This is a genomic window from Halorubrum sp. B53, assembly GCF_059752395.1.
Window position 1 is genome coordinate 81402 of record NZ_MWTH01000011.1, and the last position, 55500, is coordinate 136901.

The window sequence follows — 55500 nt, forward strand, 5'->3', positions numbered from 1 at the left end:
CGCCCATCGTGATCCCGTGGTCCATCGGGACGATGAGGTACCGGTCGTTCGTGGAGATGCGATCGAGTCGTGCCGAGTGTCCTGCTGTCATGGTGGGTTCGGTCGTTGTGTGAGAGTGTGGCAATCGCAGGTAAGTGGGTTTCGTTCGGGGACGTATTGGCTCGAAACGGCGGTCACCGCGACTCGGCCGCGCCGACGCGGGCGGCGTAGCCCCGCTCGGCGCCCGCCTTCAGCTCCCGCGAGAGCGCCTCCAGGCGGTCGGCGACCTCGTCGGTCGGGCGGTCGTTCTCGACGCCGTCGGCGACGATGTCGACCAGCGCCGAGCCGACGATGACCCCGTCGGCGCCGCCGGCGACGATGCGCTCGGCGTGCTCGCCGGCCGAGATACCGAACCCGACGGCCTTCGGCACGTCGTACTCGGCGAGTCGGTCTAAGCTCTCGGTGGTCTGGTCGGAGACGTCGTCGCGCGCGCCGGTCGTCCCGAGCCGCGCCTGCACGTAGACGTACCCCGACACCCGGCTCATGATCCGGTCGAGCCGATCGCCGACCGTGGTCGGCGCGACGATGAAGACCAGATCGAGGCCGAACTCGTCGCACGCCTCCCGCAGCGGGTCGGCCTCCTCGGCCGGGAGGTCGGGGACGACGAGCCCCTCGATGCCGGCCGCGGCGGCGCGCTCGACGAAGGGACGGGGGCCGGCCTCTTCTCTATACTGATAAATCAAGTTGTAGTACGTCATGCAGACGAGCGGCGCCTCGACCTCCAGCTCCTCGGCGAACGCGAAGAACTGGTCCGGCGTCATCCCGGCATCGAGCGAGCGCACGAGGGCCCCCTGAATCGTCGGCCCCTCGGCGATCGGCTCCGAGAACGGGAGCCCGAGCTCGATCACGTCGGCGCCGCCGCGGTCGAGCGCGCGGACGTACTCCAGCGACGACTCGTAGTCCGGGTCGCCGACGGCGAGGTACGGGACGTACGCGGGGCCGTCGGCGAACGCCTCGGCTATCGCGGCCGAGTTACCCGCCTCCGGCTTCGCCGCCGACTCCGGAGTCCGCTCAGCCATTTAAATACCCCCCGTGAACATCGACATGTCGGGCGCCTCGTCGATGTCGCGCTTGTCGGTCTCCTCGATGGCGGCGTCGAGGTCCTTGTCGCCGCGTCCGGAGACGTTCACGACGACACGCTCGCCGAGCTCCTCGTGATGCTCCTCGAGGAAGCCGAACGCGTGCGCCGTCTCCAGCGCGGGGATGATCCCCTCCGTGTGCGAGAGCCGGTGGAACCCCTCCAGCGCGGCGTCGTCGTCGACGGCGACGGGGTTCACGCGCCCCTCGTCGACGAGGTACGCGAGCTCCGGGCCGACGCCGGCGTAGTCGAGCCCGGAGGAGATGGAGTGGCTCTCCATGATCTGACCGTCGGAGTCCTGCAGGAGCTTCGTGCGCGCCCCGTGGAGCACGCCCTCCTCGCCGGTGTACAGCGACGCGGAGTTGGGGGCGACGCCGGCCTCCTCGTCGACCTCCAGCGTCGACCCGCCGGCCTCGACCGCGTGGAGCGCGACCGCCTCGTCGTCGACGAACGCCGCGAACGACCCCATCGTGTTCGAGCCGCCGCCCGCGCAGGCGACCACGTCGGTCGGGAGCGCGCCCGTCTTCTCGATCGTCTGCTCGCGCGCCTCCTCGGAGATGACCGCCTGGAAGTCGCGGACCATCACCGGGAACGGGTGCGGGCCGACGATCGACCCGATGACGTAGTGGGTGTTCTCGACGGTGGTCGCCCAGTCGCGCATCGTCTCCGAGATGGCCTCCTTCAGGGTGCCCCGCCCCGCGGTCACCGGATTCACCTCGGCGCCGTTGAGCTTCATCCGGAAGACGTTCGGACGCTGGCGGTTGATGTCGCGCTCGCCCATGTAGATCTCGCAGGGCATGTCGAGGTGGGCGGCCGCCATCGCGGTCGCGGTGCCGTGCTGTCCGGCGCCGGTCTCGGCGATGATCCGCTCTTTGCCCATGTACTTCGCGAGCAGGACCTGTCCGAGCGCGTTGTTCAGCTTGTGCGCGCCGCCGTGGAGCAGGTCCTCACGCTTGAGGAAGACGTCCCGGTCGTAGCGCTCCGAGAGCCGGTCGGCCCGCTGGAGCGGGATGGGGCGGCCGCCGAAGTCGGCGAGCCGCTCGCGGAACTCGTCCATGAAGCCGTCCTCGTTCTCGAGGACGTACCGCTCGTAGGCGTCGGTCAGCTCCTCGATCGCCGGCATCAACGCCTCGGGGACGTACTGGCCGCCGTAGCGGCCGAACTTCCCGTCCTCGCGGCCGCGCTCGCGGCCGGGGCGTCGCGACAGCTCCGCCCGCGTTGCTCCCGCGCCAGTCGTCTCGCTCGTGGTGGATCCGGTTTCGCTCATGTGGGTGTCTCCGTGGTGTCTCGGTGGTCCTCGTCGCCCGCGACCGCGTCGTCCTCGTCGACGTCCGCCTCCGCCCGCGTCAGCGCCCGCGTGTTCGCCTCGACGTCGCCGTCCATGATCGCGCTACCGACGAGCAGCGCGTCGGCGCCGGCCGCCCGCATCCGGCGGACGTCGCCCGGCGAGCCGATCCCGCTCTCGGCGATCAGGGTCACCTCGTCGGGGACGTGGGGCGCCACGGACTCGAATGTTCCGAGGTCGACGACCAACTCTGCCAGGTCGCGGTTGTTCACGCCGATCGTCGTCGCCCCCGCGTCGATTGCGGCGTCCAGCTCCTCGCGGTCGTGGACCTCGACGAGGACCTGGAACCCGCGCTCGCGGGCGGCGGAAAGCAGGTCCGGGAGGTCGTCCCCGACGAACCGCGCGATCAGCAGGACGACGTCGCTCTCGACGGCGTCGAGCTGCGACTCGGCGACGACGAAGTCCTTGCGGAGGACCGGCACGTCGACGGCCGCCCTGACGCGCTCCAGCACCTCGACGCTCCCGCCGAAGTGCTCCGGCTCGGTGAGCACCGAGAGCGCCGCGGCGCCGCCGGCGACCATCCCCTCCGCGAGCGCGACGGGGTCGTCCTCGCGGGTCCCGTCCGTGGTCGGGCTCGTCGGCTTGACCTCGGCGACGACGGGCACGCGCCCGTCGGCCTCGGCCCGGTCGAACGCGGCGCGCAGGTCGCGCGGGTCGACGGCGACGCGGTCGGTGCTGCCCTCGGCCGCCCGGTCGCGGGCCGCCGACAGTATCGACCTGACCGCGGGGGCCAGCTCGGTTGCATCCTCCATTACTGTACACTAATGCACGTATCTGTTCATAAGGCTTGCGGGCGCGAGCACGTTCGGGGACGCGGCGGGAGGCCGTCGGGCCACGGACGGCCGGCTCCGTCCCCTCGTTTTAATTATTCGGCCCGTCGTATGACGGGTATGGATACGACGGGAACGTCGGGCGTCTTCGCCCGCGAGTTCGAGGTCCTCGACCGCGCGGTGGAGGTCGGCTTCGCCGGCGGGCGGGTCATCTCGGTGTCGTTCCCGGCCGACGTGCCGGCGGACGCGGCGGCGGACCACGAGCTGCTCGACCGGATCGGCGCGTACCTCCGCGGGGAGCGCGACGAATTCGCCGAGGTCCCCGTGGGACTGACGGTGCCGACCGACAGACGGGACGTCCTCGAAGCGCTCCGGACGGTCCCCTACGGCGAGGAGGTGTCCGTGAGCCGCCTCACGCGGCTCGCCGCGCTCGACGCGGACGACCCCGAGGACCTCGACCTGGTGACGAGCGCGCTCGACGAGAACCCGATCCCGATCCTCTTCCCGGACCACCGGGTGCAGGGCGGTCCGTACGCAGCGCCGGGAGACGTGCGGAACGCGCTGCGGCGCGTCGAGGGACTGTAGCTGGGCTGTTCGGACCGCTCGGCGCTCAGAGCGACTCCCGCTGCGACGCCCTCGACTTACTCCGCCGCGCGCTCGCGGCCGTGCTCCTCGATGTTCTCCCAGACGACCGTCATCAGCTCCCCGGTCTTCTCGACGAGGTCGTCGACCGCGCCGTCGCAGCCGGTCGGCGCGCAGCCGAGGTCGCGGATCGCCTTGGTCGCCGACGTGTGGTGGACGTGGACGAGGTCGTCTCCCTCGCGTTCGTACACGATCGTCGTACACGGGAGCATCCCGGCGAGCGTGGGATCGATCTCGATCGCGTCGAACGCGATCTCGGGGTGACACACCACGATGAGGGCGGTCCGCTCGACGTCGTCGTGGCCCAACATCCCCTCGATCATCTGGTCGAGCCGCGTGACCTGCACCGTCTCGAAGTCGGCGAGCTCGTGTTCGATCTGCACGAAGGGGACAGCGTCGTCGAACGGCATGTCGAGGGTCGTGTGGAGCGCCTCGTCTGCCGTCGGCGCCGGCGACCCGCGCTGAGCGTCGCTCATGCGTGCGCCTTCCGCCGCGAATTAAAAACACCCCGTCGGCCCGTCAACGACTGCCGCTACCTCTGACGGAGCGCGGCCCTTGCCGGTCGGGACGGACTTATCGGTCGGACCCGCCTTCCGGTACCCATGATCGAACTCTCGCGGGCGGTTTACGACGACATCGTGTACCACGCGTACGGCGGCGGCGAGGCGGAGATCTGCGGCGTCCTCGCGGGCACCCACGGGACCGACGGGGAGCCGAGCGTCGTCACCGAGGCGTATCAGGCCGAAAACGTCGCCGAAACGCCCCAGATACGCTACCTCATCGACCCCGAGGAGCAGTTCGAACTCATCGAGACGATCGAGGGCGACGGGCTCGACGTGGTCGGCTTCTACCACTCGCACCCGACCGGGCCGACCAACCCGAGCGAGACGGACGCCGCGCGGGCGACCTGGCCCGACCACTCGTACGTGATCTGCGCGCTGGACGGCTACCCGTTCGTCGGCTCGTGGCGCTGGCGGGGCGACGAGGACGGCTTCGAGCAGGAGACCGTCTCGGTGCAGGGCGAGCGATAGAATACTTAAAAAACCGAACGGCTATCGGAAACGCGCCGGTCCGCGCTACTCCTCGTCTCCCTCCGGCGTGGCTTTCGCGCCCTCCGGCATGGCTTCCGCGCCCTCCCCTCCGGACTCCCGGCGGTCGCGGACGACGAGAACCGGCCCCACGGAGGCGGCCGCGACCCGTTCGCTCTCGTCGCCGAACACGAACGACCGGAACGAAGGCGCGCGCTCGCCCATCACGACCGCGTCGTGGCCGGGCACCGCGTCGATCAGCGCGTCGAACGGCGAGCCCGCCGCGGCCAACGCCGTGTCGGCGTCGATCCCCGCCTCGCGGAGCCGATCGGCTGCGGTCTCCAGTCGGGCGGCGGCGAGGTCTGCGGCGTCGGAGACGTCGGCGGCAGTGCCGACGTCGTCGCCCTCGCCGGAGGCGGGTCCCTCGGACGCGTCGGCGGCCGCCGCGTCGGCGGGGGCCTGATCCTCGGCCGCGAGGAACAGCGTCACGCCGATATCGCGGCCGCCGACGAGGGCCTCGACGAACGAGAGGACCCGATCGACGTCGACGTCGCCGGAGAGCGACACGAGGACCCGCTCGACGTCGCCGGTCGTCCCGGGGACGGCGAACGCGTCCGCGTCGACCTCGTCGGTCACCCGATCGATCGTCTGCTCGCGGTCGTGCGTGAACACGAGCCGGTGGTCGGCCGCGCCGCCCGCGGCCCGGAAGTCATCGTTGATCGCCTCCAGCGCGGCCGTCGCGCGCTCCTCGAACTGGAGCCGAGCCTGGTCCGGCGGCGTCTGTTCCGGCAGGACGTGATAGCCGAGCACGGTCACGTCGACCGCGCCGAGCAGCGAGATCAGGCCGGACGAGACGCTCTCTCCCTCCAGCACCGCGACGGGTACGAGTACGCGTGTCATTTACAGGGCCCCCTTGAGTGACACGTCTCGGGCGTAGTAGAAATACCATCCGGCCGTCACGGCGATGACGGCGGTCCCGACGAGGATCGAGAGCCGGTCCATGAAGGCGATCAGGCCGAAGCTGGCGAGCGCGCCGACGACGGGGACGACGGGACCGCCCGGTACGACGAAGTCCGGGTCGTACCACTCGGGTCGGTCCCGGCGGATGGCGACGAGCGCGACGCACATCAGCCCGTACATGATGAGGTGCAGGAAGGAGGCGACCTCGGCGAGCAGCTGCACCTGGCCGGTCGCCGCCAGGACGACGACCGGCCCGCCGGCCATGCCGAGCGCCACGTGCGGCGTGCCGTACCGCAGGTTGATCCGGCTCGCCCGGCGCGGGAGGAGCGCGTCCTTCGACACCCCGTAGATCGCCCGCGAGGTGCTGAGGATCGACGCGTTCGCCGACGACATCGTCGCGAGCAGCCCGCCGACGATGATCACGAGCGCCCCGGCGGGACCGAGGAGCACCCGGCCGACCTCGACCATCGCGGTCTCGCCGGCAGAAAGCAGTGCGTCCCGCGTGAAGATGTTGGTCGCGATGAAGATGGTCAGCACGTAGAGGACCGTCACGATGACCACGGATCCCACCATCGCCAGCGGCAGATTCCGTCCGGGGTCCTTCATCTCCCCGGCCACCGTCGCGACCTGCGCGAACCCGAGGTAAGAGGTGAACACGAGCGCGGCGACCGAGAGGATCGGCACGGCCTCCCAGACGTCCGCGGCCTGCCCGGGCGGCGTGTCGACGACGACGAGCCCGAACGCCTCCAACAGGCCGAACCCGAGGAAGACGACCAGCATCGAGAGGAGTAGCGCGACGATGCCGTTCTGGAGCTTCGCGGCGTTCTCGGTGCCGGTGACGTTCAGGACGGTGAACGCGACCCCGGCGACGACGGCGAGGACGGAGACGATCGCTTCCGATCCGGCGCCGACCGTGATCCCGAGCTGCGCGAGCGCATCGAGCGCGTAGTACCCGAGCCCGACGAGGTAGAAGGCGGTCGCGAACACCAGTCCGAGCCACAGCGACAGCCCGATCACCGTGCCCGCGAGCGTCCCGAGCCCCCGCGAGATGAAGTAGTAGCCGCCGCCGCTCCGCGGCATCGCCGTCGCCAGCTCCGAAGTCGGGAGCGCGACGAGGAGGGCGATCACCCCGCCGACCGCGAACGAGGCGGACGCCGCGGTCCCGATCTCCCCGCCGGCGAGGCCGGGGAAGACGAAGATCCCGGCGCCGATCATCGTCCCGATCCCGATCGCGAGACCGCCCGTCAGGCCGATGGTGCGCTCGAGCTCGGCGTCCCCGGCGATCGTCGCCTCGTCGGTCTCGACGACGGTCTCCGCGACCGGCGCGTCGCCGTCGAGGTTCCGACCGCTCGGCTCGTCGGTCATGTGCCGCCGGTACGGACAGCCGTCTGATAAGTGTGTGCTGCGGGGAACGGCGCGCCGTCGCGTCGGGTCAGTCGTCGGCTTCGATCTCGGGCTCGTCGCCGCCGGCGTCGATGGCGCAGGAAGCGCTGTAGTCAACGTCGTGAACCGACTCGATGGCGGGGTCGTCGCCGCACACCGGACAGTCGTCCTGCTTGGGGATGTCGACCTTGTCGAACTCCATCTCGAGCGCGTCGAAGAACAGCATCGAGCCGTCGAGCGACTCGCCCTCGCCGATGATGTGTTTGACCGTCTCGGTCGCCTGCAGGCAGCCGACGGTCCCGGGGAGGACGCCGAGGACGCCGGCGGTCGCGCAGTTCGGGACCATCCCGGCCGGCGGCGCCTCGGGGAACAGACAGCGGTAACACGGCGAGTCGTCGCCGCCCGCGAACGTCGTCACCTGCCCCTCGAACTTGAAGATAGAGCCGTGCGAGAAGGGGATCCCGGCGAGCGTGCAGGCGTCGTTGACCAGGTACCGCGTCGCGAAGTTGTCGGTGCCGTCGACGACGAAGTCGTAGCCGGAGATCAGGTCCTCGATGTTGTCGGCGCGCACGCGCAGCTCGTGTTTCCGGACGTCGATGTCGGGGTTGAGCCCCTCGACGAAGTCGGCGGCGGAGTCGACCTTCTTCCGTCCGACGTCGTCGTTCCCGTGGATCACCTGTCGCTGGAGGTTCGACAACTCCACCTCGTCGTCGTCGGCGATGCCGAGCGTGCCCACGCCGGCGGCGGCGAGGTACTGGATGATCGGCGCGCCGAGGCCGCCGGCGCCGAGTACGAGCACCTCGGCGTCGAGCAGGGCCTTCTGGCCCTCGGGGCCGACGTCGTCCATGATGATGTGTCTGGAGTAGCGGTCGAGCTGCGTCGGGTCGAGGTCGAGGTCGCTCATTCGTCGCCTCTTGTGGCTACGAACCCATAAGCCGGCCGCCCACCGGCGCGTACTGCCGGCGTCTCGGAGGTGCGTCCGGGCCGCACGACCGCGGAGGCGCCGCAGGAGAGCGGCGGTCGACCCACCGCGACCGGAGACCGACGCCCCCACGGGCTCCGGATCGTTCGGTCTCCGCCGCGGGCGCGCCCGGGAGGTCGGTCTCTCGGGTGCGCGGACCCGACCGACGAGGGCGTCGCGGGCGTACCGGCCGTACGAGACCGGGGCCGACGTTGCCGTCGGCGGGCCCCTTTTTGAGCTGGGACGCGAACACCGGGTATGGCTACGATCAAGCTGCCGGCCGTCCTCGTCGGCGGGTCCGCGACCTCGGAGGTCGAGGTCGAGGGCGACACCGTCCGCGAACTGTTCGACAACCACGCCGACGAGCACGGGTCGGAGCTCCGGGACAGCGTGCTCGAAGACGGCGAGATCAAGGAGTTCATCAACGTCTACGTCGAGGGGACGCCCGTCGACGGCGTCGACGCCGAGGTCCCGGCCGACGCGCAGGTCCGCGTCATTCCGGCCGCGAGCGGCGGCCGATAACCGGTCACGTTTCGTCCGACTCCGCCGGATGCGGTTTATAAGTAGTCTTCCCAGAGCGGGATGTCCGCGTACTTGTCGCCGCGGTCGCACAGCATGAACACGACGACGTCGTCGTCCGCGAGCTCGCCCGCCGCGTCGAGGTTCGCCACCACGGCCGCGCCGCCGCCCGCCGAGGTGCCCACGACGAACTGGTCGTCGACCCGGAGGTGCTCGCGGACCGTCGCCTCGTCGTGCTGGCCGGGGTCGGCGATCGGCACCGGCTCGTCTAGGTAGCGCTCGCGGAGCGCCCGGGCGTGGTCGTACGCATCCGAGGTGGTGACGTACTCCGTCCGGTCGAGCACCGACTCGTCGTACGTCTCGGGGTGGTAGTGGTCGCCCGACTTGAGGTATTTCAGGCCGTCGATGGCGTGGAGCTGCTCGTCGGGCTCGAATCCCACGACCTCCACCGCGCCGTCGCTCAGGTCGGTCAGCCCGCGGCCCGTTCCGGTGATCGTCCCCCCGGTGCCGACGCCCGCGACGAAGTGGGTCACGTCGCCGTCGGTCGCCTCGTAGATCTCCCGGGCGGTCGTCCGCTCGTGGGTGCCGGGGTTGTCCGGGTTCTCGTACTGGTTCGGGCGGAAGTACGCCTCGGGGTCGGCGGCGATGATCTCCTCGCAGCGCTCGATCACGGCGTCGTAGCCGAGATTGGCGTCGACGAAGTGGATTTCCGCGCCCGCGTCCCGGACCGCCTCCACCTTACCGCCCGCGGCGTTGTCGGGCATAACGATCTCGACGTCGTAGCCGCGCGCGGCGGCGAGTCGCGCCACCTCGCTGCCGGTGTTGCCCGAGGTCGGCTCGATGACGGTGACGCCGGGCTCGAGCTCGCCGCGCTCCTCGGCGCCGTCTAACATTCCCTTCGCGATCCGGGACTTGATCGAACCGCCGCCGTGCGGGGCGTCGCAGAGGTTGAACCACTCCGCCTTCGCGTACACGTCCGTGTCGGCCTCGAGGCCGAGGTCGAGTTCCACGAGGGGCGTCTCGAAGATCGTCGACTCGTCGACGACGTACTCGCTCATGGGTCTCGTAGATCGCTCCCTAATAAGAGTCCGACGGAAACGGCGCTCTCGACGCCTATCGCGGTCATGCGCCGCGATCGCCCGTCAGAGATACGGGAGAAGCCTGCCGGTCACGAAAGGGGTTACGGGGCTGGAGGTCTACACGTGGCCATGAGTCAACCATCGTGGGACGACGTCGTCGAGACGCCCGACGAGCTCGACGACGAGAGCGCCGAGGCGCTCTTGGAGGACGCGACCGAGGTACAGGACATGACCGGCGAGGTCTGCCCGTACCCGCAGGTCGAGGCGAAGAAGGCCATCGCGGGGCTCGCCCCCGGCGACGTGCTCGTCCAGAAGACGGACCACGTCCCGAGCACGGAGAACGTGCCGAAGGCGGTCGGCGACGACGCGACCGCGAAGGTGTGGAAGTCCGGCGACGGCCGCTACCGCATCTTCATGCGGAAGGAGTAACCATGGTCGAGGAACTCACCCCCGAGGAAGTCAACGAGCGCGTCCAGGAGGGCGACGTCCGCGTCATCGACACGCGACCGCCCGAGCAGTTCGAGGAAGGTCACATCCCCGGCGCGATCAACGTGCCGCTGGGCGACCTCCCGTCGATGGTCCCGGACATCGAGTGGGACGACACCGACGTCGTCTGCGCCTGTCCGATCGGCCAGTCGTCGAAGCAGGCCGCGATGCTGATCAGCAGCTACGAGGGCGTCGAGGACGACGTCGTCGTCGCCAGCATGGCCGGCGGCTACGAGGAGTGGGACTTCGAGCTGGAGACCGGCGCGGCCGTGGACGCGTAGGCCGCTCAGAACGGGATCGAGCGCGAAGTTGATTCGAGTGTCACGTATGCGTATCTCTTTATATTCAGGGATGATCAACGGTTAACATGGACGCCGCGAAGGCGCGCCGAGAGCTCTACGAGGCGATGAACGAGCCCGGCGAGTTCGACGCGAAGGCCGACCGGGCGCTCGCCCTCGGTAAACGGTATCTCGACGTCGAGAACGCCCACCTGACCGAGATCCACCCCGACAGCGGCTACTGGGAGACCGTCACCAGCACGGACCCGGAGGACGGAGCGTTCCCGCCGGGGCTCGTCCTCGACCTCGGAGCCACGTACTGTCGGCGCGTCGCCGACGACGGCGAGACGGTCGCCCTTCACGACGCCCCCGCGCAGGGCTGGGACGACGACCCCGCCTTCGACGCCCACGGGCTCCGATGTTACCACGGGAGCCCGATCGTCGTCGACGGCGAGCTCTACGGGACGGTCTGTTTCGTCTCCGAGGACTCGCGGTCCCGGCCGTTCACCGACGAGGAGACGCTGTTCGCGGAGCTGATCGCTCGGATGCTCGAACACGAGCTCCAGCGTCAGCGCACCGCGGCCGAGATCGAGCGGCTGGACCGGTTTGCGAGCGTGCTCGCCCACGACCTCCGTAACCCCCTCGGGGTGGCACAGGGGTACGTCGACTTCGCTCGACAATCCACCGACGACCGGAACCTCGACACGGCGGCGACCGCGCTCGGCCGCATGGAGGAGCTCATCGAGGACATCCTGACGATGGTCCGACAGGGACGGACCGTCGAGTCGGCCGAAGAGGTCCGACTACCGTCCGTGGCCGAGGGGTGCTGGCGGTCGGTCGTGACCGGGGACGCCGAGCTCCGCATGGACGGGGACATCGCGATCAGGGCGGCCCCCGACCGGCTCCGGCGCCTGTTCGAGAACCTCTTCCGAAACAGCGTGGAACACGGTTCCACGAGCGGCCGGGGAGAGCCCGGCGACGGGGTGACCGTCCGGGTCGGCGCGCTCGACGACGGAGCGGGGTTCTACGTCGCCGACGACGGACCGGGCATCCCCCCGAGCGAGCGGGACTCCGTCTTCGAGCGCGGCTACTCCTCGGAGACGGAGGGGAGCGGGCTGGGACTGGCGATCGTCGCGAGCGTGGCGCGGGCGCACGACTGGCGGATCGCCGTCACGGACTCCGCTGACGGCGGGACGCGGTTCGAGGTCAGCGACGTCGTCGTGCTCGATCCGGCGGCGAACTGACCGGGATCGGAGGCCGCGCGGCGGTTCCCGGTTAAATCGCGCAGCCGACCTCGCGGTACATGTAGTGGGTCATCACGTAGACGCCGAGGATGATCCCCGCGCCGGCGAGGAAGGAGTGCACCGAGAGCAGCGCGACCCCCGAGAAGAGGTTCGCGATGTTGCAGCCGGCGGCGAGCCGCGAGCCGACGCCCATCAGGAGCCCGCCCGCGGCATAGTTCGGGACCCGGTTCAGCTTCGGCTTGCGGATCCGGAAGTCGCCGGAGGCGTACGCGGCGATGAAGGAGCCGACGATGAGCGACGCGATCATCACCATGTCGATGGTCAGCGAGATGTTCCCGTCGCGGAACAGGATCGAGCCCCAGTACTCGACGCTCGCGACGTCGAACCCGGCCCCCGCCAACAGGTAACCGGCCCAGCGCGCCTCGCTGCCGGTGATCGCCCAGTGACCGTGCACGTAGAACCAGAGGCTCGCGACGAGCGCCATCGCGACGCCCGCGGTCCGCGCGTCCCACGAGTCGCGGAGCCGGACCGTCAACGGCCGGTCGTCGTCGCGGAGCGCGCGGACGTACTCCACGGTGCCGTCGGCGATACCGCGTAGCCCGACCGAGACGGCCGAGAGCGTCCGCGAGGCGCCGAGCGCGGCCTGCGCGCGCGTGTCGGCCCCCACGCCGCTCCCGCCGGAGGGGTCGTCGGGGAGCCGGCTCCGTCCCTTGACGAACGCGTACGCGAGTGTCCCGAGCGCGACGGCGCCGGCCCCGGTGACCGCCGGCGAGAACGGCAGGGAGAGGTACAGCGTCCGCCCCTCGAACGGGTTCAGCGTCTGGAAGTAGTACGTCTCCGCGACGGGGAACGCGAACGCGAAGAGGACGTAGCCGACGAACATGAAGAGGAGGACGAGCCAGAACTGGAGGTACCCCTGCCCGGCGCGATACAGCGTTCCGGAGGCGCACCCGCCCGCGAGCGTCATCCCGAGCCCGAAGACGAAGCCGCCGAACAGCGACCCGAGCCCCCACGCGGGCGTCCAGAAGCCGCGGAAGTAGCCGAACGTCGCCTGCACGCTCCAGAAGACGGTCATCACCGCGATCCCGGCGAGAAGCCCCTTCAGCACCCGGGTGTCTTTGAACGCGACGAAGTCCCGGAAGGCGCTGACGAAGCAGAACCGCGCCTTCTGTAGCAACACCCCGAACGAGAGCCCGACCGCGACGGAGATCCCGACGTAAGCGACGGGCGATAGCATCATTAGCGGTGCGGAGTGTTCCCGCACCTAAAACGTCGCTGAAGACGGTAACGGTACGCGTCAGTCCGAGAAAGGGGCAACAATTACGCCTATGTCACACCCGGGGCAACGAAGCGCGCGTTCGGGAGCCCTTTAGGCGCGAGACGCGTCGTACGGGTATGAGCGACGACTGCGGATGCGGCACGAACGACGCGACGGCGCGCCCCGCTGACGGCGGGACGACGCCGTCATCGACCGGGTCGGAGCCGCGCCCGGCGAAGGGGAGCGAACTGGCGAACGACGACCGCCGCAACCCCTTCGCGGACGGGATCGACCGACGCCGACTGCTACAGGCCTCCGGCGCCGTCGGCGCGACGACGGCGCTGGCCGGCTGTGCGGGCGGCGACGGCGGCGACGGCGACGAGCCCGCGCCGACGATGTTCGTCTTCAACAACGGGGACCGGACGCTGAGCGTCATCGACGCGGAGAGCGACGAGCTGCTCACGACCGCGTTCCTCGGGACGACCGCCTCCTTCCCGGCCAACCAGTACGCCACCGGCATCGACGACGAGCACGACGTGCTCTGGCTGAACGTCTCCGGCGGCGTCCGGGCGTTCGACCAGCGCACCCTCGAAGAGCTCGCCTTCGTCGAGACGGGGTACGGCCCGAACTACCCGAACGTGACGCCCGACGGCGAGCACCTCCTCATCGCCTCCGGCGGGACGACCGGGATGGCCCCCGAGGGCGACGAGGCCCACGCCATCTTCCGCGTCGACGCGAACCGCGACAGCGACACCTTCGGCGAGGTGACCGACGAGATCGAGACCGGCTACGTCGGCCCCTGCGACATGACGCTCGGCCCGAACGGGGACTACGCCTTCGTCGTCGACGTCGCCGACGAGGCGGTCCGCGTGCTGAGCGTCGACCCGTTCGAGACGGTGACGCGGGTCGACGCCGGCGAGCCGGTCACCGAGGGGAACGTCCTCCCGTTCATGTGCACCGCCTCCTTCGACGGGGAGCTCCTCCTCGTCGAGAACGGCGAGGGGACGCTCGGCGGCGACCCCGAGGTGCCCCGCGAGGGCTCCGAGAGCGTCTGGGACATCTCCGACCCCGAGAACCCGGAAGAGCTCGCGAAGGTCACCCGCGATGACGGGCTGCCGGGCGCGCCGATCACGAGCGAGGTCGCCCCGGACAACACGGCCGCGTACCTCTTCATCCCCGGCGAAGGCGTCGGCGTGATCGACCTCGAGGCGAACGAGTACGAGACGACGATCGACATCGGCGGCAGCAGCATCGCCGGCGCGTGGGGACCGAACCGCGAGAAGCTGTACGTCCCCGTGCAGGACGCGAACCAGGTGGCCGTGATCGAACACGAGAGCCGCGAGGTCGTCGCGACCCTCGAGGCGGGCGAGGCGCCCACTGGCGCGGTCGCCGGATCGGTCCGACCCGAGGAGGACGCGGTGTCGAGCATCCAGGCGTCGCTCGCCTCGCTCGGTATCACCTTCGGCGAGATGGAGGCGTCGTGGTGCATGGACGACCACTGCTACTGCGGATAGATGGCCTCCGATAACACGCCGAGCGACCGGGAAGTCGACGATCCCGACAAGTCGGACTCGGCGTCGACCCGGCGCGGGCTCCTGCGGGCCGCGGCGGGCGCGACGGTCGCCGGCGCGGCGAGCACGGCCGGCTGTCTCGGCGTCACGACGCCGGCGGACGTCGCCGCGCGGAACCAGGTCAGCCGGAACGTCGCCCACTTCGTCGGGCCGAGCTGGCTCGCCGACAACCGCGAGGACGTGGTCGTCCTCGACGCGCGCAACGTCGAACGGTTCCGCAAAGAGCGGATCTACGGCGCTCGGCGCGTGCCGTTCGACGCGATCACGAGTCGGCGGTCGACCGACGCGGGCCTGGTCCCGGACGCCGAGGCGATCGCCGACGCGTTCGCCGAGGTCGGCGTGTCGCCCGACGACGACGTCCTCGTCTACGGCGCGAGCGTCGGGTCGCGGGTGACGCGGACCGCGTTCGCGCTCGCGGCGCTGGGTCACGAGGGCGACATCAAAGCCCTCAACGGCGGCCTCTCCGGGTGGAACGGCCGGCTCGGGACGGGCTCGCGCGACCGGGTCCAGGAGGCCGAGTACGAGCCCGACCCCGCCGAGTCGGCGTGGGTCACCCGAGAGTGGCTCGCCGACCGGGTCGGCACGTTCAACGGCGACGGCCCGGGTCTGGTCGACGTCCGCGTGCCCGAGGCGTACGTCGGCGCGCCCGCCTCCGACGCCCTCAACCCCGACAACGACCGCCACGGCCACCTCCCCGGCGCGATCGGCGTCCACTGGGTCGGCAACGTCGCCGGCCGGCGGATGACCGAACCGGGGCGCCTCGTACAGCTGTACGAGAACCAGGCGGAGCTCGATCGCGCGGGCACCGTGGTCGTCTACGGCGACGATAACGTCGACCCCACGTCGACGTGGCTCACGCTGCGGGCGATCGGGTTCGAGGACGTGCGCGTGTACGACGGCGGGTTCGGCGAGTGGGCGAACGTCGAGGACGACCGCGGCCGGTACCCCGTCGAGACCAAGACCAGCGTCGTCGTCGAGACGGAAGGGAGCGTCGGCGGCGACGACGGCGGCGGCGACTTCTCCTGTACGGGATGACGGGCGGCGGAAGGGCCGAGCGCGACGACGCGGGCGACGCCGGTAGCCCGCCCGCCCGCGTCGTCGCGGTCCCCTGCGAGGGCGACGACGCCCTCGCGCTGTTCGCGCTCGCCGACGGCGATCCGCTCGGCGAGGTCCCGGTCGGGAGCCACCCGGTCCACGCGACGACCTTCGGGGGACGGACCTTCGTCGCGACGATGGGCGACCGGGCGGTCACCGCGGTGGACGCGGACGGCGCCGTCTCGCGCATCGAGACGGGCGTGCTGGGCCCCTCGCACTTCGCGGCCGCGAACGGCGAGCTGTTCGTCTCCTGCACCGCCGGCGACGCGCTCGCCGTCGTTGACCCCGAGACGCTGACCCTCGTCGCCCGCGTGGCGGTCGGCGCGGAGCCCCACGAGGTCGCCGTCGCTCCGGACGGTCGGCGGCTCTACGCCGGGAGCCGCCGAGAGGGCGTCGTCGACGTCGTCGATCCCGCGTCTCACGAGCGGATCGGTGCGGTCGACGTCGGCGCCGACGCCCGCGTGCAGGGCGTCGCGATCGGTCCCGAGGGAGCCCGCGGCTACGCCGTCGACCAGGCGGGCGCCCGCGTCGTCGCCTTCGATCCGGGCGGGGTCGACGAGCCGGGCGGCGCCTCCGAGGAGCCGGTTCTCGGCGCGGCCGCGGTCGGCGCGGACCCGTACGACCTCGTCGTCACCGCCGACCGCGTGTTCGTTCCCGGCCGCGAGGACGGCGTCGTCCACGAGTTCGACCGCGACCTCGGGCTCGCGGCGGTCCACGAGGGGTTCGCCCGTCCCGTCGACCTGTTCCGGATCGGCGGCGAACGCTGGGTGCTCGACGCCGGCGACGACCGGCTCCGGTCGCTCGGGGGGTCGGTCGTCGAGACGCCGGCGCCGGGCCTCGTCGCGACCCGCGTCGAAGACCGACTCGTCGTCTCGCACTACGACGACGACCGGATCTCGCTCGTCGACGTCGCCGAGGGGACGGTCTGGACGGCGGAGACGCCGGCGTACCCCTTCGGCTCGGTCGTCGTCTGAGACCGTTCCGGCGCCTCGGCGGGCGCGGGTCCGCGGGCGACGAGGCGGACGGTTCGCCCCCGTCACAGACAGCGGGGAACGCTGCCGGAGCCCTCGGAGCCATCCCCCGCCTCGTCGTCCCCGCGGTATGAAGGTCGCCTACGTCTTCGCGACGGCCGGACAGACCATCGACTACGTGCTCGGGGACATGATCCTCCCGCAGCTCGAGGCCGGGGCCCACGGCGCCGACGTCGTCGGGATGTTCTTCTTCCACGACAACACCTACGCGCTCCGCGAGGACGACCCGCTGGGCCAGCGGCTCGCCGACGTGGCGGCCGAGCGGGAGATCCTCCTCATGCTGTGCGACCAGTGCGCGACCCGCCGGGGGCTCGCCGAGTTCGACCACACCGACGAGCACGGGCGCGACCACTACGAGCCGACGAACACCGTCGAGGGCGCGACGGTGGGCTGCTTCCCCGACCTCTACGCGGCGCTCGGCGAGGTCGGCGTCGACCACGTGATCACGCTGTGAGCGGGAGCTGTCGCGGCCCGAAACGCGCCGCTTAAATCTCGAAGTCGGGCGTGTCGAACGCGCCCTCGTCGTCGTCGACGTCGTACCCCTCGATCGCGGTGAGCGCGACGTCGAGCGTCGTCTCCACGTCCCACCGCCCCGTGTTGATCGCGAGGTCGTAGATCGAGCGGTCGGACAGGTCGATCCCGTAGTACGACTGGTAGCGCTTCTCTTCGATCACTTCCCGGACCTGCATCTCGGAGGTCATCTCCTCGCGGTCGAGCGTCCGGTCGGCGCGCACCTCGTCGGGGGCGTCGAGCCAGATCCGGACGTCGGCGCGGTTCCCGGCGATCCACCCGGCGAGGCGCGACTCCAGGATGAACGCCTTGTTGGCGGCGCCCCACTTCTCGGCGATCCGGCGGAGCCGCCGGTCGAGCGCGCGGTCGATCTCCTCGGACTCGCCGGTCTTCGCGATCAGCTGCGAGAGGCTCATGTCGCGCTCGGCGGCGATCTCGCGGAACAGCTCCCCGCCGGAGACGTAGCCGCAGTCGAGCGCCTCCGCCAGCCCCTCGACCAGCGTCGTCGCCCCGCAGCCCGGCGGACCGGAGACGGTGACGAACAGGTTTCGGTCGATCTCCCGCTCCGTCGCCGGCGAGGTTCCACTCATACGTGCGGCGCCACGGACGGATCGCGGATAAACGGGCCGGTTCACGCACCGCCACCGACACAACCGATATGCCTCCGCGCGCCCACGTACGGGACAGTGACCGGACTCACGGAACGCGGCGCGGAGCTCCCCTCGGCGAGGGCCCTCCTCCGCGAGGCCCTCGCCGAGCACGACGGCCCCTCCGTCGAGTTCGATCCGGAGACCGTGCCGCTCCCGGACGCCCACGTGCTCGACCGGCTCTCGCCGCCGGTCCGTCGCTGGTGGGTCTCGGAGTTCGGCGCGTACGTCGGCGAGAACGGCGGCTTCTTCACCCCGCCGCAGCGCGAGGCGATCCCCCACGTCGACGAGGGAGAGAACTGCCTCGTCGCCGCGCCGACCGGGAGCGGGAAGACGCTCGCCTCCTTCACCGCCGTACTCGACGACCTCTTCGCCCGAGAGCGGGCGGGAGAGCTGGAGAACTCGGTCTACTGCCTCTACGTCTCGCCGCTGAAGTCGCTCGCTAACGACATCGAGCGCAACCTGGAGGCCCCGATCGAGGGGATCGCGGCGGAGGCGGCCGCCGGCGACGAGGGAGACGGCGACCCCGATCCGGGGGTCAGGCAGGCGATCCGCCACGGCGACACGAGCAAAGCCGACCGGCAGGCGATGCTGGAGGAGACGCCGCACGTGCTCAACACCACGCCGGAGACGCTGGCGATCCTGCTCAACTCCCCGAAGTTCAAGGAGAAGCTCCGGACCGTCGAGTACGTCGTCGTCGACGAGATCCACTCGCTGGCGGCGAACAAGCGCGGCACCCACCTCGCCGTCTCGCTGGAGCGGCTGACGGATCTGGCCGACGGCTCCCCGACCCGGATCGGCTGCTCGGCGACGGTCGAGCCGCTCGACGAGGTGGCCGAGTTCCTCGTCGGCCGCGAGCGCGTCGCCGGCGAGGTGGGCGACGAGTCCGGGCTCGACCCCCGACCCTACGAGCTGGTGGACGAGCGCTTCGTCCGGGAGTTCGACCTCGAACTGCGGACGCCGGCGGCCGACCTGATCCACACGCCCCGATCGGCCGTCACCGATCGCTTTTATAACTCTCTCCGCGACCTGATCGAGTCCCACGAGAACACGCTGGTGTTCACCAACTCCCGGTCGGGCGCGGAGCGCACGTTGCAGGAGCTCCGCGAGCGGTTCGGCTACGACGAGTCGGACTCGGGCTGCCACCACGGGAGCCTCGGCGAGGGCCAGCGCACTCGGATCGAGGAGGGGCTGAAAGAGGGCTCGCTCGACGTGGTGACCACCTCGACGAGCTTGGAGCTCGGCATCGACATGCCGCACCTCGACTTGGTGGTGCAGGTCGGCTCGCCGAAGTCGGTCGCGGCGCTGCTCCAGCGCGTCGGGCGCGCCGGCCACAGTCCCGGCGAGACCGTCGAGGGGCGGGTGTTCGCGCTCGACCGCGACGAGCTGGTCGAGTGCGCGGCGATGCTCGCCCGCGCCGAGGACGGGTTCGTCGACCGCGTGTTCCTCCCCGAGGGAGCCTACGACGTGGCCGCCCAGCACGTCTACGGGATGGCGATAAACCGGATCCGACCCGACCGCGAGGTCCGCGAGACGCTCCGGCGCGCACACCCGTATCGCGAGTTCGGCGAGAGGGAGTACGAGCGGCTCATGCGGTACCTCACGGCGGACTACGAGGGGCTCGAAGACCGGAACGTCTACCCGAAGGTGTGGCGCGACGAGAACGACCCGCCGGGCGGGGAGCACCACCACGAGGAGCACCCGGTCGGCGAACTCCTCGTCGGGAAGCGCGGCCGGCTGGCGCGGGTCATTTATATGACCAACGTCGGGACAATCCCGGACTCGTTCAGCTGTCAGGTGCTCACTCGCGACGGCGAGCCGGTCGGGACGCTCGACGAGAGCTACCTCGACACCCTCGACCCCGGCGACGTGTTCGCGCTGGGGGGCGAGCGGTTCGCCTTCCGGTACCGCCGCGGCTCGAAGGTGTACGTCGACCGGACGAGCGAGCGCCCGACCGTCCCCTCGTGGTACTCCGAGCGGCTGCCGCTCTCCTACGACCTCGCGCGGGAGGTGCTGGCGTTCCAGGGCGAGCTGCTCGACCGGCTTTCAGACGGCGGCCCCCCGGCGGTCCGCGCGTGGCTCCGGGAGTTCCCCCTCGACGGGAACGCGGTCCGGGCAATCACGCGGATGTACGACGAGCAGGTCAACTACGCGGGCGCCGAGAGCGTCCCCACGCCCTCCCGGCTCGTCGTGGAGGAGGAGCTCGACCGGGCCGAGTACAAGCGCCGGTTCTACGTCCACTCGAACTACGGTCGGCGGTTCAACGACGGCCTCTCCCGGCTCGTCGCCGCCGCGGTCGCGAACCGCACGGACGCGAACGTCGCCGTCGCGGTCGCGGACCGCGGCTTCTCGCTCGCGCTCCCGCTGAACCGCAAGGTCGACGTCGCCGGGATCCTCCGCGAGCTGGACCCCGACACGGCGCGCGAGGACCTCCGCGAGGCGGTGCAGGGGACCGACCTCCTCCAGCGCTACTTCCGCATCGACGCGGCGCGCTCGCTCCTCATCTTGAAGCGGTACAAGGGGTACGAGAAGACGGCGGCCGAACAGCAGGTGTCGGCCGAGATGCTGCTGTCGTTCGCCGAGGAGCTCGACGAGTTCGCCGTCACCGAGGAGACGTACCGGGAGCTGCTGGAGGACCGCCTCGACCTCGCCGGCATTCGCGAGGTGCTCTCGGGGGTCGCCGACGGCGACGTCGACGTGGTCCACCACACGGTCGACTCACCGACCCCGATATCCTTCGGGCTCGCGACGCTCGTCGACTCCGACACGGTGCTCGCCGACGACGAGTCGGCGGTGCTCCGAGAGTTCCACGCCCGCGTCACGGAGTCGATCGAGGAGGTCGAGTGAGGGCGACGGGAGGGCGACTGAGAGCCGATGCCCCCGCGCCGCTCACGGCCGCGGCGGCTCCGAGGGGATCACGTCCGGGAGCCCGTCGAGGAGCAGGGTGGTGTAGTAGAGGAAGACCACGAGCGCCGCGACGGAGAGCAGCAGGAGGAAGAGTAGGATCATGCGCTCGTCGCTGCGGACGACGGCGCTTCCGTCGGCGACGAACCGCGCGAGGGACCGGTCCGTAGGCATCGACGGTACCCTACGCGCTCGGGCTTTTAAAAAGGTCGCCCGAACGAGCGACTCAGTCGCTCTCGATCGGCGGCGTCTCCGAGCGCGACAGCGGCTCGCCGTCGACGGGCTCGTCGGGGTTGGCGTCGACGGCCGCGTCGCTCAGGCCGAGCTGCGCGTCGACGTCGGCGTCCTCCCGCACGTGGACCGTGCCGCGGTGGATCGCGATCGCGTCGGCGAGGTGGAGCCGGACGGCGTCGAGCAGCACGTCGGCCTCGAGGGGCTGCCCGCGGCGCTTGATCGCCTCGACGTCGGCGCCCGCGGGCACGTCGAAGGCGCGCTGGGCGATCACGGGCCCCTGGTCGAGGTCGGTCGTGACGTAGTGGGCGGTGACGCCCGCGACGCGGACGCCGGCGTCCTTCGCCTGCCGGTACGCCTCCGCGCCGGGGAACGCCGGCAGCAGCGAGGGGTGGACGTTGATGATCCGGCCCTCGTAGCGGAAGACGACCTCCGGCGAGAGGATCCGCATGTAGCGGGCTAAGGCGATCAGGTCCACGTCGTACTCGGCCAGCAGGTCGAGCAGCCGGCCCTCGTCGGTGTTGCCGTTCCCGTCGCCCACGTCGTAGAAGGGCTTGTCGTAGCGCTCCGCGAGCGACCGGAGGTCGCCCCGGTTGCCGATGACGACCGGGATCTCGGCCTCCTCCCCGTCGTCGGCGAGCTCGTTGTTGGCCTCGGCCTCCAGCAGCGCCTCGGGCGCGTGCGTCTCCTTCGTGACGAGCAGCGCGATCCGGCGCGCGTCGCGGTCGCTCGGGAAGCGCACCTGGATGTCGACGTCGAGCTCCCGGCCGAGCTCGGCGAGCGCGCGCCGGAGCTCGCCTCTGGACGTCTCCATCTCCGAGGCGTCCACGCGGGTCGTCATCCGGAAGACGCCCTCGCGGACCGCCTGGTCGAGGTCCTCGATGTTGATCCCCCGCTCGAACAGCAGGGAGGTGACCCGCGCGATGAGTCCGGTCTTGTCTCCTCCGACCACCGTGATCTCGGTCAGTTCGCGGGTCATGCGACGATCACCTCCGCAGTGTCGAGCGGCTGCATACACCGGGACCAAGTCGCGGAGGGGTTTGCCCCTTTCGTTCCGCGCGGAGCCTGCCGCCCGCCCGATCGACCGGGATATATCCACAAACGTGCATATAAAAGGCATTCCAAAACGGTTTTTACACACGACTCCGCAGTATCGCTCATGACGGCATACACCGCGACGGTGACGGTCCGGCTGAAGCGGGGCGTCCTCGACCCGGAGGCCGAGACCACCCAGCAGGCGCTCGAACGCCTCGGGTTCGAGCTGTCGGACCTCCGGTCCGCCGACCGCTTCGAGGTGGACCTGGAGGCGGCCGACGCCGACGAGGCCGCCGACCGCGCCGACGAGATGGCCGAGCGGCTCCTCGCGAACCCGACCATCCACGACTACGACGTCGCGGTCGCCGAGCGATGACGGTCGCAGTCGTCCAGTTCGGCGGATCGAACTGCGACCGCGACGCGGTCCGCGCGCTGGCGCACCTCGGGGTCGACGCCGAGCGCGTCTGGCACGAGGACGGCCTCCCGGCCGACCCGGACGGGATCGTCCTCCCCGGCGGGTTCTCCTACGGCGACTACCTCCGCGCCGGCGCGATGGCCGCCCGCGCGCCGGTCATGGAGGAGGTCCGCGAGGCCGCGGCCGACGGCGTCCCCGTGATCGGCGTCTGCAACGGCGCGCAGATCGGCGCGGAGTCCGGCCTCACCCCCGGCGCGTTCACCACCAACGCCTCAGCGCGCTTCCAGTGCGAGCCCGTCCACCTGCGCGTCGAGCGCGCGGACACGCCCTGGACCGCCGCCTACGACGAGGGCGACGTGATCGAGGTCCCCATCGCGCACGGCGAGGGCCGCTTCGAGATCGGCGAGGAGGCACACGCCGACCTCGTCGCCGACGACCGCGTGCTCTTCCGCTACTGCGACGCCGACGGGAACGTCACCGACGCCGCCAACCCGAACGGCTCCACCGACAACGTCGCCGGCGTCCTCGGCGAGCGCGAGACGGTCGCCGTGCTCATGCCTCATCCCGAGCGCGCCACCCTCCCGGACCTCGGCCGGAGCACGGACGGGGCGGGCATCCTCCGAGCGTTCGCCTGAACGGCCGCCGACCCGCCGGCCCCGCTATCGCTCGCGTCCCGAGAGCGAACGCTCCGCGCTCGCTCCGCCGATGTCGCGCTCGTCGTCGGCCCGGTCGACGCCGCCGTCGGTCTCCTCGCCGCCGAGTTCGCGTTCGAGCGCCCGCTCGAACTCGGCCTCGGTGAGCTCGCCCTCGGTGTACCGCCGCTGGAGCCGGGCGATCGGGTCGGTCTCTTCGTCGTCTGCCTTTGTATCGACCTGACCGCTCTCGTCCGGTCCGGCCATCGCGCGGATCCCGACGTAGCCGAGCGCGAGGAGCGCCGCAAACGTGAGGAACATGAACGGGAAGAAGACGAACGGGAAGCCCCCCGCTCCGCCCATCATCCCGCCGCCCATCATCCCGCCGCCCATCATCCCGAGGGGACCCGCCGTCCCGGTGCTCGTCACCCCGGTGCCGGCCACCGTCCCGCCGCTCGTCACCCCGGTGCCCCCGGTCGCGCTCGCGGTCGGCGTCCCGACGGCGAGCGCGAGGAACGCGATACCCGCGAACGCAGCGACGGCGACGCCGGCAGCGGCGTGTTCGGCCCGATCGAACGTAGTCATGTGTGATGGATACACGTCTACGCATAAATACGGTGGTGTCCGGTTTCACTCCCGGGAAATCCCCGTCTATTTTTGCGGTTCGGTACCCAACCGCGTCACATGCAGGCACGGCATATCGACCACGTGAACCTCCGGATCCCGGCGGAGGGCGTCGACGACGCCCGGGAGTTCTACGGCGAGCGGCTCGGGTTCGGGATCGAGGACGCGCTGTACGCGGCCGACGAGAAGCCCTTCTTCGACGTGCGGTTGTCGGCGACGGCCGTCGTTCACCTGTGGCCCACCGCTTCGTTCGAGCCGCCGGCGGCGACGAACTACGACCACGTCGCCGTCGTCGTCGAGGAGTCGCTCGACGAGATCGCGGCCGAACTCGACGCGGCCGGCGTCGAGATAGAGAAGACGCTCGACTCGCCCCTCGGCGCGACCGGGGAGGCGCCGGCGGTGTACGTCAGGGACCCGTTCGGGTACCGGGTCGAGCTGAAGGCGCGGGTGTGAACGCGACACTACCGACGTTTGTACTTTTAAGAGGGCACGCACGCGACGTATCAGGAGGATGGACGAGGAGACGGTGACGAAGTATATTGAACGCTCGCAGTCGCTCGTGGAGGCGTCCCCGCAGATGGACGAGCAGAACACTCGGGCACGGCTGATAGATCCGTTTATAAGGGACGTACTCGGTTGGGACTTTTACTCGACATCGATCGAGATGGAATACTCGGTCCAGATGGGGTCGAGTAAAAAGAAAGTCGACTACGCGCTATTCGCCGACGGATCTCCGGCGGTGTTCGTCGAAGCGAAAGGCTGTGACACGACTATTTCCGAGTCGCACGCTGATCAGCTCCGAAGCTACATGCGCCAAGAGTGGGTCGACTGGGGACTTCTCACAAACGGAAGGTCGTTTCTTGTTTTCCGACTTAAAAAGGACGGCGACAGGCCAGACGTGGAACTTCTTAGGCGCATGGAACTGGCCGACCTCACTGCGAACGACTGGCTGCTTGCGGCATTATCTAAAGAATCGATCCAGTCGGGCGCGTCGACGGAAATATACGAGCGTGTCGAACGCCGTCGACAGGCGATTAATGCACTCTCCGACGGAAAATCGGAGATCGCCGAAGCGATCCGGAAAACCGTTGTAGACCGCGTCGGCGAAGTCGTCTCACAGCCGGCGGAGTCTCTTTCGAAAACTTTTGTCGATGACCTAATTTCGGAGCTGGAAAGCGATCAAAATGACGGTCGAGACACCGCGAGCAATTCCACGCCATCGGAAACTGTGTCAGGCCACGGTGAAGAGACCGAAACCGTCGATTCGTCCGATGCATACGTAATCAAAATCGCTGATCAAATGGAGTCTACATCGTTCAGCGACGACAGTCAGGCCGATCTTATGGGAACAGTCGTGGATCATCTCATTAGGGAACACGACCTGATCGACGCGTATGCCCCGCTTCCGTACGTTCCGGGAAAGAAAATCGCGATACTGAACGATGAGCCGACTCACCCGTCGGGCGAAGAGATGCGTTTATATCGTGCGGCCGGCGGCGGCTACTACGTGTACACCTCGCTGAACAAGGGAGACAAGAAGCGCCACCTCACCGACTTCGCCGACGCGTGCGGCGTCGACATCTCTTTTGACGGCGACTGGTAACCCGACCGGACCGAACGCGTTCGCCGGCCCGAGCAACCCTCGCCCCCTTGCGGCCGTTTAAGACCCCCGAGCGACAGGACCAACTATGAGCGAACAGCAGCCACGATCCGACGAGGGGGAGACCGCTCGCGGGCGCGGAGACGCGGACCGGTTCGCGGGCGAGAAGGACGAGGACCTGCGGAGCAGGGACGTGACGGAGGGCGCGGCGCGCGCCCCCCACCGCTCGATGTTCCGGGCGATGGGGTTCGACGACGAGGACCTCTCCTCGCCGATCGTCGGCGTGCCGAACCCCGCCGCCGACATCACGCCGTGTAACGTCCACCTCGACGACGTCGCCGACGCGGCGATCGAGGGGATCGACGCCGCGGGTGGGATGCCGATCGAGTTCGGGACGATCACCATCTCCGACGCCATCTCGATGGGGACCGAGGGCATGAAGGCGAGCCTCATCTCCCGAGAGGTCATCGCGGACTCCGTCGAACTCGTCTCCTTCGGCGAGCGCATGGACGCGCTGGTGACGGTGGCTGGCTGTGACAAGAACCTCCCCGGCATGCTGATGGCGTCGATCCGCACCGATCTCCCGAGCGTCTTCCTCTACGGCGGCTCGATCATGCCCGGCGAACACGAGGGGCGCGACGTCACCATCGTCCAGGTGTTCGAGGGCGTCGGCGCCTACGCCGAGGGCGACATGAGCGGGGAAGAGCTCGACGACTTGGAGCGCCACGCCTGCCCCGGCGCGGGCTCCTGTGGCGGGATGTTCACCGCCAACACGATGGCCTCCATCTCCGAGGCGCTCGGGATGGCGCCGCTCGGCTCCGCCTCCGCGCCCGCCGAGGACCAAGAGCGCTACGCGGTCGCGGAGCGGGCGGGCGAGCTCGTCTTGGACTGCATCGAGAACGACCGCCGCCCCTCCGACATCCTCTCACGGGAGTCGTTCGAGAACGCGATCGCGCTCCAGACCGCGATCGGGGGCTCGACGAACGGCGTCCTCCACCTGCTCGCTTTGGCCGCCGAGGCCGACGTCGACCTCTCGATCGAGGACTTCGACGAGATCTCGCGGCGCACGCCGAAGATCGCCGACCTCCAGCCCGGCGGGAGCCGCGTGATGAACGACCTCCACGAGGTCGGGGGCGTCCCGGTCGTGCTCCGTCGCCTGCTGGAGGCCGACCTGCTCCACGGCGACGCGATGACCGTCACCGGCCGCACCCTCGCCGAGGAGATCGCCGAACTGGAGGAGCGCGGCGTGCTCCCGGACGACGACGATATCGAGGCCGACTTCCTCTACACCGTCGACGAGCCGAAGGAGGAGGAGGGCGCCATCAAGATCCTCAAGGGGAACCTCGCGCCTGACGGCTCGGTGCTGAAGGTGACCGGCGACGACGAGTTCTACCACGAGGGCCCCGCCCGCGTGTTCGAGAACGAGGAGGACGCGATGGAGTACGTCCAATCTGGCGCGGTCGACTCCGGTGACGTGATCGTGATCCGCAACGAGGGGCCGACCGGCGGCCCCGGGATGCGCGAGATGCTCGGCGTCACCGCCGCCGTCGTCGGCGCGGGCCACGAGGACGACGTCGCGCTCCTCACCGACGGGCGATTCTCCGGCGCGACGCGCGGCCCGATGATCGGCCACGTCGCCCCCGAGGCGGCCGACGGCGGCCCGATCGGCCTCATCGAGGACGGCGACCACATCACCGTCGACATCCCCGAGCGCGACCTCGCGGTCGACCTCTCCGACGAGGAGCTCGCGGAGCGCCGCGAGGCGTGGGAGGCGCCCGCGCCGCAGTACGAGGGCGGCATCCTCGCGAAGTACGCCCGCGACTTCGACTCCGCGGCCGCCGGCGCCGTGACGAACCCGCGGCTGACGCGAGACCGTTAGCGACAACCGGCGTTCTTTTTAAATAGACAGCGAGGAAGGACCGAAGGCGCGAGGCGGTGAGAGCGGCGGGACCGGTCGATTTGTCGCCGTTTACTCCCGTTTCCCGCCGTCCGTGTGCGCGGTCCGGACGGCCTCGGCGCGCCAGACGTTGCTGCGGCGGCCGGCGCGCGACAGCTCCATCTTGACGACCGAGCCGACCGGCAGGTCCGCGACCGTCTCGCGCGCGTCGTCGTCGGCGTAGTCGACGACGTGGTACGTCTCGTTGCGCGGATGTGCACGAAGCGTGGTGCATTCGTGATCGTTCTGTTCGGAAATGACGGTGAAGGTGTCGTAGTTCGACATCTTAACTGGATATAGCTGGACATACTATTTTAAATCTCCGTATATTCACTACGGTCGTCGGTCAGGTCGTAATACGAATATAAGGTGTTTAACAACGGGGCGCGGGACGCGGGAGCGCCGGCTCGGACCAGCACGCATATTTCCGCCCGCCGCCGACCTCGTCGCATGGAATCCAGTCGGGAGGACGAGGAGCCGGTCGGCGTGGCGCTGTTCGTCGACGGGCCGAACGTGTTGCGCGAGGAGTTCGACGTCGACCTCGACGACGTGCGGCGGGCCGCCGAGGCCGAGGGCCCGCTCGTCACGACGCGGCTCTACCTCGACGAGCACGCGACCCCGGGGCTCATTCAGGCCGCCGAGGCGCGCGGGTTCGAGGTGGTGATCACGAGCGGCGACGTCGACGTGAAACTCGCCGTCGACGCCGCCCGGTTCGCGGCCGAGGACCGGATGTCGGTCCTCGCGATCGCCTCCCGGGACACCGACTTCAAGCCCGTCGTCGAGACGGCGAACGGGTACGGGATCCGGACCCTCGCGATCGCGCCCGGCGAGTTCGGGCGGTCCGACGCCCTGCGCAACGCCGCGAACGGGTCGGTGACCCTCGAGGAGGCGAACGGGGATGACGACGAGACGAACGGGAGCGGAGACGAGGACGCCGCAGATTGGGCCGGCAACGAGGACGCCGACGGCGGGGACGCCGCAGACGGGGACGCCACCGACGCCGAACCCGGCGATGCGGAGACCGATTCGGGCGCGCCGGCCGACTCCGCGCCGGAGTGAGGCGTCGCCTTCGCGGTCGCGTACCGCGTCGTTCTCACTACCGCGTCGCTCTCACTACCGCGCCGCGGTCACTCCCCCGCACCGTCGCGCCCGCGGCCGATCCGCCCGATCAGCACCGCGCCGAAGCCGCCCGCGACCGCCGCGGCGCCGCCGACGCCGAGGGCGGTCGGCAGGAGGCCGAGCCGAGCGATTGCGGCGTCGACGCCGACCCGGAACCAGCCGAGGTTCGGGACCGAGACCAGCGCCTTGGCGCTGATCCACTCCTCGCGGACGACCGGGGCGATCCCCGCGCTCTGGTCGTACTCCCCGTTCGCGTCGCCGTAGGTGATGTACCCGTCGTGGGGCGCGGGACAGGCCTCGATCGCGGCGCAGTCGCCGTCGAGCAGCGCCGGGTCCGCGCGGTCCGTCCAGTCCTCCCCGGCGCTGACGGGAAACGCGATCCGGTGGAGGATCGGCCGCGTCTCCGCGTCGGGCGGGTCGAACACCACCACGTCGCCCCGGCCGCCGAGTCGCGTCGGGGCGCCGGGCTCGTCGCTCGCGACCAGCCCGCCCCAGGGGAACCGCTCCGTCGAGGTGACGACCACGAGGTCGCCGCGCTCGACGGTCGGCTCCATGCTCCCGCTCTCGACGGCGACGAACGGGGGCCACGCGCCCGCGGCCGCCGCGACGACGAGCGCGACGATCAGGACCGCGGCGGCGGGCGCGAGCAGTCCGGAGACGTTCCGCTTCACGTGGGACAGGGAGAGAGGAAGCGGCTTGAGGCTGTCGGCGCCGAGGGCGTCCCGATGGCAAGACCTTAGACCCGTCCCGGTGACCGTCCCGCCATGACGGATCGGCTTCCACCCCTCCACGAGACCCACGAGGCGCGCGGCGCGACGTTCACCGACTTCGGCGGCTGGCAGATGCCGGTCGAGTTCGACTCGATCCGCGAGGAGCACGCCGCAGTCCGGGAGTCTGTCGGCGTCTTCGACGTCTCGCACATGGGCGAGATCGAGGTGGCCGGCCCGGACGCGACGGCGCTGATGAACCGCCTGACGACGAACGACGTGACGGCGCTCGACCCGGGCGACTCCCAGTACGCGGCGATCACGGACGACGAGGGGATCATGCTCGACGACACCGTCGTCTACCGGCTCCCGGACGGGGTCGAGGCCGGAACGGGCGCCGACGCGCTCGCCGGGATGGACCGCGACCTCGACGCGGGCGACGGCGACCCCGCGTACCTCTTCGTCCCGAACGCGGGCCACGACGAGCAGATGACCGACCGCTGGACCGACTACCGCGACGAGGCCGGGCTCGACGCGACCGTCGCAAACGCCACCGACGACTGGGCGATGCTCGCGGTGCAGGGCCCGGACGCGGCGGATGCCGTCGACGACGCGACCCCCGCGGACCGCGTGGTCGGCCTCTCGAAGTTCGAGGCGACGGTCGCCGGGATCGCGGGCGTCGACGCGTGGGTCGCCCGCACCGGGTACACCGGCGAGGACGGCTTCGAGGTCATGTGTCCGGCGAGCGCGGTCGAGGACCTCTGGTCGGCGTTCGTCGGCGGTGACGCAGACGAGGGTGCACAGCCGTGCGGGCTCGGCGCGCGGGACACCCTCCGGACCGAGATGGGCTACCTCCTCTCCGGACAGGACTTCGATCCCGAGGGCGAACCGCGTACCCCCTACGAGGCGCGGATCGGCTTCGTCGTGAAGCTGGACACCGAGTTCGTCGGTCGGGACGCGCTGGAGCGGCAGAAGGAGCAGGGAGTCGACGAGCGGTTCGTCGGCGTCCGCCTGCTCGACCGCGGCGTCCCGCGCGGCGGCTACGCCGTGACCGACGGCGACCTCACCCGGATCGGCCAGCTGACCTCCGGCACGATGAGCCCGACGCTCGACGAGCCGATCGGCCTCGGCTACCTCCGCGAGGGCTACGCCGACGCCGGCACCGAGGTGAGCGTCGTGGTGCGCGGCGACGAGAAGCGCGCCGAGGTCGTGATCCCGCCGTTCCTGGACCTGTGAGCGCGGTGAAAAATCGGGGGAGTGCGCGGAGTCGACCGCCAACAGGTAGCGATGGACCGGCAGCCGATTTTTAACGGGCGGGAACGGGTCCAAGACTCATAACCGCGCCGAGAGAAGGCTTCGGCATGGCGCACTCAGAGCCGGACGGCGACGCGGTCGACGCACCGGAGTCCGACCTCGCGGTCGCGCGGGCCGCGGACCCCCGGCCGATCGAGGCGGTCGCGGCCGATCTCGGCCTGCGCCCCGCCGACATCGAGCCGCGGGGCGACGGGGTCGCGAAGCTCACCCTCGACGCGGTCCGCTCGGCGACCGCGGACGCCGACCCCGGCGACGGGACGACCGTCCTCGTCACCGGGATGACCCCGACGCCGAAGGGCGAGGGGAAGACCGTGACGACGGTGGGGCTCGGGCAGGCGCTCGCGGGGCTGGGGGAGTCCGCGGCGGTCGCGGTCAGAGAGCCCTCGCTCGGCCCCGTCTTCGGGGTGAAGGGCGGCGCCGCGGGCGGGGGGTACTCGCAGGTGCTCCCGATGGAGGCGATCAACCTCCACTTCACCGGCGACATCCACGCGCTCACGGCCGCGCACAACCTGATCGCCGCCGCGCTCGACAACCACCTCCATCAGGGGAACGACGAGGGGATCGACGTGCGCCGCGTCGACTGGCCGCGCGCGCTCGACGTCAACGACCGCGCGCTCCGCGAGACCGTCGTGGGGCTCGGCGGCCCCGCCCGCGGCGTCCCGCGCGAGGACGAGTTCGTCATCACCGCCGCCTCGGAGCTGATGGCCGTCCTCGGGCTCGCGGAGGACCTGACGGATCTGAAGGCCCGCATCGGGCGGATCGTCCTCGCGGAGGACGAGAACGGGGACCCGGTCACCCCCGACGACCTCGGCGTCACGGGGGCCGCGGCGGCGCTCCTCCGCGACGCGTTCCGCCCGAACCTCGTCCAGACGGTCGAGGGCGTCCCCGCCCTGGTCCACGGCGGTCCCTTCGCCAACATCGCGCACGGGACCAACACGCTCGTGGCCGACCGGGTCGGCGCCTCGCTCGCCGACTACCTCGTCACCGAGGCCGGCTTCGGGGCGGACCTCGGCGCCGAGAAGTTCGCGCACATCGTCGCCCGCGAGGGGGTCGTCCCGGACGTCGCGGTCGTCGTCGCGACGGTCCGCGGGGCCAAGCGCCACGGGCTGGAGATGTGGCCGACCGACTTCGACGCGCTGGACGCGACCGACCCCGAGGCCGTCCGGGCGGGCGTCGACAACGTGGCGCGTCACGTCGAGGTCATCGAGTCGCTCGGGATCCCAGCGGTCGTCGGGATCAACGTCTTCCCTGACGACGCGGAGTCGGAGCTCGCGGCCTTGGAATCGACGCTTTCGGACGCGGGGATTCCGGTCGCGCGCTCGACCGCCTACCGCGACGGCGGCGAGGGGGCGACCGCCCTCGCGGAGCTGGTCCGCGAGCGCGCCGGAACCGGGACGTTCGCGCCGCTGTATGACCTCGACGCGCCGATCCGCGAGAAGATCGAGACCGTCGCCCGCGAGGTGTACGGCGCCGACGGCGTGGAGTACGTCGACGGCGCCGCCGCCGACATCGACCGCGTCGAGGCGTGGGGGTACGGCGACCTCCCCGTCTGCGTCTCGAAGACGCCGTACTCCCTCTCGGACGACGCCTCCTTGACCGGCGTGCCGGAGGGGTGGACGCTCACCGTCCGCGAGGTGTCGCCGTCGGCCGGCGCGGGCTTCGTCGTCGCCAAGACCGCCGACGTGATGACGATGCCCGGGCTGCCCGCCGAGCCGGCCGCCGAGGACATCGACGTGGACGCCGACGGCGACGTGAGCGGGCTGTTCTGAGCCCGCGGGCGCGTCCGTCGCCCGCCGCTCCGGGGGCTCAGTCGCCGCCGTCGAGCGCCCGCTTCTCCTTCTCGACGACCTCGACGCCGGAGATGCCGGTGTCCGGGTACTGACCGTCGCCGTCCTTCTCGGCGGCCTTCACCATGTCCCAGACGACGTTGAGGCCGGTCGTGACGCCCTCCAACGCCTCCATCTCGCAGCCGGTCTTGCCGGTCGTCTCGACGGCGACGGTCAGCTCGATCCGGTCGTCGCCGACCGCGAAGTCGGTGTCGACGTTCGTGATCGGGATCTGGTGGCACATCGGGATCGTCTCCCACGTGTGTTTGACGGCCTGTACAGCGCCGACCCGCGCGGTCGCGAGCACGTCGCCCTTCCCGACCTCGTCCGCCTCCACGGCCGCGATCGTCGAGGGCGTCAGCCGGATCTCGCCGCGCGCGACCGCGCGTCGGCTCGTGTCCGGCTTCGCGCCGACGTCGACCATGCGGACCTCGCCGGAGTCGTCGGTGTGGGTCAGCTCCCCCGCCGCCTCCGTTGGCTCGTCACTCATCACGCATCGCCTCGGGAAGCCGGTCGGGTAAGTCCGTCGCCACGAGCCCGTTCCCGTGCGCGGCGGCCGCCGCGTCGCCGGCCAGCCCGTTGACGTACGCCCCGACCGCGGCCGCGCGGAACGGGTCGGTCACGGCCGCCAGCGCGCCGACCGTCCCCGCGAGCACGTCGCCGGTCCCACCCACGGTCATCCCCGGGTTCCCGGTCCGGTTCAACCGCACCGCGTCGCCGTCGCTGACGATGTCTACGGCGCCCTTCACGAGCAGCGTGTGGCCGATCTCGTCGGCGAACGACCGCACGAGCGCGGCCCGCTCGTCCGGGTCCTCGGCCGTTTCGCCGCCCATCCCGACGAGCTCGCCCTGGTGCGGCGTACAGATCAGCGTCGCGTCGGTGTCGACCTCGGGGACGACGCGGAGCGCGTCGGCGTCGACGACGGCCCGGCCGTCGTAGCCGTCGAGGAACTCACGGACGAACGCCAGTGTGGCGTCGTCGTCGCCGAGCCCCGGGCCGAGCACGACGACGTCGTTGTCGGCGGCGAGCTCCGCGACGCGGTCGACGTGGGCGGGTCCCAGCCGATCGCCGGGGAGCCCGCGGACGATGAGGTCGGCGGAGTACCCCTGCACCTCCCGCGCGACGGTCTCCGGGCAGGCGACCCGGACGAGGTCGGCGCCGGCCCGGAGCGCGGCCCGCGCGGACAGCGACGGCGCGCCGGTGTAGGGGCCGCCGCCGACGACGAGGGCCTCGCCGTTCTCGCCCTTGTGCGAGTCCCCGGCGCGGCCGAGCGCGAGCAGGTCTCCGGGACCGGTGTACCGCTCCGCGGCCGCCGGGATGCCGATGTCGGCGACCGTCACGGCGGCGTCGAGCCCGGCAAGCCCCGGCTTCCCGTCGTGGAAGGTGACGACGCGGTCGGCCTCGACGCGGACGGCGGACTCCCCCCCGGTCGGCCCGCCCGTGTCGGCGTCGACCCCGCTCGGGACGTCGACGGCGACGACGGTCGCGTCGCGCTCGTTGGCCAGCCGCGCCGCCGTCCGCTCGGGCTCTCGGAGCGCGCCGGACACCCCGGTCCCCAGCATCGCGTCGACGATCACGTCCGGGTCGCCGAGCGACAGGTCGGTCGAGTCCGTGACGGTCTCCGTCGGGATATCGGTCTCGCCGAGGGCCTCCCAGTTCTCCCGCGCGATGTCGGTCCGGATCGACTCCGGGCGACCGAGCAGGTGCACCGTCGCGTCGTACGCCGAGAGGAAGCGCGCGGCGACGAGCGCGTCGCCGCCGTTGTTCCCGCGCCCGCACAGCAGCGCGACCTCGGCGCCCGGCTCGGCGACCGCCCGCACCTCGCGGGCGACCGCGTTGCCGGACGACTCCATGAGCTGTTTCCGCGGCACGCCGAGGGCGGCGGCGTTGGCGTCGACCGCGGCCATGCGTTCGGTCGATATCATGCCTCCCGATCCGCGCCCCGTGGGATTAAGGGTGGGGTCGCCGCCTCGCCGGTTAGCTCTACCACGGGACCCGGCCCCGCGCGGCCGCCGCCTCGCCCCGCCTGCGGTCGGAATGAAAATGTTGAAGCTTTTCGGTGCGGAATCCCGGAGACAGAACCCGTGCGACCCGCTGTACATCCCGACGCGCCGACGCGGTCCGACCGGCTCCCGTCCGCCGCTGACGCGGCGGTCGGCGGATCGGCTCGTCAGAACGTCGTCCGCGCCCCTCCCGAGATCGGTCTCCGGCGGGCGACACGCGAACGACGGACCCTCGCATGAACATCGGATTCTTCACCGACAGCTACTTCCCCGGCGTCGACGGCGTCACCTACACGATCCAGTCCTGGCGCGATCGGTTGGAGGACCGAGGCCACGACGTGTACGTCGTCTACCCGGCGAGCAGCCACGAGCCGGACGCCCGGGAGATCCCGGTGCGGTCGCTGCCGAACCCCTTCTACCGCCAGTACCGCGTCCCGCTCTACCGCCGCCTCTCCACCCTCCCCGACCTCGACGTGGTCCACTGCCACGGCCCGGCGTCGACGGGGCTGATGGGGCGCCGGTACGCGAAGAAGCGGGGCGTCAAGTCCGTCTACACCCACCACACGCCGGTCGAGGACTACTTCGTGCAGGGGCTCAAACTGGAGTCGCTCTCCGACGTCGCCGGGCGCGTGTACGTCGCCTACGAGAACCGGTTCCTCCGGTCGTTCGACTGCGTCACGGCGTCGACGTCGCGGATCCGCCGCGACGTGGCCCCGCGGAAGCTCCCGGTCGGCATCGAGACGGAGACGTTCCGGCCCGTCGACGGCTCGCGGTTCGAGCGCGACGAGCCGACCGTCGGCTACAGCGGGCGGATGACCCGCAACAAGAACGTCGACGAGATCCTCCGGCTGGCCGAGCGGATGCCGGAGGCGCGCTTCGAGCTCGTCGGCGAGGGGCCGGTTCGCAACGCCCTCGAACGCGACGCCCCGGACAACGCGCGGTTCCGCGACTTCCTCCCGCGCGAGGACCTGCCCGCCTTCTACTCCGCGCTCGACGTCTTCGTCACCGCCTCGACCTGCGACACCCTCGGGCTCTCGACGCTTGAGGCGAACGCCTGCGGGACGCCCGTCGCCGCCGCCGACGTCTCGCCGTTCGACGAGACCATCGGCGAGGCCAACGGCGCCCGGTTCGCGTACGGCGACCTCGACGACATGGAGCGGGCGGTCGAGGACTGCCTCGACGGCGACCGCCGGACCCGGGAGGCGGTCGAGGAGTTCTCCGTGACGCGCACGATAGACGAGCTGGAGTCCATCTACGGGGTGTCCTCGTAGATGGGGGCGGACAACGTCGACGTCTTCCAGCGGCTGGTGTTCAGCGTCCCGTCGCTGAAGGTACAGCTCCCGGCGCTGGTCGGACTCAGCGCGGTGTACAGCCTCGTCGCGTTCTCGGCGTTCTCGGCGTTCACGCCGCTCTCGCCCGAGCCGTCCAGCGTCCTACCGGTCGCGGTCCTCCTCTTCCTGCTTCCATTTCTGTTCGCCGGGGAGCTGTTCCATCGGCTGCTGCCGAGCTACCCTCGGTCGTGGAGCTTCTTTCTCGCCTTGGTCAACCAGCTCGTCCTGTTCGTCTACGCGCTGGTGCTCTCCGGCGCCAACGACGTCGGGAACGTCTGGAGCATCGTCTGGCTCCTCTTCATCACAATATACCTGATCAACATCCTCGCGCTCGTCGTCTCGACGGGGATCGACCGCTACAAGCGGATCCTCCTCGTGTCGCTCGCGGAGCCGGCGGCGCTGATCGCGGCCTTCTACGCGTTCGCGGGCGGCGACCTCGGGTTCTCGACGTACCGCCACGTGTTCGCGTTCGCGTCGCTGCTGATCGCGGCCGCGTTCCTCGTCTCGGTGCTCGCCCTCGTCGACTACCTGATCCGGAGCAACACGGACGTCTCCGCGTTCGCGCTCACGTCGGGGATCCTCCGGAACGACCGGGAGTCGCTCGACCTCGGCGTCGAGGCCGAACCGACCGTCGAGACCCTCGCGATCGACAACGGCGACCGGCTGACGCTCGCCGCCCCGTGGGTCCACCCCGGGCCGCTGGGCGGGTTCGGCGGCGGCCAGCTCAGCGGGAACGTCATCGAGGCCCTGAACGACGGCGCCGACGAGCACGGCTTCTTCCTCCACGTCCCCTGCACGCACAAGGAGGACCTCTCGAACCCGACCGACGCCGAGAAGATCCTCGACGCCGTCGGCGACCCCGAGGGCTCGGGTCGCGCCTCGCGGCTCGTCCACGAGGACTACGGCGAGATCGAGTTCTACGGGCGCCGGTTCGGCGACAAGCAGGTCGTGTACCTCCACAGCGAGGGGATCGACGACTACGACACCGGGGTGTTCATGCGCGACGTCGACGAGTCCGAGGTGCTCTTAGTCGATCTCCACAAACACGACATCCAGGACGGGCCGACGAAGGAGGTCCAGTACGGGTCGAGCGAGGCCGACCGCCTGAAGCGCCACTTCGACGACTTCCGCGAGCGGATCGCCGAGGAGCCGCTCGGCGAGTACGCGGCCGGGTTCGCGGTCGAGCGCACCGACCAGGACATGATCGCGGTGGTCGAGTCAGTCGACGGGCAAGACGTGCTGACGATCGGGATCGACACGAACGGCGTCACGCCGGACATCCGCGAGATGGAGACCCGCCACGGCGAGGCGTACGACGAGGTGCTCGTGTTCTCCACGGACACCCACGCCTCGATCTACGAGCTGGCGAACATGAAACAGTCGAACGTCGACGCCCTCGAGGCGGCGATCGAGCGCGCCCTCGACGACGTCTCGCCGGCGACGATCGGGCTCGAAAGCCGGCGCACGGCGCCGCTGAAGCTGCTTAAAAACGACTACAACGGGCTCGTGTTCAGCGTCAACATCCTCATCCGGCTGACGGTGATCGCGCTGGTGGCGCTGTACGCGCTGCTCGTGATGTGGCTGTTCTTCTGAGCGGGGCTCGCGGATCTGCGGTGTAGCGTTCGACCGACCGCCCGTGCGGTGTAGCGTTCGACCGACCGCCCGAGCCGAAAGGGTAAGGGCGATCGACGCGGAACGGGCGCGTGTGACAACTCCCACCACGGTCGCGTCGGACCTGTTCGTCGTTCGCAGCGAGGTCGACGCCGACTGCGAGTACCACTGCGACGCGCTGGCGGCGGGGTTCCCGACCGCCGAGGAGGTGGACTTCGTCGCGGGCGAGCGGGTGCCCCTCGACGAGGCGGACGGCGTGGTCTTGACCGGGAGCACGGCCGCCGTCTACGAGGCCGACCGCCGCCCGTGGATCGCCGAGCAGGAGTCTCTCGTCCGTGAACTCGTCGATCGGGAGATCCCGACGCTGGGCGTCTGCTTCGGGCATCAGGTCGCCAACTCCGCGCTCGGCGGGACGGTCGAGCGCGTCGGGACGACCGCGGGACTCGTCGAGGCGACCCTCGCCGACGACCCGCTGTTCGAGGGCGTCGAACCGATCGTCGTCTCGTTACACGGCGACGCCGTGACGGAGCTCGGCGACGGGATGGAGGTGATCGCGTCGGCCGACCACGCGAGCGCGTTCGGCACCCGCCACCGGACGGCGCCGCTGTGGACGGTCCAATTTCACCCGGAGATCGACGCCTCTCACCGCGACCGCCTCGCCGAGGACTTCGACTGGGAGCCGGGGCGACGCTCGTTCGAGGACGTCACCGCCGGTCAGATCTTCGAGAACTTCCGAGCGCTCGTCAGCCGAGCGGAAGCGTAACGCCGGCCTCGGTGGCGTGCGGCTCCCGGTTTCCGAGCCGATCCGGTCGCTCGTATCGGCCGCAGTCGACCTCGACGGAGCCGGTCGTACTTAAATAGACGCCGGCGCTCACCGCACCGCGTCGATGCCGAGCACCGAGACGGAGACGCCGCCGATCAGCATCGGGAGCCAGTAGACGGCGCCGCGGAACACGAGCACGGCGGCGGTGACGGTCGAGGCGGCCACGCCCGTGGTCGGGACGAGCAGCGCGACGAACGCCGCCTCGATCCCGCCGAGCCCCCCGGGCAGCGGCGTGGCGCCGGCGACGTACGCGAGCGGGACCGCGAACAGCGCGATCTCCGGCGCGATCGGGGCGCCGACGGCGGCGAACGCGACCGCGAGCGCGGCCGCCTGCAGCGTCCAGCCCGCGAGCGAGAGCCCCACCGCGGCCGCGAGCCGACGCGGGCTCGTGCCCACGCGCTCGATGTCCTCGAAGAAGTTCCCGAGACGCGCCGCGAGCGCCGCCTCGACCGCGGCGGCGTCGAACCGCCGCAGCCGCCCGAGGAGCCCCCCGACGGCGGCCGGGAGGCGGTCCACGATCGCCCGCCTGGAGCGCCAGCCGAGCGCGATCGCGGTCGCGATCGACGCGATCAGGGCGACGGCGACGGTGACGGCGACCTCCAGCCGCTCGCCGACGGCCGCGGTGGCGGCGTAGGCGCCGACGCCGAGGAAGACGAGGGAGATGGAGGGGACGACGTTGAGCACGTCGACGCTGGCGATGCCGACGAGCCCCGTCTCGTAGCGCGAGCCCGACACCTTCGCGATGAGCGCCGCGGCGACCGGCTCGCCGCCGGCCTGTCCGAAGGGGGTGACGTTGTTCGCGAAGACGGCGCCGGCGTAGACGAGGAACGACGTCGCGATCGGGAGATGGACGTCGAGCGAGCCGAGCACCGTCCTGAGCATGAGGCTCCACGCGAAAAGCCAGCAGAGCGCGAGCCCGAACGTCGCCGCGACCAGCCCGCGGTCGGCCGCGAGCACCGTGTCGACCACCCGGTCCGCGCCGACGACCGCGAACAGCACCGCGAGGATCGCGACCGCCGCCGCCCCGCCGATCACCAGCCCGCGCCGACGGCTCCCGTCCATACGGCCCCTGCGTCGCTGGCGAACTTGAAACGTCTGATCGCCCCGGGGAGCCCCCGCGACCGAGCATCAACAAGAATACAACGGTCGGTCGGGTACGGTAGCGCAACCTATGGAAGACCAGCGGTTCCTCGAGTCCGAGTGGGATTACTGTCTGGTCCTCGACGCGTGTCGCTACGACGTGTTCGAGGACGTGTACGACGAGTACCTGGACGGCGACCTCGAGAAGCGCTGGAGCGTCGGCTCCTCGACGCCGGAGTGGGCCTACCGGACGTTCACCGGCGACCACGACATCGCCTACTTCTCGGGGAATCCCTTCATCAACGACCTCGGCATCCCGCTGAACGAGCTGAAGTGGGGGGCGAGCTGCGACTACGAGTGGACCGCCTCCGACCACATCAGCGACATCCACGACGTCTGGAAGACCGGCTGGGACGACGACCTCGGCACGGTCCCTCCGGAGGGGATCGCGGAGGCGTTCCGGAACAACCGGGAGGCCGTCGAGCGCGCCGACCGCACGGTGCTCCACTACATGCAGCCCCACGCCCCGTACCTCTCGCGCGGGAAGGGCCAGAAGCTCAAACAGATCCAGAAGGGGATCAAACAGCAGGAGGAGGAGGAAGCCGGGGAGGAGACGACGGACGACGACGGCGGCCTCCTCTCGTCGCTCAGCGACACGGTCCGTCCGAAGATAGAGAGCCGGCTCGACGACAGCGAGTTCGCGCAGAAGGCGGGGCTCTGGCTCGAGCTCGACCCGGCGGACCTCGTGACAGACGGCACGCGCGTCACCGCGCTCCGGCTCTACGAGGAGAACCTCCGGATCGCCCTCGAATCGGTCGCGGAGCTCGTCGAGGAGCTCGACGGGACCGTCGTCGTCACCGCCGACCACGGCGAGGCGTTCGGCGAGGAGGGCGTGTGGGAGCACCACATCGAGACGCACATCCCGCCGCTGATGGAGGTCCCGTGGCTGGAAGTCGAGTGATCGATCGGTCGGCGACGGCGGTCGTCTCCGGCCTCCCGACCCCCGCCGACGCGACGCGATGAAGGTCAGCCACTACTTCGAGTTCGAGGACCGCGTGACGGGCGGTATCAAGGAGTCCGTCGTCCACCAGCGGAAGATGCTCGACCGCGAGGGGATCGCGTACACGACGGAGCCGACCCTCGACGCCGACGTGCTCCACTGCAACCTGATGGGGCCCCGCTCGGTGTGGTACGCGAAGCGCGCGAGCGACCGGGGCGTGCCGGTGGTCGCGCACACCCACGTCACCGCCGAGGACTTCGGCGACAGCTTCCGCTTTACCAACGCGCTCGCGAAACCGCTCAGGCCCTATCTCAGCCGGGCGTACGGGCTCGCCGACGCCTTAGTCTGCCCCTCCGAGTACAACCGCGGCGTGATCGAGGAGTACACCGACGCCCCGACGACCGTCATCTCGAACGGCGTCGACCGCGAGAAGCTGTCGGGCTTCGAGTCGCTGGAGGGGGAGTACCGCGAGCGGTACGACCTCTCCCCGCCGACCGTCTTCCTCGTCGGCCACGTGATCAAGCGGAAGGGGTTGGAGACGTTCGTCGACCTCGCCCGCGCGCTCCCCGACGTCGACTTCGCGTGGTTCGGGCCGCTCGACCTCTCTTTAAAAGGCCGCGAGACGACCCGGCTCATCGAGGAGTCGCCCGACAACTGCACGTTCACCGGCTTCGTCGACGATATTCGCGGGGCGTTCGCCGCCGGCGACGTGTTCCTGTTCCCGACCCACGAGGAGAACGAGGGGATCGCGCTGCTGGAGGCGATGACGGCCGGGAAGGCCGTCGTGGTCCGCGACATCGAGACGTTCTCGTGGCTCGACGACGGCGAGGACTGCCTCAAGGTCGATCCCGCCGACGGGGACTCTGAGACCGAGGCGTTCGCCGACGCGATCCGGCGACTGGAAGACCCTCAGCTCCGCGAGCGGCTCGGGTCGAACGCGGCCGCCCGCAGCGAGGTGTTCTCGCTCGACGCCATCGCCGAGCGGTACCGGTCGCTGTACGATCGGCTGGTGTGACTCCTTCCCCCCGAGTTTCGACCGCTTCGACCGCTTCGACCGCTTCGACTCACCCGCAGCGTCCGTGTCCAAACCGCAGTTGGTATGTCGGTGAGTCCACTCCCTGCAGGTAACATGACACGCGTGAGCGTCATCGGCTGCGGGAACATGGGGGGTGCCCTGTTGCGCGGCCTCGCGAGAAACGACTCGTATCACCTGACGGCGATCGACCTCGATCCCGACGCGCTCGCCGCCGTCGCGGACGTCGTCGACGAGACGACTGAGGACGTCGACGCGGCGACGGAGGCCGACATCGTCGTCCTCGCCGTGAAGCCGGACGTCGCCGAGCACGTGCTCGCGGACCTCGATCTGTCCGCCGACCAGCAGCTCGTGACGCTGGCCGCGGGGCTCCCCCGCGACTTCGTCGCCGAGCGGACGCCCGCCACCGTCGTCCGGATCATGCCCAACCTCGCGGCCGAGACCGGGGACATGGCCGCGGCGGCGACGAACGAGGGCCTCACCGACGAGGTGCGCGCCATGCTCGACGACGCTGGGGAGTTCGTCGAGGTCGACGAGTCGCTGATGGACGTCTCGACCGCGGTCAACGGCAGCGGGCCCGCCTTCGCTTTCTACCTCATCGACGCGATGAAACGGGCCGGCATCGACGGCGGGCTCGACCCCGAGCAGGCCGAGACGCTCGCCGCCCAGACGTTTAAAGGGGCGGCCGAGACCGTACTCCGAGACGACCGGAGCGTCGACGAGCTCATCGACGCGGTCTGCTCGCCGAACGGGACGACGATAGAGGGCATGGAGGTCCTCTGGGACAGCGACGCCGACGAGGCGGTGGTCGACGCCGTCGCGGCGGCCGAGCGGCGCTCGCGGGAGCTGGCCGAGGCGTTCGATGACGAGTGACGGCGTCGCGGTCGGAGAAGTGGACTCGGACGCCGTCGACCGCGCGCGGACCGCGGCCGCGGAGGCCGACCGCGTGGTGGTGAAGGCCGGAACCAACTCCCTGACGGACGAGGAGTCGCGGCTCGACCGGGTGAAGCTCGACAAGCTCGTCGCCGACGTGATGGACCTGCGCCGGCGCGGCAAGGAGGTCGTTCTCGTCTCCTCGGGCGCCGTCGGCGCCGGCGTCGGTCGGTTGGGCAACGGCGAGGGGGTCGTCGACGTCGACATCGACCGCGGGAGCGACATCATCGACGAGCGTCAGGCGCTCTCGACGGTCGGCCAGAGCCTCCTGATGCGCCACTACACGCAGAGCTTCGATCGCTACGACCAGCCGGTCGCGCAGATCCTCGTGACCGGCGCCGACCTCGACGCGCCCGAGCGGTTCGACAACTTCACGAACACCGTCGAGACCCTGCTGGACTGGGGCGTCGTCCCCGTCGTCAACGAGAACGACGCGGTGGCGACCGACGAGCTCCGGATCGGCGACAACGACATGCTGTCGGCGTCGGCGGCGATCGCGCTCGACGTCGACCTGCTGGTCACGCTCACCGACGTCGACGCCGTGTACACCGGGCACCCGAAGCGCGACCCGGAGGCGACCGCCATCGAGGCCGTCGGAACGAACTACGACGCGGTCCGAGAGCTGATCGGTGACAGCACGGCCACCGATTTCGGGGGGATCCGAACGAAGGTGGAGGGGGCCCGAGACGTGGCCGAGAGCGGCACGCCGGCGGTGATCGCCGGCTCCGCGACCCCGGACGTGTTAGACCGGATCGCAGCCGGTAAACCGACGGGCACGCTATTCGTACCGACAGCGGGTGAGACGAATGAGTGAGACAACGGAGATCGAGCGCGACACGGACGAACTGATCGAGGGGTCACAGCGGGCCGCCCTGCGGCTCGCCAACGCCGACGAGGCGACGCGGGACGCCGCGCTCCGGTCGATCGCCGACGCGCTCCGCGCGAACGAGGAGGCGATCCTCGAGGCGAACGCGCGGGACGTCGAGGCGGCCGAGGAGATGTTGGAGCGCGGCGAGTACACGCAGGCGCTCGTCGACCGCTTGAAGCTCGACGCCGCGAAGCTCGACGACATCGCCGGGATGGTCGAGTCGGTCGCCGAGCAGGACGACCCCCTCGGCCGGACGCTCGCCGCCCGCGAGCTCGACGAGGGGTTAGAGCTGTACCGCGTCTCTGTCCCCATCGGCGTGGTCGCCACCGTGTTCGAGTCGCGGCCGGACGCGCTCGTCCAGATCGCGGCGCTCGCGTTGAAGTCCGGCAACGCCGTCATCCTCAAGGGCGGCAGCGAGGCGAGCGAGTCGAACCGCGTCCTCCATCGGGTGATCCGCGAGGCGACCGCCGACCTCCCCGACGGCTGGGCGGGGCTCGTCGAGGCCCACGAGGAGGTCGATCGGCTCCTCGAACGCGACGACGCCGTCGACCTGGTGATGCCGCGGGGCTCCTCGGAGTTCGTCTCCTACATCCAGGACAACACCCAGATCCCCGTGCTCGGTCACACGGAGGGTATCTGTCACGTCTACGTCGACGACGACGCCGACCTCGAGATGGCCGCCGACGTCGCCTTCGACGCGAAGGTGCAGTACCCTGCGGTGTGTAACGCGGTCGAGACGCTGCTCGTGAACGAGTCCGTCGCGTCCGACCTGCTCCCGGACCTCGTCGAGCGCTACGAGGCGGCGGGCGTCGAACTGCGCGGGGACGAGGCGACCCGTGAGATCGTCGACGTCGGCGCCGCGACCGACGACGACTGGGACACGGAGTACGGTGACCTCGAACTGTCGATCAAGCTCGTGGACGACGTGTACGACGCGGTCGAGCACGTCAACGCGCACGGCTCGAAACACACCGAGTCCATCGTTACCGAAGATCAGGCGGCCGCCGAGGCGTTCATGACCGGAATCGACGCCGCGAGCGTCTTCCACAACGCCTCGACCCGCTTCGCCGACGGCTACCGCTACGGGCTCGGGGCCGAGGTCGGCATCTCGACCGGCAAGGTCCACGCGCGCGGTCCGGTCGGGCTGGAAGGGCTCACCACCTACAAGTACTACCTGGAGGGCGACGGCCACCTCGTCGCGAGCTACAGCGGCGAGGACGCGCTCCCCTTCACGCACCGCGAACTCGACGCCGAGTGGGCGTTCGGCGGCGAGTAGGCGTCTCCGTTCGCTTTTCCGGTTTGTCGCTCCGCGTTTTTCGGTCCCGCCTGAGTTCGCTTTCGGCCGAGATTTTGTATAGCGATATATGATACAAGAGATCGGCTTCGGACAGAACTCTGTCGTTTCAGTCAGGACAGTATTCTGTCTCACTCCGGAATCATTACCCCGCGCGCCCGCCCAGCGTGGGGCATGGCCGATTCCGACTGGGGCGACTGGCTGCCGCGCGCGGTCGCGGACGCCGACCCCGACACGGTGGCACTGTGGTACCTGGGCTGTAACGGCTTCGCGATCAAGGGCAGCGAGGGCACCGTCCTCTGGATCGACCCGTACGTGGGCACCGGCGACCCGCCGCGCACGGTCCGGATGATCCCGGTTCCCTTCGACCCCGCCGACGTCGACGTCGCGAACGCGGTGCTGGCGACCCACGAGCACACCGACCACGTCCACGGCCCCTCGCAGGCGCCGATCCTCGCGAACACGGACGCCGACTTCGTCGCGCCCGACGACTCGCTGGCGGTCGCGCGCGAGGAAGAGCGGTGGACCGAGAATTGGGACGTCGAGAGCGAGGCCTTCCTGGAAGTGACCGAGGGTGACGAGCTGCGGATCGGCGAGTTCACGGTTCACGTCGTGGAAACGCAGGACTCTGACGCCACGCACCCGGTCGGCTACGTGATCGAGCACGACGCCGGCACCGTCTTCCACGCCGGGGACAGCAAGCCGTCCGACTCCTTCCCGGGGCTCGCCGCGGAGTTCGACATCGACCTCGGAATCCTAGCGTTCGGGTCGGTGGGGGCGGTCCCAGACAAGGAAACCGGCGAACCCGTCCGCACGAAGTGGTACAGCGACGAGAACGAGATCGCGAAGGCGGCGAACGACCTCGCGCTCGACCGGCTCGTCCCGACCCACTGGGACATGTGGAAGGGGTTGACCGCGGACCCGACCGCACTCCACGAACACGTGCGGAGCTTCGAGCACCCGAACCGACTGGAGATCGTCGAGATCGGCGATCGGATCGACCTGTAGTCGCCCGGTGACCCGAACCGGCAAGTGGGCGCGATCGAGTCGGTCAGGCTTTTTTCGGGGGCACGGGGTTATCAACGCCGAAACGCGGCCCGTGGAATTTAAGCCCCTGCTCCGGGAGGTGCCGGTATGAGCGAACGGACGGCAGAAGCGACGACGACCGTCGACGAGGACGGTATTCGCGTCGAGAAATCCTTCACCGACGACGCGTTCCCCGTGCCCGCGGTGAGATTCGAGCTCTCCTCGACCCGCGAGGACCCCGTGCGCGTGCGCATCGTGGACCGGATCCCCGAGTCGTTCCCGATGGACCGCATCGGGTTCCACCCGGAGTACGAGAGCGAGAACTGGACGGCGTACAAGGACCACCGCGTCGAGTTCGAGCGCGTCCTCGACCCGGGCGACACGGTCGAGACCGTGTTCGGGATCCGCGACGACGACCCGGACCTCGACGGGTTCCTCGGCACGCCGAGCATCGAGCACGTCCCGGTCGGCGAGGAGATCGAGGACGTCCTCGGCACCGGCGACACCGACGCCGTCAGGGAGGTCCTCTCCGGCGACCGCGCCACCCTCCCCGGCATGGAGGACTCGCTCGCCGAGGCTGAGGACGAAGAACCGGTCGAGACGGACGCAGAGGAAGGTGTCGAGGGCGAAGCGGCAGCCGAGGCCGGTGTCGACGAGGCGGACGACTCGGACGCCCCCGAACCGCGGGCCGTCTCCGCGGAGGGGACAGCCGCGGTCACGGTCCGAGACGACGAGCGCGAGGCGAAGGCCGAATCGGAACCGTCGCCCGACGCAGACGAAGCGCCCGATTCCGACGACGAGAGCGAAGCGCCCGTTTCCGACGACGAGGGAGGGGACACCGACCTTGACGAGCCGGCCGACTCGGGGGCCGTCGAGGCCGCGGAACCGGACGAAGACGCTGGCGAACCCGCCGGCGCCGTAGCTGCCACGGACGTCTCGTCCGAAGGCGGTATCGCGTCCGCGCTCGCCGCCGAGATCCGCGCCGGCGAGGTCGCGGACGAGGACCTCGAGACGCTCAGCGAGGATCTCGACGTCGGCGTCCCGCGGAGCGTCGACGTGCGCATCGCTCGGCTCCAGTCGAGCGTGGCCGACATCGAGGCGTACGCCGACGCGCTCGCGGAGTTCATCGACGGCGAGGGGACGGCGCGGGAGATCCTCGACGAACTCGACCGAAAGGTGGAGACCGTCGAGTCCGAGATGGACGCGCTCGACGACCGGGTCGACGCGGCCGACGCTGACCGGGAGGACCTGCGCGAGACGGTCGGTCGGGTAGACGACTCCGTCGAGGCGGTCTCGTCGGAGGTCGACGCCGTGACCGAGCGCGTCGCGGGCGTCAGCGACCGGGTCGACGGGGTCGAAGGCGACGTCGACGACGTGGCGGCGACCGTCGATAACGTCGCGGACGACGTCTCGCGGCTCGACGAGGAGACCGCAGCGCTCGAGGAATCGCTCGACGACGCGGGCGACGACATCGAGACGCTGTACGAGGAGGTCGACGACGCCGCCGCCGCGGCCGAGTCGACGGCGGACCGCGTCGACGACGTGGAGTCCCGTATGGGGCGCTTCGACGAGGAGTTCGACGACCTGTGGGACGACTTAGCGGAGGTCGACACCCGGCTGACGGAGATCGAAGACAGGCTCGGCGAGGACCTCGACGATGTCGAAGCGGAGATCGACGATATCAACGACCACCTGGAGGAGTTAGAGGCCTTCCGGGAGCGGCTCAACGAGGCGTTCGGACCGTAACGACGAGCGGCAACTTTTAAATAGACGCTCGCTTCGACGGTTCCGCTCGACGGACGCCTCTCCGCCGTTCTCCCGTGGCCGCACGGCGACCGACCGAAAGCGCAACCCGTTTTAGCCGCGGCGACCCACTCCGGGTAATGAGCGAACCGGTACCGGTCGCCGTTCCGCGGAAGGGTCGGCCCCTCGAAGCGGTCCTCGAACGGATCGCGTCCGTCGGCCGGGACGACCGGCTGGACCGCCTTGCAGACAGCGTGAGCAACACGCTCCGCTACGAGAAGGCGATCACGAAAGGCGGCGTCGAGGCCGACGACGGCCCCTACGAGCGGCTGGCCGAGTACTCCGACCCGCACGCCCCGGCCGAGCCGGAGTTCACGCTGCTGCGCGACGACCGCGACGGGAAGCCCCGTCGGATCGTCTTCGACGCCGCGACCGTCGATATCGGCGACGTCAGGCTGAAGCTCGTCGGCCGCGAGGAGCCGTTCCGCGCCCTCCGGACCCACGAGTTCGCGCTCGGGTTCGACTCGGCGGACCTCGTCTTAGAGGAGGTCGTCGGAATCCGGCCGGACGGGCTCGGCGAGATCGCCGACGTCAACGAGCGGATCGATCCGGTCGACACCGACGTCCGCGTCGTCAACGGGCTCGGTGACACTGTCTACCACACGCTGATGGGTCGGCCGGAGCGGCTCGACCCGGGGACCGACCTCGGCCGCGCGTTCCTCGCCGACTACGAGGGGCCGCTGTGTATCTCACCCCGATACGAGCGGCTGGTCACCGCAGTGCTGGGCACGGACGCCCTCGGCGGGGTCGACTTCGTCTACCCGAACCCGGACGAAGAGGAGGAGGCGGGGATCGCACGAGCGGGCCTCGGCGTCTACCTCACCGTCACCGGGTCGACCGCCCGCGAGCACGGCCTCGTCGTCGGCGAACACCTCTTCCCCAGCGAGACCGTGTTGATGCGGAACGCGGCCGAGAGCGACCCGCGAGTCGAACGCGCGATAACCGCCCTCGACGTCGACGACGCGACCTCCGAGATCCGAGTCTGATCCCGGCAGTTTCTATAGCGATATAAGATATGCTCGTTGTGGACGGAACGTGCGCTCACGACGGATCCGGGACGTTTTCGGAGGCTATCCGGTCTCGTACCGGACGAGCCGCCGATAGAGCCGGTCGGATCGCGAACGACACCTTCCTCCCCCTATTTTCGACGAGTTCGACTGAGCGCGTCGCCAGACTGTATTGGAGGTGCGAGGCGATCGAAATACTGACCGTCCCAATAACGCTCGCCGCCGAACGATTCAGTCCGTTTCATCGATTTCGGTAGATCCGGGCGGGACGGGATCGCGAGGGAAATCGATCCGCCGATTTGTGACCTTCGACAGCCGACAGAACTGTTGTAGCGCCGAGATAGTATATCCGATATTTTGATACCTTAGATTCGATTTCCAGCTCTACAATTCAAGATATTATGTTTGAACGCTGGATTTGAGAGCACTACAGAACTGTATAAGTGACCTTATCCGGAATTGTGGGATAGATTGAAGTCGGCGGCCGGACAACTCGGATCCAACGATGAGCGACGATCGACGCTCGGTGAAGACGTACGTCCCCGCCGAGCAAAAGGATCGGTGGCAGGAGCACGCGGACGAACTCGGGATGTCACAGAGCGAGTTCGTCCGGACGATGGTACAGGCCGGTCGCCGCGGGTTTTCGCTGTCCGATTCCGGAAAGGCCGCCGAACCCGGTCCTTCGGGGTCTGACCCCGAGGGTGACACCCTCGAAACGAGGGTCGAAGCGGCGCTCGCCGACGGGCCGCTCTCGTGGGAGGAGCTGACGGAAGCCGTGGTCGGCGACTTCGAGGATAGGTTGGAGGACGCGCTCGACGCGTTACAGGATCGCAACCGCGTCCGGTACAACGGACGGAAGGGCGGGTACACCCTCACCGATGAGTAGCGCCCGAGCGCCGGACGAGGTTTCGGACCCGGTGGGATACTTCATCGAGGACCTCACCTACCACGGGAAGACGGAGCGCACCCGCGAGTCCTACGAGCGCGTCCTCCGACGGTTCGAGGCGTTTCTCGGGCCCGAGACGACGCCCGATTCGGCGACGCACCGCGACTGCATGTCGTTCGTCCACTCGCTGCGCGGCGACGTGGCGGACAGCACGGTGGCGACGTACGCCGCCTACCTCCATCGATTCTACGGGTACATGACCGAGGTCGGCGTCTTCGAGGGTAACCCGATGACGCTCGTAATGGAGGAGATGGACGAGACGGTCGATAAGGACCCCGCCCGACGCGACATCCCGATCCCGGCGATGCGCGAGTTCGTTGCCGGGATCCGGCACCCCCTTCACCGGGCTCTCGTGGTGACGCTGCTCAAAACCGGTATGCGGGTCGGAGAGTGCTGTAACTTGGATCTCCGCGATCTCGCCGTCGACGACCCGGAGCTTCGGGACGCATACGACCTCGGAGCCCGTCCCGTGCTCGCGGACCGGCCGAATTCGCTGTACGTGACCCCCGAGGCGACCGTCGGCGAGGAGCTGAACGGCGAGGTCAGGACCGCCTCGAACAAGCGCAAGCGCGGGACAGTGATCCCCGTCGACGACGAGCTGGCGCGGACGCTGAAGCGCTGGCTGGCGATCCGGCCCGACAGCCCCTCGTCGGCCGAGCCGCTGTTCGTCGGGACAGCCGAGGGATGGGGCGAGCGGCTCGATCCGCAGGCGGTGCGGCACGTCGTCGAGCGGTACGCCCGGGAAGCGGGGTGGTACCGAACGGGGGGCGGGGCCGCCGAGAACGTCACGCCGCACTACTTCCGACACTTCTTCACGACGCACCTGCGCGACAGGACCGGCGACCGCGGTGTGGTCAAATATCTGCGCGGCGACGTCGCCGACGACGTGATCGACACCTACACCCACAACTGGGGAGACCAGGTCCGAGAGACGTATGAAGCGAACGTCTACCGGCTGTTGGAGTAGTTTAGGGACGTTTTGTTGTCTCAGAAACGACGTGGACCGCGTCGCAAACCGTACGCGTAAATCATATAGCGCTATACAAAATTATCTTTCGCGCCTGGGTTCACTCCATTCCCTGAAACCCCCGGAAAGTGCCGAAAGAGCCGTGCTGCCCGGAGAAAACCGAATTCGTCTCGTCGACAAGTCGTTCTCTTGGATAGTCGACGAGAAGTGGACCGGGGTCTGAGCGGCAAATGAAGAAGCGGGACATTCCCTGAACACGTTCGGGGTATTCCCCAAGGGGGCATAGGTCGTAGCGCGTGGCAGGCACATGTTCGACGACCTCGACGTGGACCGGCGGCCCCTCGTCCTGATCTGGGAGGTGACGCAGGCGTGCGGGCTCGCCTGCCGTCACTGTCGGGCCGACGCGAAGCCCAAGCGGCACCCGGAGGAGCTGACGACCGCCGAGGGGAAGCGACTCCTCGACGACGCCGCGGAGTTCGGCGACGGCCAACTGATCGTCCTCTCCGGCGGCGACCCGCTCGCCCGCGACGATCTCACGGAGCTGATCTCGTACGGCGACGATCTGGGCCACCGGATGACGATCACGCCGAGCGGGACGGCGTCGCTGACCCCCGACCGCGTCGAGGCGCTCGCGGACGCGGGGATCCGGCGAATGGCGCTCAGCATCGACGGCGCGACGCGCGAGAGCCATGACAGGTTCCGCGGCGAGGAGAGCTTCGAGGACACGCTTCGTGCGGCGCGGGCCGCCCGCGAGGCCGGACTCCCGCTCCAGGTCAACACCACCGTCTGCGCCGAGACCGTCGCCGATCTCCCGGCGATCCGGGACCGGGTGCGCGACCTCGGCGCGGTGCTCTGGAGCGTCTTCTTCCTCGTGCCGGTCGGTCGCGGCCGGATCCTCGACCCGATCCCCCCGGAGCGCGCCGAGCGGGTGATGGAGTGGCTCCAAGACGTCGCCGAGGCGGAAGGCTTCGGTGTCAAGACCACAGAGGCGCCGTTCTACCGTCGAGTCGGGCTTCAACAAGACAGAGCCGACGGCGCGGCTCGCCGGAGAGGCGGGATCACGGCCGGGCGCGGCTTCGCCTTCGTCAGCCACACCGGGGAGACGTACCCGTCAGGGTTCCTCCCGAAGTCCGCGGGCAACGTCCGGGACCGGTCCGTGGTCGACATCTATCGGAACGCGGAGCTGTTCGAGTCGCTCCGGGATCCGGACCGGTTCGAGGGGAAGTGCGGCGCCTGCGAGTTCAGACAGGTCTGCGGGGGGAGTCGATCTCGGGCGTTCGCCGCGACAGGGGACCCGCTGGGGAGCGACCCGCTCTGTCCGTACGTTCCGGACGGATACGACGGCGAACTACCGGAGACGCTGACGGGCGAGAACGCGGGCGTCTCCGACGCGGCGGACTGAGGGCCGGCGTCGCTGAGGCTACAGGTCGTCCGAGTCGAGGACTCGGTGCGGGACGTTCTTATCGCGCAGCTTGGAGGTGTGTCGCGGGATCTCGTCGGTCACCGCGACGAGCAGGACGTCGAGGCCGAGCATCCCCGCCTCGGCGACGCCGTCCGCGGTTCCGAAGCGGATGTCCGGGTCCGCGTCGCTTCTGGAGACGAGCGCGTACGCCTCCGTGCCGGCGACCGCGAGCAATCCGTCCTCGGGGACGTGCGTGGGGACCACACTCGGATCGGGCGGGGCCTCGTCGGTGACGGTCGGGACCGGAAGCACCGAGACGGTGCCCGTGTCGTAATCGACGACGCCCTCGAAGTCGGCGACGCCGACCGCCGCGCCCCGCTCGGCGCTCGTGACGGTGACCGCGGTCGCCGTGCCGCCCGCGGGGTTTGCGTGGAGGACGCCGTCGCGCATCACGAGGCCGACCTCCCTCCCCTCCGCCACGTCGTCGAGCGCGATTGCGGCGTCGACCTCGACGCTCCCGAGGACGTCGGAGTTCACCCGTTCGAGGTACGCCTCCAGGTCGTCGGTCCGAGAGATGAGCCAGTCGACCCCCTCCTTCGTCACCTCGTATCGGCCGCGCCCCCCCTTCTCGACGTATCCCGCCTCGACGAGGTCTCGGACGTAATCGCTGACCGCCTGCGAGGTCACTCCGATCGTGTCTGCGATCTCGCCCTGGCTCACGGCCGGCTGTCGGGCCGCGATCTCGACGAGCACCTGGTAGCGCGTCGCGCTCCGCTTGTTCTCGAGGACGTCCGGCGAGTCCCCGCCATCGGCGTCGGCCATTATCGGGAATTCGGCGGCCGCAAATAAAGTAGTGTTGTCTATCTGATCGCGTCGTCGCCCCAGAGGCCGTCTCTCGGCGGCAGGTGCAAAATAGGCCTTTTCTAAGACAATCCTAATTGAGTCGAGCTGCGATCGACTTGTACGCCAGAACGCGAACTCGGGCGAAACGCGGCCGTCACCCTCGTCGACCCCGACCCGTCAGGGCTGGGCGCCGGGTGCCGTCGACGTCTTACAGCGGCAGAACGCCGTCGTCATCGTCGCCGTCGTCCGACCCGTCGTCAGTCGTGTTGTCGTCAGTCGTGTCGTCATCGGTCGTGTCGTCGCCGGTGGAATCACCGTCCGTGGTGTTTCCGTCGGTGGCGTCTCCGTCGTCGGTTTGGTTCCCCCCGTCGTCCGTGGTGTTTCCGTCGGTACCGCTCTCGTCGGCGCTCGAGTCGCGCACGTCGTCGCCCTCGTCGAAGATGTCGGTCTCGATCGTCTCCTCGTAGGTCAGTTCGTCGAGCGGGACGGTGACCTCCTCGCCGGTCGGGAGCTCGATGACGGCGTAGAACTCGATCCGGAGGTCGCTCACCTGGTGGCCGCGCACGTCCGCGTCAAGGTGCGTGACCCACCACTCGTCGAGGCGGCGGTTCTGGAGGGCCGTCGTGAACTCGATCGTCTCGGCGCTCCGCGAGGGGATCACGTACCCCTCCTCGGTCTGTCCGGAGGCCATCTCGACGCCGTTCATCGTGACATCGTAGCCGATCTCCGAGACGGCGTACGGTTCGAGGTTCGGGTTGTAGACGGTGAACGCCATATCGATGGGCGTCTCGGCCTCGCTGACGCTCCCCCACTCGCCCCGCGTCTCGTTGACGTAGAGGATCGGGTCGTCGGTCAACGCGCTGTCGGCGTTCACCGGACGCGTCTCGTCCGAATTAAAGGCGCCGAGCAGGTCGGTCGTGATCTCGCGGCTACGGCTGAACTCGACGCTCCGCCCGAGCAGACCCGAGGTGACGCTGGCGTCGATACCGACGGTCGTCCGCTCGCCGCTGCGGACGTGGCTGACCCACCACGGCGGGATCGCGTCGTTCCGGAGGTCGGTTTCGAGGGGGATCGTGGAGTTTCCGGTTCCGACGCGCACGCCCTCTCGGCCGCCCTGGGCCATCTCGATGTCGTTCATCGAGACCGTGTAGTTCACCGAGACGCCGTCGAGCCTGACGCCGACCGGGTTCGGGTTCGAGACGACCAGGTCCGTTCGGACCTCGGTGGTCTCGCTTGTCACGTCGCCGAAGGTGTTGTCGACGGCCGCGACGCTCGGGACGCCGAGTATCCCGACAGCGAACGCGCCGCCGACGGCGGCCGCGACGACGAGCAGTCCGACGAGGACGATCCGCAGTTTCGAACCCGTGAGCGTGCCGAGCGCGGATCCGAGAAGCATACACCAGCCAATCCGACCGGGTCGTAAAATCGTACCGCTTCCGGGAGCGCAGCTATAACACGTCGCCGATCCGCACCGGCTCGCCGTCCAGGTCGGGCTCCTCGGCGACGATCTGGAGGACCTCGTGGTCGGTGACGTCGCGGAACCCCTTGCCGGTCGCCTCCTCGATCAGGTCCTTCTCCAGTTCGAACTCGGTTCCCTCGTAGACGACGTCGACGCCGTCGTCGGTGAACGTCAGGTCGGTGCTCATGGTCCGTCGTAGGCGGCGATCGGATAAAAGGGGCGTGACACGACCGCGATCCGGAGTCCGCGGGCCGTCGCTCGTCGGTCTCGGTCGGCGAGGCGGTTACTCGTCGTCGCCGTCGTCTTTCATCTCCGAGAGGCGCCCGACCAGGTCGTCGGTGGACGCGCCGCCCTCGATGGAGACCTCGCCGTCGTGGTCGTTCTCGTGGACGTTCACGGCGTCGTCGTCGTCGGTGTCCACGTCCTGGTCCTTCTGCTCGCTCTCGTCGTACGATCCGAATCCCATACCTGAGTCTCCCGCGCCGGACTCAAAAGGGTAGTGACCTGCCGACGATATGGGGACGGACCGCACGCGCGGCGCTCCGGAGGGGAGACCGTCGGACTGAGGCCCGACGCCCGCTCGCATGCGACCGCACCGCTCGCAACGCGGCGTCGCGTCCCTCTGAATCCGCTGTCGCGTCCCTCTGAATCCGCTGTCGCGTCACTCCGGGAGGTCCGCAGTCCGACGCGCGTCGGACGCCCCACACGGTTTATAGGCGCGGAGAGAGATTTCCCGGTGTGTCGCTGCGAGGAGACGGTCCGATAGAGGAGCTCGCGGTCCCGTCCGGGACGACCGTCGAGGAGCACGACCTCGTCGTCGACGGCGACGTGCTCGTCGGCGGCCAGTCGACGGTGGAGTTCGGGCTCCGCGGGCGCAACGTCGCGATAGGCGAGCGCGTGCGCGTCGGGAACGACATCGAGGCCGAGGGCGACTGCCGGCTCGACACGTGGTGTAGCGTCGACGGCAACGTCCTCGTCGGCGAGGACGCGTACCTCGGCGAGCGCGTGACCGTCACGGGGCGGCTGATGGTCTCGGGCGACCTCGACATCGGCGACGACGTGTCGATCGAGGAGGGGTTCGAGGCGAACGGCTGGATCGTCATCCGGAACCCCGTCCCCACCATCGTCTTCTACTTCATCGTCCTCTCGCAGCTCCTGCGGGTCGGCGAGACCGACGCGGCAGACGAGCTCGCGGAGGCGCTCGCCGACGGCGACGACGTGCGCGACCCTCTCTTGATCCCGCGCGGCGCCGAGATCTCCGACGACGCGTGGCGCGTCTCGACGCCCGCGACGGTCGGCGACGACTGCCGGATCCACGGCAACCTCCGCGCCGATTCGGTCCGCGTCGGCGAGCGCAACGAGGTGTTCGGCTCCCTCCGCGCGCGAGAGGGGATCACGGTCGGCGCCGAGACGGTCATCCACGGCGACGTCACCACCCGCGGCGGGACGGTCACCATCGAGGCCGGCGCGCGGGTCCTCGGCGACGTCTCCGCCGGCGACCTCGTCGTCCACGACGGCGCCGAGATCGACGGCTCCCTCCGGGCCCGCGGCGAGATGAAGTTAGTTCAAGAGACGGGAAGCGAGGCCGGCGAGGACGGCCAGGACGAGGGGGAGACGGAGTCGACCGATGAGACAGAGTCGACCGATGAGACGGAGACGACCGATGAGGCGGAGACGGTCGACGACGAAGCGGTGGGTGAAGGCGAGGACGCGGAGACGGAGTCACCCGATGGCGCGGCGGCGGCCCAGGGGAACGACGACGAGGAAGCCGAAGGAGACGCGGAAACAGACGGCGATTCCGGGG

The 55500-nt window shown here is 69.9% G+C and carries 55 protein-coding genes and 2 pseudogenes (1 of these 57 cut by a window edge); 34 read left to right on the forward strand and 23 right to left on the reverse strand.

The features are described 5' to 3' along the window. From B4V06_RS08800 to trpC, 4 genes and pseudogenes are all read right to left on the reverse strand, one after another. A pseudogene (locus B4V06_RS08800) lies at positions 1-91 on the reverse strand (2-amino-3,7-dideoxy-D-threo-hept-6-ulosonate synthase); the annotation flags it as partial. An 82-nt stretch (positions 92-173) separates the two neighbouring features. Continuing rightward, a complete protein-coding gene (gene trpA / locus B4V06_RS08805) occupies positions 174-1058 on the reverse strand; it encodes a tryptophan synthase subunit alpha (protein ID WP_498169229.1) in 885 nt (294 codons plus the stop codon). Further along, positions 1059-2384, reverse strand: coding sequence for a tryptophan synthase subunit beta (gene trpB / locus B4V06_RS08810; protein WP_498169232.1), 1326 nt, complete (start codon positions 2382-2384; stop codon positions 1059-1061). After that, on the reverse strand, positions 2381-3214 hold the full coding sequence (trpC, locus tag B4V06_RS08815) for an indole-3-glycerol phosphate synthase (RefSeq protein ID WP_498169234.1): 834 nt from the start codon (positions 3212-3214) through the stop codon (positions 2381-2383). The genes trpB and trpC overlap by 4 nt, the downstream gene beginning before the upstream one ends. A 138-nt stretch (positions 3215-3352) precedes the next feature. Here trpC and B4V06_RS08820 point away from each other — a divergent pair, with 138 nt between their 5' ends. Next, positions 3353-3817 carry an MGMT family protein gene (locus B4V06_RS08820; RefSeq protein ID WP_498169237.1) on the forward strand — a complete coding sequence of 155 codons (465 nt, stop codon included), beginning with the start codon at positions 3353-3355 and terminating at the stop codon, positions 3815-3817. 56 nt (positions 3818-3873) lie between these two features. Here the strand turns inward: B4V06_RS08820 and B4V06_RS08825 are convergent, their stop codons facing one another. Then, positions 3874-4350, reverse strand: a complete 477-nt coding sequence (locus B4V06_RS08825; protein ID WP_498169240.1) for a DUF302 domain-containing protein — start codon at positions 4348-4350, stop codon at positions 3874-3876. 126 nt (positions 4351-4476) lie between these two features. Here B4V06_RS08825 and B4V06_RS08830 point away from each other — a divergent pair, with 126 nt between their 5' ends. Continuing rightward, complete coding sequence (locus B4V06_RS08830; RefSeq protein ID WP_123112068.1) at positions 4477-4905, forward strand: desampylase; 429 nt, start codon at positions 4477-4479, stop codon at positions 4903-4905. 45 nt (positions 4906-4950) lie between these two features. On the opposite strand, the gene B4V06_RS08835 is transcribed toward B4V06_RS08830, so the two are convergent. The 3 genes from B4V06_RS08835 to ubaA form a co-directional block, all read right to left on the reverse strand. After that, positions 4951-5802, reverse strand: coding sequence for a universal stress protein (locus tag B4V06_RS08835; RefSeq protein ID WP_498169245.1), 852 nt, complete (start codon positions 5800-5802; stop codon positions 4951-4953). After that, on the reverse strand, positions 5803-7227 hold the full coding sequence (locus tag B4V06_RS08840) for an APC family permease (protein WP_123112066.1): 1425 nt from the start codon (positions 7225-7227) through the stop codon (positions 5803-5805). Between the two features lie 67 nt (positions 7228-7294). Further along, positions 7295-8149 carry an SAMP-activating enzyme E1 gene (ubaA, locus tag B4V06_RS08845; protein WP_123112065.1) on the reverse strand — a complete coding sequence of 285 codons (855 nt, stop codon included), beginning with the start codon at positions 8147-8149 and terminating at the stop codon, positions 7295-7297. Positions 8150-8464: 315 nt separating this feature from the next. Between ubaA and B4V06_RS08850 the strand changes: the two genes are divergently transcribed. Beyond that, positions 8465-8728, forward strand: a complete 264-nt coding sequence (locus B4V06_RS08850; RefSeq protein WP_123112064.1) for a MoaD/ThiS family protein — start codon at positions 8465-8467, stop codon at positions 8726-8728. A 35-nt stretch (positions 8729-8763) separates the two neighbouring features. Here the strand turns inward: B4V06_RS08850 and B4V06_RS08855 are convergent, their stop codons facing one another. Continuing rightward, positions 8764-9783, reverse strand: a complete 1020-nt coding sequence (locus B4V06_RS08855; RefSeq protein WP_498169249.1) for a PLP-dependent cysteine synthase family protein — start codon at positions 9781-9783, stop codon at positions 8764-8766. A gap of 150 nt (positions 9784-9933) precedes the next feature. Here B4V06_RS08855 and B4V06_RS08860 point away from each other — a divergent pair, with 150 nt between their 5' ends. The 3 genes from B4V06_RS08860 (at position 9934) to B4V06_RS08870 (ending at position 11812) form a co-directional block, all read left to right on the forward strand. After that, positions 9934-10233, forward strand: coding sequence for a sulfurtransferase TusA family protein (locus tag B4V06_RS08860; protein ID WP_123112062.1), 300 nt, complete (start codon positions 9934-9936; stop codon positions 10231-10233). A gap of 2 nt (positions 10234-10235) precedes the next feature. After that, a complete protein-coding gene (locus B4V06_RS08865) occupies positions 10236-10571 on the forward strand; it encodes a rhodanese-like domain-containing protein (protein ID WP_498169253.1) in 336 nt (111 codons plus the stop codon). Positions 10572-10657: 86 nt separating this feature from the next. Continuing rightward, positions 10658-11812, forward strand: a complete 1155-nt coding sequence (locus B4V06_RS08870) for a sensor histidine kinase (protein WP_498169257.1) — start codon at positions 10658-10660, stop codon at positions 11810-11812. Positions 11813-11843: 31 nt separating this feature from the next. Here the strand turns inward: B4V06_RS08870 and B4V06_RS08875 are convergent, their stop codons facing one another. Beyond that, entirely contained in the window at positions 11844-13052 is a 1209-nt protein-coding gene (locus B4V06_RS08875; protein ID WP_123112059.1) for a YeeE/YedE family protein, read from the reverse strand. 155 nt (positions 13053-13207) lie between these two features. On the opposite strand from B4V06_RS08875, the gene B4V06_RS08880 reads away from it, so the two are divergent. From B4V06_RS08880 to B4V06_RS08895, 4 genes are all read left to right on the forward strand, one after another. Beyond that, on the forward strand, positions 13208-14584 hold the full coding sequence (locus B4V06_RS08880) for a YncE family protein (protein ID WP_498169261.1): 1377 nt from the start codon (positions 13208-13210) through the stop codon (positions 14582-14584). Beyond that, complete coding sequence (locus B4V06_RS08885) at positions 14585-15676, forward strand: sulfurtransferase (protein ID WP_498169264.1); 1092 nt, start codon at positions 14585-14587, stop codon at positions 15674-15676. Further along, positions 15673-16710 (forward strand): YncE family protein, encoded by a 1038-nt coding sequence (locus tag B4V06_RS08890; protein WP_498169267.1) that lies wholly within the window; start codon positions 15673-15675, stop codon positions 16708-16710. The genes B4V06_RS08885 and B4V06_RS08890 overlap by 4 nt, the downstream gene beginning before the upstream one ends. A gap of 127 nt (positions 16711-16837) precedes the next feature. Further along, on the forward strand, positions 16838-17221 hold the full coding sequence (locus B4V06_RS08895; protein WP_123112055.1) for a SaoD/DsrE family protein: 384 nt from the start codon (positions 16838-16840) through the stop codon (positions 17219-17221). A gap of 31 nt (positions 17222-17252) precedes the next feature. Here B4V06_RS08895 and cmk read toward each other — a convergent pair whose 3' ends face one another. Next, complete coding sequence (gene cmk, locus B4V06_RS08900) at positions 17253-17867, reverse strand: (d)CMP kinase (protein WP_123112054.1); 615 nt, start codon at positions 17865-17867, stop codon at positions 17253-17255. 96 nt (positions 17868-17963) lie between these two features. Here cmk and B4V06_RS08905 point away from each other — a divergent pair, with 96 nt between their 5' ends. Continuing rightward, positions 17964-20771 carry an ATP-dependent helicase gene (locus B4V06_RS08905; protein ID WP_123112053.1) on the forward strand — a complete coding sequence of 936 codons (2808 nt, stop codon included), beginning with the start codon at positions 17964-17966 and terminating at the stop codon, positions 20769-20771. A gap of 42 nt (positions 20772-20813) precedes the next feature. Here B4V06_RS08905 and B4V06_RS08910 read toward each other — a convergent pair whose 3' ends face one another. Continuing rightward, positions 20814-21002, reverse strand: coding sequence for a hypothetical protein (locus B4V06_RS08910; protein WP_123112052.1), 189 nt, complete (start codon positions 21000-21002; stop codon positions 20814-20816). Between the two features lie 52 nt (positions 21003-21054). Then, positions 21055-22038, reverse strand: coding sequence for a formyltetrahydrofolate deformylase (locus tag B4V06_RS08915; RefSeq protein WP_123112051.1), 984 nt, complete (start codon positions 22036-22038; stop codon positions 21055-21057). Positions 22039-22218: 180 nt separating this feature from the next. On the opposite strand from B4V06_RS08915, the gene purS reads away from it, so the two are divergent. Beyond that, the gene (gene purS / locus B4V06_RS08920; RefSeq protein ID WP_123112050.1) at positions 22219-22470 is read left to right on the forward strand and encodes a phosphoribosylformylglycinamidine synthase subunit PurS; all 252 of its coding nucleotides are present in this window, start codon (positions 22219-22221) and stop codon (positions 22468-22470) included. Further along, on the forward strand, positions 22467-23144 hold the full coding sequence (gene purQ / locus B4V06_RS08925; RefSeq protein WP_123112049.1) for a phosphoribosylformylglycinamidine synthase I: 678 nt from the start codon (positions 22467-22469) through the stop codon (positions 23142-23144). Before purS ends, purQ begins: the two co-directional genes overlap by 4 nt. A 24-nt stretch (positions 23145-23168) precedes the next feature. Here the strand turns inward: purQ and B4V06_RS08930 are convergent, their stop codons facing one another. Next, the gene (locus B4V06_RS08930; RefSeq protein WP_498169274.1) at positions 23169-23726 is read right to left on the reverse strand and encodes an SHOCT domain-containing protein; all 558 of its coding nucleotides are present in this window, start codon (positions 23724-23726) and stop codon (positions 23169-23171) included. Positions 23727-23825: 99 nt separating this feature from the next. On the opposite strand from B4V06_RS08930, the gene B4V06_RS08935 reads away from it, so the two are divergent. From B4V06_RS08935 to ilvD, 3 genes are all read left to right on the forward strand, one after another. Continuing rightward, positions 23826-24218: a VOC family protein gene (locus B4V06_RS08935; protein ID WP_123112048.1), complete on the forward strand. Its 393-nt coding sequence runs from the start codon at positions 23826-23828 to the stop codon at positions 24216-24218. A gap of 58 nt (positions 24219-24276) precedes the next feature. Next, positions 24277-25368 (forward strand): type I restriction enzyme HsdR N-terminal domain-containing protein, encoded by a 1092-nt coding sequence (locus B4V06_RS08940; protein ID WP_498169277.1) that lies wholly within the window; start codon positions 24277-24279, stop codon positions 25366-25368. Between the two features lie 85 nt (positions 25369-25453). Further along, positions 25454-27244 carry a dihydroxy-acid dehydratase gene (gene ilvD, locus B4V06_RS08945; protein ID WP_498169279.1) on the forward strand — a complete coding sequence of 597 codons (1791 nt, stop codon included), beginning with the start codon at positions 25454-25456 and terminating at the stop codon, positions 27242-27244. A gap of 90 nt (positions 27245-27334) precedes the next feature. Here the strand turns inward: ilvD and B4V06_RS08950 are convergent, their stop codons facing one another. Then, entirely contained in the window at positions 27335-27586 is a 252-nt protein-coding gene (locus tag B4V06_RS08950; protein WP_123112045.1) for a DUF7999 family protein, read from the reverse strand. Positions 27587-27751: 165 nt separating this feature from the next. Here B4V06_RS08950 and B4V06_RS08955 point away from each other — a divergent pair. After that, positions 27752-28216: pseudogene (locus B4V06_RS08955) on the forward strand (NYN domain-containing protein); the annotation flags it as partial. A 212-nt stretch (positions 28217-28428) separates the two neighbouring features. On the opposite strand, the gene B4V06_RS08960 reads toward B4V06_RS08955, so the two are convergent. Continuing rightward, positions 28429-29091, reverse strand: coding sequence for a S26 family signal peptidase (locus tag B4V06_RS08960; protein WP_498169281.1), 663 nt, complete (start codon positions 29089-29091; stop codon positions 28429-28431). Between the two features lie 93 nt (positions 29092-29184). On the opposite strand from B4V06_RS08960, the gene gcvT reads away from it, so the two are divergent. After that, on the forward strand, positions 29185-30363 hold the full coding sequence (gcvT, locus tag B4V06_RS08965) for a glycine cleavage system aminomethyltransferase GcvT (RefSeq protein WP_498169284.1): 1179 nt from the start codon (positions 29185-29187) through the stop codon (positions 30361-30363). Between the two features lie 125 nt (positions 30364-30488). After that, positions 30489-32210 carry a formate--tetrahydrofolate ligase gene (locus tag B4V06_RS08970; RefSeq protein ID WP_498169287.1) on the forward strand — a complete coding sequence of 574 codons (1722 nt, stop codon included), beginning with the start codon at positions 30489-30491 and terminating at the stop codon, positions 32208-32210. Positions 32211-32247: 37 nt separating this feature from the next. Here B4V06_RS08970 and moaC read toward each other — a convergent pair whose 3' ends face one another. Together moaC and B4V06_RS08980 are read right to left on the reverse strand one after the other, a co-directional pair. Next, positions 32248-32757: a cyclic pyranopterin monophosphate synthase MoaC gene (moaC, locus tag B4V06_RS08975; RefSeq protein ID WP_498169290.1), complete on the reverse strand. Its 510-nt coding sequence runs from the start codon at positions 32755-32757 to the stop codon at positions 32248-32250. Further along, entirely contained in the window at positions 32750-34192 is a 1443-nt protein-coding gene (locus B4V06_RS08980; RefSeq protein ID WP_498169292.1) for an NAD(P)H-hydrate dehydratase, read from the reverse strand. Before B4V06_RS08980 ends, moaC begins: the two co-directional genes overlap by 8 nt. 314 nt (positions 34193-34506) lie before the next feature. Here B4V06_RS08980 and B4V06_RS08985 point away from each other — a divergent pair, with 314 nt between their 5' ends. From B4V06_RS08985 to B4V06_RS08995, 3 genes are all read left to right on the forward strand, one after another. Then, positions 34507-35541: a glycosyltransferase gene (locus B4V06_RS08985; RefSeq protein WP_498169295.1), complete on the forward strand. Its 1035-nt coding sequence runs from the start codon at positions 34507-34509 to the stop codon at positions 35539-35541. Further along, positions 35542-37194 carry a DUF2070 family protein gene (locus B4V06_RS08990; protein WP_123112037.1) on the forward strand — a complete coding sequence of 551 codons (1653 nt, stop codon included), beginning with the start codon at positions 35542-35544 and terminating at the stop codon, positions 37192-37194. Positions 37195-37306: 112 nt separating this feature from the next. After that, a complete protein-coding gene (locus tag B4V06_RS08995; protein WP_498169299.1) occupies positions 37307-37975 on the forward strand; it encodes a type 1 glutamine amidotransferase in 669 nt (222 codons plus the stop codon). 108 nt (positions 37976-38083) lie between these two features. Here B4V06_RS08995 and B4V06_RS09000 read toward each other — a convergent pair whose 3' ends face one another. After that, positions 38084-39097, reverse strand: a complete 1014-nt coding sequence (locus B4V06_RS09000; protein WP_123112035.1) for a lysylphosphatidylglycerol synthase transmembrane domain-containing protein — start codon at positions 39095-39097, stop codon at positions 38084-38086. Between the two features lie 109 nt (positions 39098-39206). Between B4V06_RS09000 and B4V06_RS09005 the strand changes: the two genes are divergently transcribed. From B4V06_RS09005 to B4V06_RS09055, 11 genes are all read left to right on the forward strand, one after another. Further along, on the forward strand, positions 39207-40076 hold the full coding sequence (locus tag B4V06_RS09005; RefSeq protein WP_123112034.1) for a hypothetical protein: 870 nt from the start codon (positions 39207-39209) through the stop codon (positions 40074-40076). Between the two features lie 58 nt (positions 40077-40134). Further along, entirely contained in the window at positions 40135-41130 is a 996-nt protein-coding gene (locus B4V06_RS09010; RefSeq protein WP_123112033.1) for a glycosyltransferase family 4 protein, read from the forward strand. A gap of 114 nt (positions 41131-41244) precedes the next feature. After that, positions 41245-42021: a pyrroline-5-carboxylate reductase gene (gene proC, locus B4V06_RS09015; protein WP_498169303.1), complete on the forward strand. Its 777-nt coding sequence runs from the start codon at positions 41245-41247 to the stop codon at positions 42019-42021. Further along, positions 42011-42895 carry a glutamate 5-kinase gene (gene proB, locus B4V06_RS09020; RefSeq protein ID WP_123112031.1) on the forward strand — a complete coding sequence of 295 codons (885 nt, stop codon included), beginning with the start codon at positions 42011-42013 and terminating at the stop codon, positions 42893-42895. Before proC ends, proB begins: the two co-directional genes overlap by 11 nt. Beyond that, positions 42888-44225, forward strand: a complete 1338-nt coding sequence (locus B4V06_RS09025) for a glutamate-5-semialdehyde dehydrogenase (RefSeq protein WP_123112030.1) — start codon at positions 42888-42890, stop codon at positions 44223-44225. Before proB ends, B4V06_RS09025 begins: the two co-directional genes overlap by 8 nt. 192 nt (positions 44226-44417) lie before the next feature. Beyond that, positions 44418-45251, forward strand: coding sequence for an MBL fold metallo-hydrolase (locus B4V06_RS09030; RefSeq protein WP_123112029.1), 834 nt, complete (start codon positions 44418-44420; stop codon positions 45249-45251). Positions 45252-45377: 126 nt separating this feature from the next. Beyond that, complete coding sequence (locus tag B4V06_RS09035) at positions 45378-47015, forward strand: ICP22 family protein (protein WP_498169308.1); 1638 nt, start codon at positions 45378-45380, stop codon at positions 47013-47015. A 137-nt stretch (positions 47016-47152) separates the two neighbouring features. Then, positions 47153-48058, forward strand: coding sequence for a phosphoribosyltransferase HisG-related protein (locus tag B4V06_RS09040; protein WP_123112027.1), 906 nt, complete (start codon positions 47153-47155; stop codon positions 48056-48058). 526 nt (positions 48059-48584) lie between these two features. Further along, positions 48585-48965, forward strand: coding sequence for a DUF5805 domain-containing protein (locus tag B4V06_RS09045; RefSeq protein ID WP_123112026.1), 381 nt, complete (start codon positions 48585-48587; stop codon positions 48963-48965). Beyond that, positions 48958-49992 carry a tyrosine-type recombinase/integrase gene (locus tag B4V06_RS09050; RefSeq protein ID WP_123112025.1) on the forward strand — a complete coding sequence of 345 codons (1035 nt, stop codon included), beginning with the start codon at positions 48958-48960 and terminating at the stop codon, positions 49990-49992. The genes B4V06_RS09045 and B4V06_RS09050 overlap by 8 nt, the downstream gene beginning before the upstream one ends. A 307-nt stretch (positions 49993-50299) precedes the next feature. Next, positions 50300-51394, forward strand: a complete 1095-nt coding sequence (locus tag B4V06_RS09055; protein ID WP_498169312.1) for a radical SAM protein — start codon at positions 50300-50302, stop codon at positions 51392-51394. A gap of 18 nt (positions 51395-51412) precedes the next feature. On the opposite strand, the gene B4V06_RS09060 is transcribed toward B4V06_RS09055, so the two are convergent. The 4 genes from B4V06_RS09060 to B4V06_RS09075 all read right to left on the reverse strand — a co-directional run bounded on the left by B4V06_RS09060 (position 51413) and on the right by B4V06_RS09075 (position 54162). Next, positions 51413-52216: a DUF7839 domain-containing protein gene (locus B4V06_RS09060; RefSeq protein ID WP_123112023.1), complete on the reverse strand. Its 804-nt coding sequence runs from the start codon at positions 52214-52216 to the stop codon at positions 51413-51415. Between the two features lie 229 nt (positions 52217-52445). After that, complete coding sequence (locus tag B4V06_RS09065) at positions 52446-53633, reverse strand: LEA/WHy family protein (RefSeq protein WP_498169314.1); 1188 nt, start codon at positions 53631-53633, stop codon at positions 52446-52448. Between the two features lie 52 nt (positions 53634-53685). Beyond that, positions 53686-53883: a DUF5800 family protein gene (locus tag B4V06_RS09070; protein WP_094522355.1), complete on the reverse strand. Its 198-nt coding sequence runs from the start codon at positions 53881-53883 to the stop codon at positions 53686-53688. 96 nt (positions 53884-53979) lie between these two features. Further along, positions 53980-54162 (reverse strand): DUF5786 family protein, encoded by a 183-nt coding sequence (locus B4V06_RS09075; protein WP_123112021.1) that lies wholly within the window; start codon positions 54160-54162, stop codon positions 53980-53982. 272 nt (positions 54163-54434) lie between these two features. Between B4V06_RS09075 and B4V06_RS09080 the strand changes: the two genes are divergently transcribed. Then, on the forward strand, positions 54435-55500 hold the 5' portion of the coding sequence (locus B4V06_RS09080) for a polymer-forming cytoskeletal protein (RefSeq protein WP_498169318.1). It continues 320 nt past the right edge of the window; 1066 of the gene's 1386 nt are visible here — the first part of the coding sequence; its start codon is at positions 54435-54437; the stop codon falls past the right edge of the window.

Coding starts and splice junctions, on each gene's coding strand:
- trpA (WP_498169229.1), bottom strand. CDS start 1,058: ATGGCTGAGCGGACTCCGGAGTCGGCGGCGAAGCCGGAGGCGGGTAAC.
- trpB (WP_498169232.1), bottom strand. CDS start 2,384: ATGAGCGAAACCGGATCCACCACGAGCGAGACGACTGGCGCGGGAGCA.
- trpC (WP_498169234.1), bottom strand. CDS start 3,214: ATGGAGGATGCAACCGAGCTGGCCCCCGCGGTCAGGTCGATACTGTCG.
- B4V06_RS08820 (WP_498169237.1), top strand. CDS start 3,353: ATGGATACGACGGGAACGTCGGGCGTCTTCGCCCGCGAGTTCGAGGTC.
- B4V06_RS08825 (WP_498169240.1), bottom strand. CDS start 4,350: ATGAGCGACGCTCAGCGCGGGTCGCCGGCGCCGACGGCAGACGAGGCG.
- B4V06_RS08830 (WP_123112068.1), top strand. CDS start 4,477: ATGATCGAACTCTCGCGGGCGGTTTACGACGACATCGTGTACCACGCG.
- B4V06_RS08835 (WP_498169245.1), bottom strand. CDS start 5,802: ATGACACGCGTACTCGTACCCGTCGCGGTGCTGGAGGGAGAGAGCGTC.
- B4V06_RS08840 (WP_123112066.1), bottom strand. CDS start 7,227: ATGACCGACGAGCCGAGCGGTCGGAACCTCGACGGCGACGCGCCGGTC.
- ubaA (WP_123112065.1), bottom strand. CDS start 8,149: ATGAGCGACCTCGACCTCGACCCGACGCAGCTCGACCGCTACTCCAGA.
- B4V06_RS08850 (WP_123112064.1), top strand. CDS start 8,465: ATGGCTACGATCAAGCTGCCGGCCGTCCTCGTCGGCGGGTCCGCGACC.
- B4V06_RS08855 (WP_498169249.1), bottom strand. CDS start 9,783: ATGAGCGAGTACGTCGTCGACGAGTCGACGATCTTCGAGACGCCCCTC.
- B4V06_RS08860 (WP_123112062.1), top strand. CDS start 9,934: ATGAGTCAACCATCGTGGGACGACGTCGTCGAGACGCCCGACGAGCTC.
- B4V06_RS08865 (WP_498169253.1), top strand. CDS start 10,236: ATGGTCGAGGAACTCACCCCCGAGGAAGTCAACGAGCGCGTCCAGGAG.
- B4V06_RS08870 (WP_498169257.1), top strand. CDS start 10,658: ATGGACGCCGCGAAGGCGCGCCGAGAGCTCTACGAGGCGATGAACGAG.
- B4V06_RS08875 (WP_123112059.1), bottom strand. CDS start 13,052: ATGATGCTATCGCCCGTCGCTTACGTCGGGATCTCCGTCGCGGTCGGG.
- B4V06_RS08880 (WP_498169261.1), top strand. CDS start 13,208: ATGAGCGACGACTGCGGATGCGGCACGAACGACGCGACGGCGCGCCCC.
- B4V06_RS08885 (WP_498169264.1), top strand. CDS start 14,585: ATGGCCTCCGATAACACGCCGAGCGACCGGGAAGTCGACGATCCCGAC.
- B4V06_RS08890 (WP_498169267.1), top strand. CDS start 15,673: ATGACGGGCGGCGGAAGGGCCGAGCGCGACGACGCGGGCGACGCCGGT.
- B4V06_RS08895 (WP_123112055.1), top strand. CDS start 16,838: ATGAAGGTCGCCTACGTCTTCGCGACGGCCGGACAGACCATCGACTAC.
- cmk (WP_123112054.1), bottom strand. CDS start 17,867: ATGAGTGGAACCTCGCCGGCGACGGAGCGGGAGATCGACCGAAACCTG.
- B4V06_RS08910 (WP_123112052.1), bottom strand. CDS start 21,002: ATGCCTACGGACCGGTCCCTCGCGCGGTTCGTCGCCGACGGAAGCGCC.
- B4V06_RS08915 (WP_123112051.1), bottom strand. CDS start 22,038: ATGACCCGCGAACTGACCGAGATCACGGTGGTCGGAGGAGACAAGACC.
- purS (WP_123112050.1), top strand. CDS start 22,219: ATGACGGCATACACCGCGACGGTGACGGTCCGGCTGAAGCGGGGCGTC.
- purQ (WP_123112049.1), top strand. CDS start 22,467: ATGACGGTCGCAGTCGTCCAGTTCGGCGGATCGAACTGCGACCGCGAC.
- B4V06_RS08930 (WP_498169274.1), bottom strand. CDS start 23,726: ATGACTACGTTCGATCGGGCCGAACACGCCGCTGCCGGCGTCGCCGTC.
- B4V06_RS08935 (WP_123112048.1), top strand. CDS start 23,826: ATGCAGGCACGGCATATCGACCACGTGAACCTCCGGATCCCGGCGGAG.
- B4V06_RS08940 (WP_498169277.1), top strand. CDS start 24,277: ATGGACGAGGAGACGGTGACGAAGTATATTGAACGCTCGCAGTCGCTC.
- ilvD (WP_498169279.1), top strand. CDS start 25,454: ATGAGCGAACAGCAGCCACGATCCGACGAGGGGGAGACCGCTCGCGGG.
- B4V06_RS08950 (WP_123112045.1), bottom strand. CDS start 27,586: ATGTCGAACTACGACACCTTCACCGTCATTTCCGAACAGAACGATCAC.
- gcvT (WP_498169284.1), top strand. CDS start 29,185: ATGACGGATCGGCTTCCACCCCTCCACGAGACCCACGAGGCGCGCGGC.
- B4V06_RS08970 (WP_498169287.1), top strand. CDS start 30,489: ATGGCGCACTCAGAGCCGGACGGCGACGCGGTCGACGCACCGGAGTCC.
- moaC (WP_498169290.1), bottom strand. CDS start 32,757: ATGAGTGACGAGCCAACGGAGGCGGCGGGGGAGCTGACCCACACCGAC.
- B4V06_RS08980 (WP_498169292.1), bottom strand. CDS start 34,192: ATGATATCGACCGAACGCATGGCCGCGGTCGACGCCAACGCCGCCGCC.
- B4V06_RS08985 (WP_498169295.1), top strand. CDS start 34,507: ATGAACATCGGATTCTTCACCGACAGCTACTTCCCCGGCGTCGACGGC.
- B4V06_RS08990 (WP_123112037.1), top strand. CDS start 35,542: ATGGGGGCGGACAACGTCGACGTCTTCCAGCGGCTGGTGTTCAGCGTC.
- B4V06_RS09000 (WP_123112035.1), bottom strand. CDS start 39,097: ATGGACGGGAGCCGTCGGCGCGGGCTGGTGATCGGCGGGGCGGCGGCG.
- B4V06_RS09005 (WP_123112034.1), top strand. CDS start 39,207: ATGGAAGACCAGCGGTTCCTCGAGTCCGAGTGGGATTACTGTCTGGTC.
- B4V06_RS09010 (WP_123112033.1), top strand. CDS start 40,135: ATGAAGGTCAGCCACTACTTCGAGTTCGAGGACCGCGTGACGGGCGGT.
- proC (WP_498169303.1), top strand. CDS start 41,245: ATGACACGCGTGAGCGTCATCGGCTGCGGGAACATGGGGGGTGCCCTG.
- proB (WP_123112031.1), top strand. CDS start 42,011: ATGACGAGTGACGGCGTCGCGGTCGGAGAAGTGGACTCGGACGCCGTC.
- B4V06_RS09025 (WP_123112030.1), top strand. CDS start 42,888: ATGAGTGAGACAACGGAGATCGAGCGCGACACGGACGAACTGATCGAG.
- B4V06_RS09030 (WP_123112029.1), top strand. CDS start 44,418: ATGGCCGATTCCGACTGGGGCGACTGGCTGCCGCGCGCGGTCGCGGAC.
- B4V06_RS09035 (WP_498169308.1), top strand. CDS start 45,378: ATGAGCGAACGGACGGCAGAAGCGACGACGACCGTCGACGAGGACGGT.
- B4V06_RS09040 (WP_123112027.1), top strand. CDS start 47,153: ATGAGCGAACCGGTACCGGTCGCCGTTCCGCGGAAGGGTCGGCCCCTC.
- B4V06_RS09045 (WP_123112026.1), top strand. CDS start 48,585: ATGAGCGACGATCGACGCTCGGTGAAGACGTACGTCCCCGCCGAGCAA.
- B4V06_RS09050 (WP_123112025.1), top strand. CDS start 48,958: ATGAGTAGCGCCCGAGCGCCGGACGAGGTTTCGGACCCGGTGGGATAC.
- B4V06_RS09055 (WP_498169312.1), top strand. CDS start 50,300: ATGTTCGACGACCTCGACGTGGACCGGCGGCCCCTCGTCCTGATCTGG.
- B4V06_RS09060 (WP_123112023.1), bottom strand. CDS start 52,216: ATGGCCGACGCCGATGGCGGGGACTCGCCGGACGTCCTCGAGAACAAG.
- B4V06_RS09065 (WP_498169314.1), bottom strand. CDS start 53,633: ATGCTTCTCGGATCCGCGCTCGGCACGCTCACGGGTTCGAAACTGCGG.
- B4V06_RS09070 (WP_094522355.1), bottom strand. CDS start 53,883: ATGAGCACCGACCTGACGTTCACCGACGACGGCGTCGACGTCGTCTAC.
- B4V06_RS09075 (WP_123112021.1), bottom strand. CDS start 54,162: ATGGGATTCGGATCGTACGACGAGAGCGAGCAGAAGGACCAGGACGTG.